Source organism: Williamsia sp. 1135, from assembly GCF_002095395.1.
Taxonomy (GTDB): domain Bacteria; phylum Actinomycetota; class Actinomycetes; order Mycobacteriales; family Mycobacteriaceae; genus Williamsia.
Map to the genome: position 1 here is coordinate 286,372 of NZ_MJEI01000106.1, position 51,356 is coordinate 337,727.

At 64.5% G+C, this 51,356-nt stretch carries 51 protein-coding genes, 3 tRNA genes and 1 other RNA gene (1 of these 55 running past the window's edge); 37 read left to right on the top strand and 18 right to left on the bottom strand.

Annotated features, from left to right (window positions below):
- From BFL43_RS25885 to BFL43_RS25895, 3 genes are all read left to right on the top strand, one after another.
- A protein-coding gene (locus tag BFL43_RS25885; RefSeq protein WP_084896072.1) for a UPF0182 family protein crosses the window boundary here: on the top strand, positions 1-2,579 show its 3' portion. Its footprint begins 415 nt before the window's first position; the window shows 2,579 of its 2,994 coding nt (coding positions 416-2,994); its start codon lies beyond the left edge, outside the window; the stop codon is at positions 2,577-2,579.
- Positions 2,580-2,667: 88 nt separating this feature from the next.
- Positions 2,668-2,741 (top strand) — tRNA-Met (locus BFL43_RS25890).
- Positions 2,742-2,982: 241 nt separating this feature from the next.
- Positions 2,983-3,056 (top strand) — tRNA-Met (locus BFL43_RS25895).
- Positions 3,057-3,119: 63 nt separating this feature from the next.
- Here the strand turns inward: BFL43_RS25895 and BFL43_RS25900 are convergent.
- From BFL43_RS25900 to BFL43_RS25915, 4 genes are all read right to left on the bottom strand, one after another.
- Entirely contained in the window at positions 3,120-3,392 is a 273-nt protein-coding gene (locus tag BFL43_RS25900) for a DUF4235 domain-containing protein (RefSeq protein WP_084896074.1), read from the bottom strand.
- Positions 3,389-3,667 carry a DUF3618 domain-containing protein gene (locus tag BFL43_RS25905; protein WP_084896076.1) on the bottom strand — a complete coding sequence of 93 codons (279 nt, stop codon included), beginning with the start codon at positions 3,665-3,667 and terminating at the stop codon, positions 3,389-3,391. Before BFL43_RS25905 ends, BFL43_RS25900 begins: the two co-directional genes overlap by 4 nt.
- A complete protein-coding gene (locus tag BFL43_RS25910) occupies positions 3,667-4,062 on the bottom strand; it encodes a phage holin family protein (protein WP_084896208.1) in 396 nt (131 codons plus the stop codon). Before BFL43_RS25910 ends, BFL43_RS25905 begins: the two co-directional genes overlap by 1 nt.
- Before the next feature lie 87 nt (positions 4,063-4,149).
- The gene (locus BFL43_RS25915) at positions 4,150-5,322 is read right to left on the bottom strand and encodes a TerD family protein (protein ID WP_206186749.1); all 1,173 of its coding nucleotides are present in this window, start codon (positions 5,320-5,322) and stop codon (positions 4,150-4,152) included.
- 223 nt (positions 5,323-5,545) lie between these two features.
- On the opposite strand from BFL43_RS25915, the gene BFL43_RS25925 reads away from it, so the two are divergent.
- From BFL43_RS25925 to BFL43_RS25935, 3 genes are all read left to right on the top strand, one after another.
- Positions 5,546-6,778 carry an ammonium transporter gene (locus tag BFL43_RS25925; protein WP_084896083.1) on the top strand — a complete coding sequence of 411 codons (1,233 nt, stop codon included), beginning with the start codon at positions 5,546-5,548 and terminating at the stop codon, positions 6,776-6,778.
- Between the two features lie 64 nt (positions 6,779-6,842).
- Positions 6,843-7,328, top strand: coding sequence for a DUF5709 domain-containing protein (locus tag BFL43_RS25930; RefSeq protein ID WP_084896085.1), 486 nt, complete (start codon positions 6,843-6,845; stop codon positions 7,326-7,328).
- Positions 7,312-8,484, top strand: coding sequence for a CoA transferase (locus BFL43_RS25935; protein ID WP_084896087.1), 1,173 nt, complete (start codon positions 7,312-7,314; stop codon positions 8,482-8,484). The genes BFL43_RS25930 and BFL43_RS25935 overlap by 17 nt, the downstream gene beginning before the upstream one ends.
- Before the next feature lie 46 nt (positions 8,485-8,530).
- Here the strand turns inward: BFL43_RS25935 and BFL43_RS25940 are convergent, their stop codons facing one another.
- Positions 8,531-9,049 carry a nucleotide disphospho-sugar-binding domain-containing protein gene (locus BFL43_RS25940; RefSeq protein ID WP_168176730.1) on the bottom strand — a complete coding sequence of 173 codons (519 nt, stop codon included), beginning with the start codon at positions 9,047-9,049 and terminating at the stop codon, positions 8,531-8,533.
- A 205-nt stretch (positions 9,050-9,254) separates the two neighbouring features.
- On the opposite strand from BFL43_RS25940, the gene BFL43_RS29650 reads away from it, so the two are divergent.
- Positions 9,255-9,416, top strand: coding sequence for a hypothetical protein (locus tag BFL43_RS29650; RefSeq protein WP_240498487.1), 162 nt, complete (start codon positions 9,255-9,257; stop codon positions 9,414-9,416).
- Positions 9,417-9,650: 234 nt separating this feature from the next.
- On the opposite strand, the gene BFL43_RS25950 is transcribed toward BFL43_RS29650, so the two are convergent.
- The 4 genes from BFL43_RS25950 to BFL43_RS25965 all read right to left on the bottom strand — a co-directional run bounded on the left by BFL43_RS25950 (position 9,651) and on the right by BFL43_RS25965 (position 13,738).
- The gene (locus BFL43_RS25950) at positions 9,651-10,238 is read right to left on the bottom strand and encodes a TetR/AcrR family transcriptional regulator (protein WP_084896092.1); all 588 of its coding nucleotides are present in this window, start codon (positions 10,236-10,238) and stop codon (positions 9,651-9,653) included.
- A gap of 117 nt (positions 10,239-10,355) precedes the next feature.
- Positions 10,356-10,688, bottom strand: a complete 333-nt coding sequence (locus BFL43_RS25955; protein WP_084834342.1) for a transglycosylase family protein — start codon at positions 10,686-10,688, stop codon at positions 10,356-10,358.
- A 411-nt stretch (positions 10,689-11,099) separates the two neighbouring features.
- Entirely contained in the window at positions 11,100-12,323 is a 1,224-nt protein-coding gene (locus BFL43_RS25960; RefSeq protein ID WP_084896094.1) for an acyl-CoA dehydrogenase family protein, read from the bottom strand.
- 47 nt (positions 12,324-12,370) lie between these two features.
- Entirely contained in the window at positions 12,371-13,738 is a 1,368-nt protein-coding gene (locus BFL43_RS25965) for an acyl-CoA dehydrogenase family protein (protein ID WP_084896097.1), read from the bottom strand.
- A gap of 284 nt (positions 13,739-14,022) precedes the next feature.
- Between BFL43_RS25965 and BFL43_RS25970 the strand changes: the two genes are divergently transcribed.
- Together BFL43_RS25970 and BFL43_RS25975 are read left to right on the top strand one after the other, a co-directional pair.
- Positions 14,023-14,442: an NINE protein gene (locus BFL43_RS25970; RefSeq protein WP_084896099.1), complete on the top strand. Its 420-nt coding sequence runs from the start codon at positions 14,023-14,025 to the stop codon at positions 14,440-14,442.
- Positions 14,439-14,885, top strand: coding sequence for a DUF2752 domain-containing protein (locus BFL43_RS25975; protein ID WP_084896101.1), 447 nt, complete (start codon positions 14,439-14,441; stop codon positions 14,883-14,885). Before BFL43_RS25970 ends, BFL43_RS25975 begins: the two co-directional genes overlap by 4 nt.
- A gap of 21 nt (positions 14,886-14,906) precedes the next feature.
- Here BFL43_RS25975 and BFL43_RS25980 read toward each other — a convergent pair whose 3' ends face one another.
- Both BFL43_RS25980 and hisN read right to left on the bottom strand, forming a co-directional pair.
- Complete coding sequence (locus tag BFL43_RS25980) at positions 14,907-15,569, bottom strand: MBL fold metallo-hydrolase (protein ID WP_084896103.1); 663 nt, start codon at positions 15,567-15,569, stop codon at positions 14,907-14,909.
- Positions 15,570-15,585: 16 nt separating this feature from the next.
- Positions 15,586-16,371, bottom strand: a complete 786-nt coding sequence (gene hisN, locus BFL43_RS25985) for a histidinol-phosphatase (RefSeq protein ID WP_084896104.1) — start codon at positions 16,369-16,371, stop codon at positions 15,586-15,588.
- Between the two features lie 78 nt (positions 16,372-16,449).
- On the opposite strand from hisN, the gene BFL43_RS25990 reads away from it, so the two are divergent.
- The 9 genes from BFL43_RS25990 (at position 16,450) to BFL43_RS26025 (ending at position 22,948) form a co-directional block, all read left to right on the top strand.
- On the top strand, positions 16,450-16,857 hold the full coding sequence (locus tag BFL43_RS25990) for a hypothetical protein (RefSeq protein WP_084896106.1): 408 nt from the start codon (positions 16,450-16,452) through the stop codon (positions 16,855-16,857).
- A gap of 61 nt (positions 16,858-16,918) precedes the next feature.
- Positions 16,919-18,031, top strand: a complete 1,113-nt coding sequence (prfB, locus tag BFL43_RS25995) for a peptide chain release factor 2 (protein WP_084896209.1) — start codon at positions 16,919-16,921, stop codon at positions 18,029-18,031.
- Positions 18,032-18,157: 126 nt separating this feature from the next.
- Positions 18,158-19,075, top strand: coding sequence for a mechanosensitive ion channel family protein (locus BFL43_RS26000; protein WP_084896108.1), 918 nt, complete (start codon positions 18,158-18,160; stop codon positions 19,073-19,075).
- Positions 19,072-19,593: a hypothetical protein gene (locus BFL43_RS26005; protein ID WP_084896110.1), complete on the top strand. Its 522-nt coding sequence runs from the start codon at positions 19,072-19,074 to the stop codon at positions 19,591-19,593. Before BFL43_RS26000 ends, BFL43_RS26005 begins: the two co-directional genes overlap by 4 nt.
- Before the next feature lie 54 nt (positions 19,594-19,647).
- The gene (ftsE, locus tag BFL43_RS26010; protein WP_084896111.1) at positions 19,648-20,337 is read left to right on the top strand and encodes a cell division ATP-binding protein FtsE; all 690 of its coding nucleotides are present in this window, start codon (positions 19,648-19,650) and stop codon (positions 20,335-20,337) included.
- A 64-nt stretch (positions 20,338-20,401) separates the two neighbouring features.
- Positions 20,402-21,307: a permease-like cell division protein FtsX gene (gene ftsX, locus BFL43_RS26015; RefSeq protein WP_084896113.1), complete on the top strand. Its 906-nt coding sequence runs from the start codon at positions 20,402-20,404 to the stop codon at positions 21,305-21,307.
- A 95-nt stretch (positions 21,308-21,402) separates the two neighbouring features.
- Positions 21,403-21,876, top strand: coding sequence for an SsrA-binding protein SmpB (gene smpB / locus BFL43_RS26020; protein WP_084834331.1), 474 nt, complete (start codon positions 21,403-21,405; stop codon positions 21,874-21,876).
- Positions 21,877-21,977: 101 nt separating this feature from the next.
- Complete coding sequence (locus BFL43_RS29655; RefSeq protein WP_240498488.1) at positions 21,978-22,259, top strand: hypothetical protein; 282 nt, start codon at positions 21,978-21,980, stop codon at positions 22,257-22,259.
- Entirely contained in the window at positions 22,256-22,948 is a 693-nt protein-coding gene (locus tag BFL43_RS26025; protein ID WP_240498489.1) for an alpha/beta hydrolase family protein, read from the top strand. Before BFL43_RS29655 ends, BFL43_RS26025 begins: the two co-directional genes overlap by 4 nt.
- 26 nt (positions 22,949-22,974) lie before the next feature.
- On the opposite strand, the gene BFL43_RS26030 is transcribed toward BFL43_RS26025, so the two are convergent.
- Positions 22,975-26,838, bottom strand: coding sequence for a PD40 domain-containing protein (locus BFL43_RS26030; RefSeq protein ID WP_084896115.1), 3,864 nt, complete (start codon positions 26,836-26,838; stop codon positions 22,975-22,977).
- A 460-nt stretch (positions 26,839-27,298) separates the two neighbouring features.
- On the opposite strand from BFL43_RS26030, the gene BFL43_RS26035 reads away from it, so the two are divergent.
- From BFL43_RS26035 to BFL43_RS26050, 4 genes are all read left to right on the top strand, one after another.
- Positions 27,299-28,774, top strand: coding sequence for a cutinase family protein (locus BFL43_RS26035; RefSeq protein WP_143695562.1), 1,476 nt, complete (start codon positions 27,299-27,301; stop codon positions 28,772-28,774).
- Positions 28,767-28,919 (top strand): anti-sigma-D factor RsdA, encoded by a 153-nt coding sequence (locus BFL43_RS26040; protein WP_168176731.1) that lies wholly within the window; start codon positions 28,767-28,769, stop codon positions 28,917-28,919. The genes BFL43_RS26035 and BFL43_RS26040 overlap by 8 nt, the downstream gene beginning before the upstream one ends.
- A 189-nt stretch (positions 28,920-29,108) precedes the next feature.
- Positions 29,109-29,476, top strand: a transfer-messenger RNA (tmRNA) gene (gene ssrA, locus BFL43_RS26045).
- A gap of 167 nt (positions 29,477-29,643) precedes the next feature.
- Complete coding sequence (locus tag BFL43_RS26050; protein ID WP_084896121.1) at positions 29,644-30,489, top strand: aldo/keto reductase; 846 nt, start codon at positions 29,644-29,646, stop codon at positions 30,487-30,489.
- A gap of 124 nt (positions 30,490-30,613) precedes the next feature.
- On the opposite strand, the gene BFL43_RS26055 is transcribed toward BFL43_RS26050, so the two are convergent.
- The 3 genes from BFL43_RS26055 to BFL43_RS26065 form a co-directional block, all read right to left on the bottom strand.
- Positions 30,614-31,894, bottom strand: a complete 1,281-nt coding sequence (locus BFL43_RS26055) for an alpha/beta hydrolase-fold protein (RefSeq protein ID WP_240498491.1) — start codon at positions 31,892-31,894, stop codon at positions 30,614-30,616.
- A 74-nt stretch (positions 31,895-31,968) separates the two neighbouring features.
- On the bottom strand, positions 31,969-32,553 hold the full coding sequence (locus tag BFL43_RS26060; RefSeq protein ID WP_084896123.1) for an alpha/beta fold hydrolase: 585 nt from the start codon (positions 32,551-32,553) through the stop codon (positions 31,969-31,971).
- Positions 32,547-33,752, bottom strand: coding sequence for a lipase family protein (locus tag BFL43_RS26065; RefSeq protein ID WP_084896125.1), 1,206 nt, complete (start codon positions 33,750-33,752; stop codon positions 32,547-32,549). Before BFL43_RS26065 ends, BFL43_RS26060 begins: the two co-directional genes overlap by 7 nt.
- Positions 33,753-34,003: 251 nt before the next feature.
- On the opposite strand from BFL43_RS26065, the gene pgm reads away from it, so the two are divergent.
- Positions 34,004-35,647, top strand: coding sequence for a phosphoglucomutase (alpha-D-glucose-1,6-bisphosphate-dependent) (gene pgm / locus BFL43_RS26070; protein WP_084896127.1), 1,644 nt, complete (start codon positions 34,004-34,006; stop codon positions 35,645-35,647).
- A 24-nt stretch (positions 35,648-35,671) separates the two neighbouring features.
- On the opposite strand, the gene BFL43_RS26075 is transcribed toward pgm, so the two are convergent.
- The gene (locus BFL43_RS26075) at positions 35,672-36,421 is read right to left on the bottom strand and encodes a VIT1/CCC1 transporter family protein (protein ID WP_084896129.1); all 750 of its coding nucleotides are present in this window, start codon (positions 36,419-36,421) and stop codon (positions 35,672-35,674) included.
- Between the two features lie 134 nt (positions 36,422-36,555).
- Between BFL43_RS26075 and BFL43_RS26080 the strand changes: the two genes are divergently transcribed.
- Positions 36,556-37,302, top strand: coding sequence for a thioredoxin domain-containing protein (locus BFL43_RS26080; protein WP_206186750.1), 747 nt, complete (start codon positions 36,556-36,558; stop codon positions 37,300-37,302).
- Between the two features lie 102 nt (positions 37,303-37,404).
- A tRNA-Ala gene (locus tag BFL43_RS26085) sits at positions 37,405-37,477 on the top strand.
- A gap of 75 nt (positions 37,478-37,552) precedes the next feature.
- Here the strand turns inward: BFL43_RS26085 and BFL43_RS26090 are convergent.
- Both BFL43_RS26090 and BFL43_RS26095 read right to left on the bottom strand, forming a co-directional pair.
- Positions 37,553-38,752 carry a site-specific integrase gene (locus BFL43_RS26090; protein WP_168176732.1) on the bottom strand — a complete coding sequence of 400 codons (1,200 nt, stop codon included), beginning with the start codon at positions 38,750-38,752 and terminating at the stop codon, positions 37,553-37,555.
- Positions 38,745-39,203, bottom strand: a complete 459-nt coding sequence (locus tag BFL43_RS26095) for a hypothetical protein (protein ID WP_084896133.1) — start codon at positions 39,201-39,203, stop codon at positions 38,745-38,747. Before BFL43_RS26095 ends, BFL43_RS26090 begins: the two co-directional genes overlap by 8 nt.
- Before the next feature lie 234 nt (positions 39,204-39,437).
- Between BFL43_RS26095 and BFL43_RS26100 the strand changes: the two genes are divergently transcribed.
- The 12 genes from BFL43_RS26100 to BFL43_RS26165 all read left to right on the top strand — a co-directional run bounded on the left by BFL43_RS26100 (position 39,438) and on the right by BFL43_RS26165 (position 51,257).
- Entirely contained in the window at positions 39,438-39,707 is a 270-nt protein-coding gene (locus BFL43_RS26100; RefSeq protein WP_084896134.1) for a helix-turn-helix domain-containing protein, read from the top strand.
- 133 nt (positions 39,708-39,840) lie between these two features.
- Positions 39,841-40,038 (top strand): hypothetical protein, encoded by a 198-nt coding sequence (locus tag BFL43_RS26105; RefSeq protein ID WP_084896136.1) that lies wholly within the window; start codon positions 39,841-39,843, stop codon positions 40,036-40,038.
- On the top strand, positions 40,035-41,408 hold the full coding sequence (locus BFL43_RS26110) for a DUF3987 domain-containing protein (protein WP_143695563.1): 1,374 nt from the start codon (positions 40,035-40,037) through the stop codon (positions 41,406-41,408). Before BFL43_RS26105 ends, BFL43_RS26110 begins: the two co-directional genes overlap by 4 nt.
- Positions 41,389-42,018 carry a hypothetical protein gene (locus tag BFL43_RS28725; RefSeq protein WP_143695564.1) on the top strand — a complete coding sequence of 210 codons (630 nt, stop codon included), beginning with the start codon at positions 41,389-41,391 and terminating at the stop codon, positions 42,016-42,018. The genes BFL43_RS26110 and BFL43_RS28725 overlap by 20 nt, the downstream gene beginning before the upstream one ends.
- Positions 42,015-42,398, top strand: coding sequence for a hypothetical protein (locus tag BFL43_RS26125; protein WP_084896142.1), 384 nt, complete (start codon positions 42,015-42,017; stop codon positions 42,396-42,398). Before BFL43_RS28725 ends, BFL43_RS26125 begins: the two co-directional genes overlap by 4 nt.
- 54 nt (positions 42,399-42,452) lie before the next feature.
- Complete coding sequence (locus BFL43_RS26130) at positions 42,453-42,929, top strand: hypothetical protein (protein ID WP_084896144.1); 477 nt, start codon at positions 42,453-42,455, stop codon at positions 42,927-42,929.
- The gene (locus BFL43_RS26135; protein ID WP_084896145.1) at positions 42,926-43,162 is read left to right on the top strand and encodes a hypothetical protein; all 237 of its coding nucleotides are present in this window, start codon (positions 42,926-42,928) and stop codon (positions 43,160-43,162) included. The genes BFL43_RS26130 and BFL43_RS26135 overlap by 4 nt, the downstream gene beginning before the upstream one ends.
- 68 nt (positions 43,163-43,230) lie before the next feature.
- Entirely contained in the window at positions 43,231-43,995 is a 765-nt protein-coding gene (locus BFL43_RS26140; RefSeq protein WP_084896147.1) for a recombinase family protein, read from the top strand.
- A gap of 20 nt (positions 43,996-44,015) precedes the next feature.
- Positions 44,016-44,714, top strand: a complete 699-nt coding sequence (locus tag BFL43_RS26145; protein WP_143695565.1) for a hypothetical protein — start codon at positions 44,016-44,018, stop codon at positions 44,712-44,714.
- 154 nt (positions 44,715-44,868) lie between these two features.
- Complete coding sequence (locus BFL43_RS26150) at positions 44,869-46,887, top strand: DNA methyltransferase (protein ID WP_084896151.1); 2,019 nt, start codon at positions 44,869-44,871, stop codon at positions 46,885-46,887.
- Entirely contained in the window at positions 46,884-49,424 is a 2,541-nt protein-coding gene (locus BFL43_RS26155) for a DEAD/DEAH box helicase family protein (protein ID WP_084896152.1), read from the top strand. The genes BFL43_RS26150 and BFL43_RS26155 overlap by 4 nt, the downstream gene beginning before the upstream one ends.
- Before the next feature lie 750 nt (positions 49,425-50,174).
- Entirely contained in the window at positions 50,175-51,257 is a 1,083-nt protein-coding gene (locus BFL43_RS26165; RefSeq protein WP_084891679.1) for a transposase, read from the top strand.
- The last annotated feature ends 99 nt before the right edge of the window (positions 51,258-51,356 follow it).

Genomic DNA, 51,356 nt, shown 5'->3' on the forward strand with positions numbered 1-51,356 from the left:
AGATGTTCTTGCACGGCGAAAGTTTCGGCATCAAGGACCCGGAGTTCAATCTCGACGTCGGCTTCTACGCGTTCGATCTGCCGTTCTACCGCTTTGTGCTGAACTTCCTGTTCGTCGTAGTGGTGATCGCGTTCATCGTCAGCCTGGTGACGCACTACATCTTCGGCGGGATCAGGCTGGCCGGCCGCGGCGGCACGCTGACCAACGCCGCGCGTATCCAACTGGCGGTCATCGCCGGCACGTTCCTGCTGCTCAAGGCGGCGGCGTACTGGCTCGACCGGTACACATTGCTCTCCAGTACGCGTAAGCAAGAGATCTTCACCGGTGCGAGCTACACCGACATCAACGCTGTGCTGCCATCGAAGCTGATCCTGATGGCGATCGCCGTGATCTGTGCGGTGGCTTTCTTCGCCGGGATCATCCTGCGGGACCTGCGAATCCCTGCCCTGGCAACGGCGATGATGTTGCTGTCTGCGCTCGTGATCGGCGTCGGCTGGCCTGCCGCGATGGAGCAGTTCTCCGTCAAGCCGAACGCCGCGGAGAAAGAGGCCGAGTTCATCGGACGCAACATTGCGGCGACGAAACAGGCATATGGAATCGGGCCCGATCGGGTGACGTACGACGAGAATTGGACGTCTGAACCGGTCGACCCGCAGTTGGTCAACGCCGACGAGCCCACCTTGTCGAACATCCGCATCCTGGACCCCAACATCATTTCGCCGGCGTTCACCCAGGTGCAGCGACAGCAGAACTTCTACGGATTCCCCTCGCAGCTCGCCCTCGACCGGTACGAGGTCGACGGTCAGATGCGTGACTTCGTCGTCGCGGCGCGTGAGCTCGATCCGAGCCGTTTCGAGGCGAACCAGCAGAACTGGTTGAACAAGCACACCGTGTACACCCACGGAAACGGCTTCATCGCCGCGCCTGCGAACCAGGTCAACGAAGCGGTCTCGAACGAAGATGACGTCGCCAGTGGCGGCGGCGAGCCGGTGTTCTATGTGAGCGACCTCCGCAATTACGAGAGCGACGACTACAAGGCAAATGCGCCCATCAAGGTGACGCAGCCCCGAATCTACTTCGGCGAGCTCATCTCGAAGGTCAATCCCGACTACGCGATCGTCGGTTCGGACAACGGCGAGAGCCGCGAGTTCGACACCCCGGACTCGACCTACACGTACTCCGGTGAAGCCGGTGTGCCGCTGTCGAATTGGTTCAACAAGTTTGCGTACGCGGTGAAGTACACCGAGCGCAACCTGTTGCTGTCGGGCGCCATCAACAACGACTCGAAGATCATCTACAACCGTGATCCGCGAGACCGCGTCGAGAAGGCAGCGCCGTGGCTGACCGTTGATTCGAAGACCTATCCGGCCGTGATGGATGACGGCTCGGTCAAGTGGATCGTCGACGGCTACACCACGCTCGACGCGTTCCCGTACGCGCAGTCGACATCGCTGGAAGACGCGACAACCGATGCGCAGCAACTGAATCAAGGGCAGACCGGCCGAACCCAGGTCAACAAGCAGGTGTCGTATGTACGCAACTCCGTGAAGGCGACGGTCGATGCGTATTCCGGCGAGGTCAAGCTCTATCAGTTCGACGACAAGGATCCGGTCCTCAAGACGTGGATGAAGGTGTTCCCCGGCAGCGTCGAACCGAAGTCCGAGTTCGACAAACTCAACGATCTGAAGGAACACGTCCGGTATCCGGAGGATCTGTTCAAGATCCAGCGCGAGCTGTTGACCAAGTACCACGTGGACAACCCGCAGACGTTCTTCCAGGGCGACGCCTTCTGGTCGGTTCCGAGCGATCCGACCGACAGTGCCGCGGTCACGCAGGGGCTCGATCAGCCGCCGTACTACTTCGTGGCATCTGATCCGGAGACGGGGAAGCCGTCCTTCCAGCTCACCGCCGTGTTGAACGTCTTGAAGCAGGAGTTCATGGCGTCCTATCTGACGGTGTCGTCGGACCCCGGCAACTACGGCCGGATCACGGTGAAGGACTTGCCTGCCACACCGCAGCGTGAGGGCCCGAAGCAGGTGTTCAGCGCGATGGAGACCGACGGGCGGGTGGCCGAGAGTCGAAAGAACCTCGAGAACACGGCTGACGTGACCTTCGGCAACCTGCTGACGCTGCCGGTGGGCGACAACGGCATCCTGAACGTGGTGCCCATGTACGCACAGGCGAAGAGCACCGCGGGCACCTTCCCGAGGCTGTTCCGCGTCATCGTGCGCTACGACGGCAAGATCGGTTACGCGCCGACGGTTGCGGGCGCTCTGGCCGGGGTAGGGATCGATCCCTCACGGGTGACCCAGATACCGGGTGCCGAGGGCGTTCCGCCGGCGGGATCTGACCCGGTGCCGGGTCAGACCGAGCAGCAGGGGCAAACCCCGCCGCCGGCGTCCGGCAATGCACCTGCGGTTCCCGCGTCACCGCAACGCGACGCGGTCGTCCAGAAGATGGACGCTGCGCTGAACGCGATGGAGGAGGCGCTGAAGTCAGGCAACTTCACCGCGTACGGTCAGGCCCAGACGGACCTGCAAGCTGCAGTCCAAGAATATGAGGCATTGCCCACGAGTTAGCGTTTACGCAGCTCAAGGCAGGTGAGCGGCGTTACAGGCGAGCGATTTGCAGATCGGATACGCCCGCATGTAACGTTGTGTTCACCGCCGCGGGGTGGAGCAGCTCGGTAGCTCGCTGGGCTCATAACCCAGAGGTCGCAGGTTCAAATCCTGTCCCCGCTACGAAGGTCAAGAGGCCCTCGAGACATAGTCTCGAGGGCCTCTTGCGTTGCACGTGTAGTTCCTCCGGTTGGCGCTAGATCCTCCGGCTGCAACGGGAGGAACTCGCCGAAGTCGGAGGATCTAGCAATTCCTCCGGTTCCCGCTACTTCCTCCGGTTGCAACCGGAGGAAGTCCCGAAAGTCGGAGGATATGAGGGCGTTTCGACTTCTGTGCCGCCTCCATGTAACGTTGTGTTCACCGCCGCGGGGTGGAGCAGCTCGGTAGCTCGCTGGGCTCATAACCCAGAGGTCGCAGGTTCAAATCCTGTCCCCGCTACGAAATGAAAACCCGCGTCCTGCTTGCAGGGCGCGGGTTTTCTGTGTTGCGAGGCATTACATCTCAGGTCGGATCCTCATGGGTGACCGCCTTGTACCCGCGCGCGGCTGCGCGGTCGATGGCGGCCCGGACCAATCCGACGATCAATCCCTGGATGGCAGCTGCCGCGAACACCTCCGTGTTCGAGCGGCTGAGATCGCTCGGCCGCGGCGCTTTCGCGTCGTTGTCGCCGAGGCGCTTCCACACCTGGCCGAAGACCGCAGTCGCGGCGAGGCCGCCGACCACTCCGCTGGCGATCGACAGGGGCTTGTACATGGTTTTCGATACGGCGGTCATATCTTTCCTTTCGAACGGCGACGACGACGCAGGAGCACGATCGCGATGATGGCGACGACGCCCGCGGCACCGAAGGCGGCCAGGGGCTGCTGATTCTCTATGGCCTTCACCTGCGCGGTGTGCGCGGTGTCGGCGGCGGCCGACTTCACCCGGGTGGGTACATCGAGCTTCTGGGCGAGCGCTTCGACGGTCTCGGCCAGCTCGGCGCGCTGTTGCTCCACAGGCGGTGGGGGAGTCTGATCGTCCGCAGGGTCGGTAGGTGTGGGTTCGGTCATCACAGGGCCTCTCGGACGGTCGCAACGTCGGTCTGGACGCTGCGGACGGTGGCTTGCGGTGCCGGCGGGACGGCGCTCTTCGCACGGGCTGCCCCGATCGCTGCGACCACGCCGCCGACGACCAACAGCACTGCGGCGACGATGAGAGCCGCGAGCCACCCGGACACAGCAGTTGCCAGACCCAGAACGGCGGCGGCAACAAGGGTGCCGAGCCCGAAGAGCAGCAGGAGTGCACCGGCACCCGAGATCCCGATACCCACTCCGAGGCGCGTGCCCTTCGATTTCACTTCGTCGAGGGCATTGCTCACCTCGGTCTTGACGAGCGTAGAAGTCTGCTCCGACAATCGCTCGATCAATTGCACGGTCGACAGATCGGTCGGTGGCGTATCGCTCACGATTCCTCCTCTGGTCTCACGGTCTCCGGGAGTGATACCCACGTCCGTAACCGGACAAACTGTGGGGCGGAGCGCCGAACTGTGAGATCAGAGGGCCGCGGCAGCAGGCTTTTTCATCTTTCGCACGGTCTTGCCGTCGGCGTACTGGCCCAGCGCGGTCATCACCCACCCCGAAGGTTCTCGGACCATCTTGCACATCAGCACACCCGTGCTCGGGTTCGAGTCGGACAGTTCGAATCGAACCATCTCTTCTCTGGTGCCCGCATCGACCAACCGGCAGAACGCGCGCTGCACGTCGGTGAATTTCTGCCCGGAGAACGAGTTGACCGTGAACACCAGGCCGACGACTTCCGCGGGCAGTCGGCCCAGATCGACGGTGATCATCTCGTCGTCACCTTCCCCGGCCCCGGTCAGATTGTCGCCCGAATGGGCCACGGCACCATCGAGAATCGACAGTTTGAGGAACCAGCAGGTGGCCACGACCTTGCGCGCGGCGTCGAAGGCGATACAGGACGCATCGAGGTCGATCCTCGCCCGGCCGGGCGCAGGATCCCAGCCCAGTCCCATCTGCACCTTGTTCTGCAGCGGCTTGCCGAACTTGGTCAGCAGCACAGATTGCTGCTTGCGGAGCACCACCCGGCCCTTGTCCAGGTTGGGTCGGTAGTCGGCCGCCGGCGCCGGTGGGCCGGCGGGCGCGGGCGGCGTGGCCGCGGGTGCAGGTGGCGGCACGACAGGTGGTGGAGCTGCCGGTTCGTCGTCGATGGTGATGCCGAAATCAGTTGCGATCCCGGCCAATCCGTTGGCATACCCCTGTCCGACCGCCCGCACCTTCCAGTCGGCGCCCCGCCGGTAGACCTCGAAGACGACCAGTGCGGTCTCGGCTGAGAGGTTGGCCGGGGTGAATGCCACCTGGCGGTCGCCGGACGCGATGTCGACGAGTTCGGCCACCGGGTTCACCCCGGTGAAGGTGGTGGTCGGCGGATCGAGACTCGCGGTGATCACGACCTTGTCGATCGACGTCGGGAGAGACGCCGGGGCGATGACGACCGCGTCCGGTGAGGACGCGGTGCCGGGGACGTGTCGCACCCCGGGGCCGATGGGCGCGTTGAAGAAGATGAGGTCGGCGTCCGAGCGCACCTTGCCCGCGGGAGTGAGCAGGAGCGCCGAGACGTCGAGGTGGCGACCGGAGGCGCTGACCTCGATCCGGAACTCCGACGAGGTGATCGGGGTGTTGGCGCCGGCCGTCATCGAGATGCTCATCTGGGTCCGCTCCGGGTGGTGTGGTGTCCACCGGTTGTCCGGTGACCTCGGTGTCGAAGCTACCGACATGACCGAAACGCCGGGGCCGCTCGCGCAATTCGGTATCGACCCGAAATCGGACGAGTCGGACATCGAAGTACTCCGCGATCGCCGGTGCGCTGGACTACCGCTACTGTCCTGATTCATCTCGTAACTCCACCTGCCAAGACATGGGAGGGCTGCTGTGCCCGAAATCGATGGTGCCGCCACCGCGCTGGTCCTGATAGCGACCGCCATGGTGCTGCTGATGACTCCGGCGCTTGCGCTGTTCTACGGCGGCATGGTGAGGAGTTTCAGCGTCCTGAACATGATGATGATGAGTTTCATCGCGATCCCGCTCGTGGCACTGGCGTGGCTGCTCGCCGGCTACAGCCTCGCATTCTCCGAGGACGCGGGCTTCGGTCTCATCGGGGGAGTCCACTCGTTCGGGCTCGCAGGTATCGGGCCGGAGTCGGTACACGGTTCGATCCCGACGCTGTTGTTCGTGACGTTCCAGTTGACGTTCGCCGTCATCACGGCGGCGTTGATCAGCGGGGCCATCGCGGACAGGGCGAAGTTCGTCGCCTGGATCGTCTTCGTGCCCGTGTGGACCGTGCTCGTGTACGCGCCTGTCGCGCACTGGGTGTGGGGCCCTGGCGGCTGGATCTCAGAACTGGGCGCACTCGACTACGCGGGCGGCCTCGTGGTGGAGGTGACCTCGGGTGCTTCCGCCTTGGCGCTGGCCTTGGTGCTCGGACCCCGGCTCGGTTTCAAACACGATCCGATGCGGCCCCATAATCTGCCGTTCGTGTTGCTCGGTGCGGGCCTGCTCTGGTTCGGCTGGTTCGGGTTCAACGCGGGGTCGGCTCTCGCGGCCGACGGGATGGCCGCGGCGGTTCTGCTCAACACCCTGATCGCGGGCAGCGTGGGCATGGTCGGGTGGCTGATCGTCGAGAACAGCCGAGACGGTCATCCGACGAGCTTCGGTGCGGCCTCGGGCATCGTCGCGGGTCTGGTGGCGATCACGCCCTCGTGCGGCTCCGTCAGCCCGTTGGGCGCGGCGGTCGTCGGATTGGCGGCCGGCGTCGTCTGCGCCTACGTCGTGCTGTGGAAGTTCAAGTTCGGTTACGACGACTCTCTCGACGTGGTGGGGGTGCACTTCACCGGTGGTGTCGTCGGGACGGCTCTGATCGGCCTCCTGGCCACGGGGATGATGACGGGTGACGCTGAGGGGCTGTTCTACGGCGGTGGGTTGCTCCTGCTCGGCAAACAACTGCTGGCGATCCTCGCGGTCGCGGCGTACACGTTCGCCATGTCGTTCGGCATCGGCAAGGTCATCCATTGGACGATCGGCTTCCGGGTGTCCGCAAAGGACGAACGCGAGGGTGTGGACTTCTCGGAGCACGCCGAGACCGCCTATGCGGAGCTGGAACGGTAGCCAGACGCAGACTCTGGGTGGTGGCGGGGTGGTGGCCGTACCCGCGCGGTGGCATCGTGAAGTGATGACGACCAATCCAGAGAGCACACCGGAAGGTTCGACCGGGGAGTACAGCCTCGACGAGGACGACCAGTTGCAACCGGAGGACACGCTCGACGACCGTGGTGTCGACGACATTCTGGACGAGGGCTATTCGCCGCCGGAGCAGCCGGACGGAATCAATCGTTACGGCACGACCGCCGACGAGCAGAGCCAGGGCGAGAGCCTGGCTCAGCATCTCGCCGAGGAAGAACCAGATCCGACGGCGCTGGCGTATCAGCCCGAAGCCCCGGATCCGGAATGGCGCTCCGACGAGGCCGACAGCGATCCCGAGTTCCCGGAGGGTGCGCAGGTGGGTGGTCGCCGATCGGGTCGTCTGATCGCGCCGGACGAAGGGGTGGCCGTGCATGACATCCAGGAGCGGCTGGCGACCGATGCGGGAATCGACGGCGGCGCTGCATCGGCGGAGGAAGCAGCGGTGCACGTCATCGATGATGACGACGAGTTCTGACCCGCGCCCACCGCTCGACGGGGTGATCGTCGCCGACTTCAGTCGGGTGCTCGCAGGCCCGATGGCGACGATGACCCTGGCCGATCTCGGTGCCACCGTCATCAAGGTGGAACGGCCGGGAAGCGGGGATGACACCCGGTCTTGGGGTCCACCGTGGACGCCCGCGGGATCGTCGTATTTCGAAAGTGTCAACAGGTCCAAACGCAGTGTCTGCCTAGACCTTTCGAATGAGGACGACCTCGAGGCAGCACGGGAGCTGGCTCGTCGGGCCGATGTCTTGATCCACAACTTCTTGCCCGGGCCTCTCGAGAGGTCCGGACTCGACTACCAGTCGGTCAGCAACGTCAATCCTGGCATCGTGTACTGCGCCATCAGCGGCTTCGGGTCTGCCGCCGGCGCGGGACTACCGGGGTACGACTTCGTGGTGCAGGCGATGGGTGGCCTCATGAGCATCACCGGTGACGCCGACGGTGATCCGATGAAAGTCGGTGTTGCCCTGGTCGACATCTTGACCGGTAAAGATGCGACCGTCGCTGTTCTGGCTGCGCTCGCTGCGCGGCACCGCGACGGTGTCGGGCAGAAGCTCGAGGTGAGTCTGATGTCATCTTTGTTGGGAGCCTTGGCAAATCAGTCGTCCTCGTATCTGGCGACGGGGCAGGCGCCGGGCCGAATGGGCAATCACCATCCGTCGGTCGCCCCCTACGAGCCCGTCCAGTGCCGCGATGCCCTGCTTGTCGTCGCCTGCGGCAACGATCGTCAGTTCGCCTCTCTTGCCGAGGTTGTCGGTGAGCCCGAGCTGGCCTCCGATGAGCGGTTCGCGACCAACCGCTCACGTGTGGAGAATCGCGTGGCGTTGACGAAGGTCCTGGAGGGGCATCTGATCCGCGACACCGCAGTGGTGTGGGAATCGCGGATGCGCAACGCCGGCGTCCCGGCAGGCCGGGTCGCCGACATCGGTGAGGCCTTCCAGACCGCAACCGATCTCGGTCTGGCGCCGGTGGTGGAGATGCCTGCCGGGTACACCGATCAGGTGGCACATCCGGTCAGATATTCGCGCAGCCCTCAACGCCCCTTCGAGCCACCTCCGGGGCTGGGTGAGCACACGGACTCCGTACGGCATTGGCTCTCCGGCGACGCCGCCGCGCCGCCGCCATGATCGCCAGCGGCGGCGACGTGGGCCTGGCCGCGGGGCGGGTTCGACCTCACCTGATCCGGTCAAGGATCGCGTCCGCCGCACGGGCCGTTCCCCGCCCGTCGGCGAGCCGTTCTGCGATCACCCCAGCGGCCGCGGCATACGTGCTGTCCTCGAGTATTCGGGCCAACGTTGTCGAGATCTTCTCGGGCGAAGCATTTTTCGGCAACACCACGCCGACGCCGGAGGCGGCCACGGCCTTGCCGACCATCGGCTGATCGAGGAGTGGATGCATCGGGATGATGATCATCGGCAGGCCGTGCGCCAGGGCCTGAACAGTGGTGGAGTGACCGCCGTGTCCCACGACCGCCGAGCACCTGGGCAGTACGTCGCGATGTGGGATGTATTGGTGCACTTCGGCATTCGGCGGCGGGTTCAGTGCCGCGGGATCGACTGCGGGACCGGTCGTCAGCACGAGGCGGATCGGCATCTCGGCCGCGGCGTCCAGAATGTTCTGCAACGTCTGCTGTTGGCCGGGGAAGTCGGTGGTGCTCAGACTGGCCAGGACCAACGGAAGTTCTTGTCTCACATGAGGACGCGCCGCGGGCTCGGCGGGGCCCGACCACACGCGTCGCGGGTCGGCGGATCGTCGTCCCGGCGGGATCGAGTGACCGGTCGGAGACCACCAAACGGAGATCGGTTGCATTCCAGGTCCTGCGGACACGGAGGCCACGGAATCGGGAGACCAGGCCGACCGCGCGGCGAAAAGATCCGTCGAGGTACGCGTAGAAGGTGTGGAAGAGCGCCACGACAGGGACGTCGCGGCCGGCAAGCGCCGAGATGAAAGGCAACAACATGCAATCCACCACGACGACGTCCTGGCCGTCCGCCGCCGACACCGCGTGGTCGACGAGCGCATCGGTGGTGAACATCTTCAGACAGCCGAGGACTGCTGAGAGCATCCCTCGGTGCTGCGCGGAGGACCAAGGTGGCGGGTCTGTGTACGCCACGAACGACAACCCGGCTGCCTCGACCTTTCCGCGCTGTTGCTCGTGGCCGAGCACGGTCACCTCATGGCCGCGTGACGAGATCTCCCGCCCGAGAGTGATCACGGGAGGGAAATTGCCGCCGGCGTCAAAGGTCACGAACAACACGCGGGCGCGCTGTGGTCCGGTGGGCACCTGATGACTCTAAGCGCTCGTCAGGAGCGCAGTGATCATCCGATCGACGCGTTTTTGTGCCTGCGCTCGCGTCAGGCCGCGATCGCGGCAGAGCACCTTCCAGGTGTACACGTCGGTCGCCACCAGCAGCATGTCGATGAGCTCGTTTCGGGTTCGCGTCGCAATGCCGGCCAACTGTGGCGCGAAGGCAGAGGTGACCCACTCACGATGCGCCTCGCGCTCGCCACTGGTGAGCGACTGCGCTCGACGATCCCAGCCCTCCTGGCCGAGCAGCATGATGATGACGTCGCCGCGGGCCTCGAAGTGGTCGAAAAGGGCGTCAAGGGCGGCGCGCACATTCCCGGGGGTGGTGACCGCCTGAGAGTTCAGCTGTTCGCCCACGAACGCAGTTGCTGCGTCGAGCAGGCCGTCTCGGTTACCGAACTGGCGTAAGACCGTCTGCACGCTGACGCCGGCGCGGGCGGCGACTTCGGGGAGCACTATCGTCGAAAACGGTTTCTCACCCGCCAACGCGACGGTGGCGTGAAGCGCGCGCTGCCGGGTCAGTCCGGCGGACTCGGCGCGCGAGCGCATGACGTAATTGCGCGTCGTCTTCATACCAGCACACGCTAGCGGCCTCGCAATTTCGTGTCAACGAGCACTACCGTCAAATGTGCTCAAAACACAGCAACGCCCGGGCCGCAGTGCGCGGCCCGGGCGAAGAATGTGCTTGTGTCAGCTGTAGAGGTTCTGACCGCAGACCGGCCATGCCCCTACGCCCTGCGTTGCCAAGACGTTCTCGGCGACGCGGATCTGCTCTTCACGGCTGGCGTCGGAGGCACTGCCCACGCCGCCGTTTGCCTCCCAGGTGGACTGGGTGAACTGGAGGCCGCCGTAGTAGCCGTTGCCGGTGTTGATCGACCAGTCGCCGCCGCTCTCGCATTGGGCGACCGCGTCCCAGTTGTGGGCACCTTCCGCGGATGCGGTTGCCGCGAAGGCCCCCATCGGTGCCAGGGTCAGTGCTCCGGCGATCGCAGTTCGAGCGGCAAGTTTGCGCATGCTTGTCATGTTTCCTCCTCGCGCCGCACAACCCAGATAGCTACAAGGGTGTGCGGGTTGGTGGTTCTTCAGACATTTTCACGGGCCGTGTTCACGGCACGTCGATGACGCTACGGACAGCTCGGCCAAAGGTCACGTCGTCCTTGGCCGCAACCCGAGTTCATCATCGACGGCGACGGTTTGCGTCGATGCAGGTAGGCGGCAAGAAGGAACGCTGAAAGAAAGATGCATTCGACTCATATGTGTGACTCGGAACACCACGAATTTGTGAAGTGTGCCATCGGCACTGGCGCGGAAAAGTTCGGTTTTCGCGACTTCCACTGATGTGGTTCAAGGCATTTGGAGAACGCAAAGAGCCCCGCCCGTACCCCTCGATACGGCGGGGCCCTTCACCTGTGAGAGAGACGAAAGGGGTTCAGATCACTTGAGTTCGGCGCTGCTCTTACCGAGGACGCGACGGGCGATGATCAGATTCTGGATCTGCTGGGTGCCCTCGAAGATGTCGAGAATCTTCGAATCACGGGCCCATTTCTCGAGTAGCAGATGCTCGGAATATCCCAGGGTGCCGGCGAGTTCCACAGTCTTGGTGGTGACGTCGGTGACCGTGCGGCCGGCCTTGGCCTTGGACATGGAAGCTTCCTTGGAGTTCGGCTCCTTGTTGTCGGCCATCCACGCGGCCCGCAACGAGAGTAGGTATGCGGCTTCGAAATCCGATTCCATCCTGATGAACTCGGCAGCCGCGGCATGCTGATTGTTGACCGGCTTGTCGTAGTCGATCTCCACGCCGGCCTCTTCGAGCAGCCGACGCAGTTCCTCGAGTGCGGCCCTGGTGACACCCACTGCCATGCCGGCCACCATCGGGCGGGTGTTGTCGAAGGTCTGCATGACCCCGCCGAAACCCTTCTTGGTATCGACTTCTGGTGAGCCGAGCAGGTTTTCGGACGGGACGCGACAATTCTCGAAGCGAATGACGGCGGTGTCGGACGCCTTGATACCGAGCTTGTGCTCGAGACGCTCGATCGTGACGCCCTCATGCTCACGGGGAACCACGAAGCTCTTGATCGCGGCGCGGCCGGCGCTCTTGTCGACGGTGGCCCACACGACGATGTGGTCGGCGCGAGATCCGGCCGTCACGAAGATCTTCTCGCCGTTGATGATGTAGTCGTCGCCATCACGGGTTGCCGTGGTGGACACCGCCGCGGAGTCGGAACCGAAGGAAGGCTCGGTGATGGCCATCGCGGCCCACACCTTGCCGAACTTGTCGAGCTGCTCCTCGGAGGCCACGGCGGCGATCGCGGCGTTGCCCAGACCCTGATAGGGAATGGACAGCATCAAACCCACGTCGCCCCAAGAGGTTTCCATCGTGTTCAGAACCGACTGCATGTTGCCGCCGTTGACGATTGCTCCCGCGGGGAGGTCCTTTTTCTCTTGCTTCTGCCCACGGCCACCGTCGGCGCCCGCACCGGCGGCGCCGGCTTCGTTCAGGCCGTCGTACAGGCTGGCGAGGGTGTCGAGTTCGACGGGGTAAGCGTGTTCCGCGAGGTCGTATTTACGCGAGATCGGGCGGAAGATCTGGGCCGCGGCCTGGTGGGCCTGATCGACCGTCACATTCAGCTTCTTGGGAAGCTCGAGATTGATTGCCATGACTGAATCTTTCGTGAAGTGTTGTGAGACAGGAGTGATCAGGTCGGCTAGAGGACGACGATGCCCTCGCCGATCGCGGCGCCACGCAGATCGCGGAACCAGCGCTCGACGGGATGCTCTTTCGTGAAACCGTGTCCACCGAGCAATTGCACTCCGTCGGAACCGATCTGCATGCCCTTGTCGGCCGTGAGCTTGCGGGCCAGGGCCGCTTCGCGGGCGAAGGACAGGCCCTGTTCGGCACGGGCAGCACCGCGCAGGGTGACCAGCCGGATCGAGTCGAGTTCGGTGGCCATGGTGGCCACCATGAATGCGACGGCCTGGCGGTTGGAGATGGGTTCGCCGAACGCCACCCGCTCGTTGACGTAAGGGATGACGTAGTCGAGCACCGCATGAGCGGTTCCGACTGCGAGCGATGACCAGCCGAGGCGGGCAAGTCGCACCACGTCACGGTAGGCGGAGAAGGCTGCGTCGCCTTCTTCCTCGCCCAGCAGTGCATTCGATGGCACCGTGACGTCGGTCAGGAGGAGGCGTCCCATGCCGGCGGCGCGTACGCCCATGCCGGGATCGGCTTCGACGACCAGGCCCTTGGTGCTCGACTCCACGATGAAGAGCGCGGGGCGCCCGTCCAGCTGGGCGCCGATGATGAACAGTTCGGACGATCCGGCGGCGGGCACAAACGACTTGACGCCGTTGAGCCGGTAACCGCTGGGTACGCGGGTTGCCTTGGTCTGCAACGTCATCGCGTCGAACAGTGCTCGTGGCTCGGCGATGACGACGGCCGACTGCGGGACGCTCTCGCCCGCGTAGTCGGGCAGGTAGGTCTTTTGCTGGGCGTCGCTGCCGTACTGGGTCAGCGTCGTCGCCACGCCGCTCGGTGCGAGCAGGGGCAGTGCCAGTCCCATGTCCCCGTAAGCCATGGCCTCGGCGACCAGCGAGTTGGTGACCACGCCGCGCTCGGTGGCGGCACCGTCGAACTCCTCGGGGACGTTGATCATGGTGATCCCCAATTCCGCGCTGCGGGTGAGGATTTCGGCAGGTGCAGTGGCAGCAGCGTCGGCATCGTGAGCCGCGGGCCGCAGGATTTCGGTTGCGAACTCGCGAACCGTGTCCGCGATCATCTTTTGTTCGTCGTCCGGGAACAGGTTGAAGTAGTTCTTGGGGGTGGTGGTGAGCCGTTTGGCCTTGCCGCCGCCCTGGGCCGACGCGAAGGCGCGGTTCGCGGCGCCGATCGTCTTGAAGCCGGTCTTGGTGCCCTCGTAGGCGATGCGGTTCAGCGGTTCGCGGATCTTGTACTTGTCGGCGAACTCTGAACCGGTGACCGTGGTCAACACCCGCATCGCGGTACCGATCGCGCTGCGTCGGTGCGGGTTCTTGCCAACTGCGGATGTGTCGCGGGGCTCGGTATGAGTACTCATTCTCACCAGCTTGTCTCGTGCGTTCTGCGGCCAGTTCCAGGTGTCCGGCGGTGCCGGACATGCCGATCTTACTCGGCAGTAAGAACGACCTTACTCCCGAGTAAGGTCCTTTGTCATCCACCGGCACGAGGAGTGTCGAGGAGTTGGGTGCAAACAGCAACTCGATAGCAAGACGAATCTTCTATCGCTGCAGCTCAGAAGGCATGGACCGGCAGGTCATTCAATTGATCAGTATTTCTGTCAGGAGGCACCGATCGGTGCGCTGGTGCCATATTCTCCTCTGCATGACACAACCTCCTCCCGGATATCCGGCCCAGCCTCCTGCGCCGCAGGGTGGCCCTCACAACGACACCTTCTTCGTTTCACTGCTCGGCCAAGAACAGGGGCCCATGGGTTACCAGGACCTGGCCGGACTGGTCCGGTCCGGCCAGGTGAAGCCCGAGACCCAGGTACGCACCCAGGCGAGCAACTGGTTCCCCGTCTCACAGGTCCCCGGCCTGTTCTCTGACAAGGAGTGGCTCACCGCGCTGCTCCTGTCGGTGTTCGTCGGTGGTTTCGGTATCGACCGCTTCTATCTCGGCTACACGGGGCTCGGCGTCGCGAAGCTCCTGACCTGCGGCGGACTCGGCATCTGGACCCTGATCGATATCGTGTTGATTGCGATGCGCAAGCTCCCCGACTCGAATGGTGTTCCTCTGAAGTGACCTCTCCGTCGACTCTGCCGAACCGGCGGCAATCCGAGAACTCGATTCGGATTGCCGCCGGTTTCGGCGTCGGCGCGATCGTCACGGCCTTCGCGGTCACCCCGGCGCTGAGCACCTCGGGCCCCACGCTGTGTCCGATGCGGTTGATCACCGGCCTGCCTTGTCCGGGCTGCGGTCTCACCCGCAGTTGGATTGCTGCCGCCCACGGAGATTTCGCCGATGCGTTCTCCTACAACATCTTCGGACCGGTCAGTCTGATCGCGACGATCATGTTCGTCACGGTGGTCGGAGTACTCCTGATCCGCGGACGGCCGGCTGCGACCATCACCCCGGTGCTGCGGCACCCGATCGTCATCGCAGTCGTCGTCGTCTGGGTGCTCTACGGCATCGCCAGAGTTGTCGACCAACTCGTCGGTGGTGGGGTGTTTCCGGACGTCGCCTGAGGAAGGGCGGAGGGGGAGAGCCTAGGTGACCTCGAGGGCGTCCTGATCCGGCAGGACCAAGAACTCGGTCGCCTCATCGCTCATCTCCGAGAAACGCCCGTAGTGCATCTTCAGTCCGGCCTCCACCAACAGGGCGTTGTGGATCGGAAAGCTCAGGCGCGGTTTCACTGCGCGCAGGTAGTCGATGGCCTCACTGATCTTCATCCACGGGGCCATCGTCGGCATCGCGAGCACGTCGACCTTTTCCTCCGGCACGAAGAGCGAGTCACCGGGATGCATCAGCTGCGCCGGGTTGCTCTCATCTCCGAGGAGGTAGGCGACGTTGTCGATGGCCGGGATGTCCGGATGGATCACGGCATGGGCACCTCCGGCGATCCGGGTGTTGATCGCACCGATGGTGAACTCATCGCCCGGCGCAGCGGCGGTCCAGTTCCCTGCGACGTCGTCGTCGTTGAGCTGGCGCGTCGTCTGCGGGTCGGCGTAGAGAACCGCCTCGGGGTTGCCCGCCACGAGATCCGGCAGCGCTGCGACGTCGACGTGGTCGGGGTGCTGATGGGTGATGAGAATCGCGTCGAGTCCGGTGACGCCGGTGAAACCGTGTGAGAAGTTGCCCGGATCGAAAAGGACTCTGGTGCCGTTCAATTCGACGAGGATGCAGGAATGTCCGAAGTGTGTGATCTGCATGGTTCCCAGTATGTACTCAGTCGGGGCGCAGCGCCGCGAGAATGGTCTCGTGCAGGGTCCCGTTGGTGGCCACAGCGCTTCCTCGGTGGGGTCCTGCGCTGCCGTCGAGCCCGGTGAACCTGCCGCCCGCTTCCCGGACGAGGATGTCGAGCGGTGCCAGATCCCAGAGCGATACCTCGGGTTCGGCCGCGATGTCCACGGCACCTTCGGCGACGAGGCAGTAGTTGTAGAAGTCGCCGTAGCCCCGCACCCGCCAGACCTCGTCGGTGAGGTCGATGAATTGGTTTCGGACGCCGCGGTCGCGCCAGCCGGACAGGCTCGAGAAGGCCAGACTCGCCGAGGACACCTCCGCCACCTGTGACACCCGGATCGGACGCACCGCGCCATCGGGTCCCTGGGCGAACGCACCTGCACCCGCCGCGGCCCACCAGCGCCGACCCAGTGCGGGGGCGCTGACGAAGCCGGTCTGCGGCACCCCGTCGATCAGCAGGGCGATGAGCGTTGCCCAGACCGGGACCCCGCGGACGAAGTTCTTCGTGCCGTCGATGGGGTCGATCACCCACTGGCGTCCCGTCAGCGCGACATCGCCACCGAACTCTTCTCCGAGGACGTCGTCGCCGGGGCACTCCTGGGCGATCAACTCGCGCAGCCGCGTCTCGACGGCCAGATCGGCGTCTGAGACGGGGGTGAGGTCGGGTTTTGAATCGACCACCAGGTCCAGGGCGCCGAAACGGGAGGTGGTGATGGCGTCGGCGGCGTCGGCCAACACCGACGCGATCTGCAGGTCGCGGGACTCGGTCATGAAAAGCCACGCTACTTGGCATCGGAGCGGTGAAGTCGCCCCGCATCTTCAACCCGTATGTCCGGTTAGCCTGGAAACATGTTCGAGATCATCATCATCCTGATGTTCACTGCGCTGCTCGCGGCGGTGCTGATCCAGTGGCGTCGTGCCCGCTCGGGCGAGACTGCCGGTGGCCGGCCCGGCGACCCACGCTTCTCCAATCGGGTGCCCGGCACCCTGACGCTGACCGGGGTGTCCGACCAGCCCGTCGAAGGCGACAAGAACCATCAGGTGTTCTGCACGATGTCGGGCACGATCGTCGGCCCCGACACCGCGCCGACCGATGTCTACGGGCGCTTCGTGGTGCCCATGTCCATGAGCTGGCCCTCGATCGGGGATGAGATCCCGGTGACGTACAAACCGGGCAAGGCAGAGTCGAGCTGGGAGCTCGCGGGCCCCATCGGACACAACCCCGGACAGGCCGGACCCAACCTCCGTAAGGACTGACTGCGGGACGCGGGCCTGCGGCGATAGGTCTGCGGCCGGTGGACCGGTACCCTGAGTGATCGTGCATCCAGACGCCTCAGCAGACATCGACGCCCTCGATTCGACCCTCACCACCGTGGAGAAGGTCCTCGACCTCGAGGAGCTTCGGCGACGGATCGATGAGCTCGAACATCAGGCCGCCGATCCCGAGCTGTGGAACAACCAGGAACATGCTCAGCAGGTGACCAGCGAGCTGTCTCACGCGCAGACCGAATTGCGCCGGGTCGCCGAATTGCGCCAGCGCCTCGAAGACCTCCCGCTGCTGTACGAGCTGGCCGAATCCGAAGAAGGCGCCTCCCGCACAGAGGCCATGGCCGACGCCGACGCCGAACGTGTCTCCCTGCGCACCGACATCGAGGCGATGGAGGTCAAGACCATGCTCGCCGGTGAATACGATCACCGCGACGCCCTGGTCAACATCCGGTCAGGTGCCGGCGGAGTGGACGCCGCGGACTGGGCCGAGATGCTGATGCGTATGTACATCCGCTGGGCGGAGAAGCACGACTACAAGGTCGAGGTCTACGACACGTCTTACGCCGAAGAAGCTGGTCTGAAGTCCGCGACGTTCGCGGTCAAAGGTCCGTACATGTACGGCACCCTTTCGATCGAGATGGGCACCCACCGGCTCGTCCGGATCAGCCCGTTCGACAACCAGGGCCGCCGCCAGACGTCGTTCGCCGAGGTCGAGGTACTGCCTGTGGTGGAGACCACAGATCATATCGACATCGCGGAAACCGAACTGCGCGTAGATGTTTACCGCTCGTCCGGCCCCGGCGGACAGTCGGTGAACACGACGGACTCCGCTGTGCGGCTCACCCACATTCCCACCGGTATCGTGGTGACCTGTCAGAACGAAAAGAGCCAGCTGCAGAACAAGGCCGCGGCGATGCGGGTTCTGCAGGCCAAGTTGCTCGAGCGCAAACGAAAAGAAGAACGCGCGGAGATGGACGCCCTCAAAGGTGATGGCGGATCCAGCTGGGGCAACCAGATGCGGTCGTATGTGCTGCATCCCTACCAAATGGTCAAAGACCTTCGGACCGAGTTCGAGGTCAACAACCCCACAGCCGTCCTCGACGGCGACATCGACGGATTCATCGAATCCGGGATCCGTTGGAGGATGGCGCAAACGGCCTAGGCCGTGTCGGGCCCGAGCTTCGAGCCGGCCCTGATTTTTCCACCGCAGCGGAGTTCGACCTGACCAGTAGGGCCGCGGCACCACACGGGAGGAGTAAATCGCTTGTTTCATGATGTAGTCGCGTTCGTGACGGCGGCCCCGTCCGGGCCCGCCGGCTCGGACCGCCTGATCCGATGGCTCTCGCTGCAGGGCCTCACCATCTTGTTGTGGGTCGTCGGCGCGCTTCTGGCCACCCGCTTCATCCAGTGGATGGTCGGCCGGATCACCACCAAGATCGATTCGCAATTCACCGAATCCGATGCACTCGTGCGGTCGGAGGCGATCAAACACCGGCACTCCGTCGCCCAGGTCATCGCCTGGGTGGCGATCGCGATCGTGTACATCATCGCGGGATTCAGCATCGTGCGAGAGCTGGGTGTCCCGATCACCGGGTTCGTGGCGCCCGCCACCGTGCTCGGTGCCGCCCTGGGTTTCGGTGCCCAGCGCATCGTCCAGGACCTGCTGTCGGGTTTCTTCATCATCACCGAGAAGCAATACGGGTTCGGTGACGTGGTGTCGCTGGCGATTCTCGGCTCGGCCGACCCTGCTGAGGGCACCGTCGAAGACGTCACCTTGCGCATCACCAAACTGCGCTCGGCGGATGGCGAGATGATCACCATCCCGAACGGCCAGATCGTCAAGGCCATCAACCTGTCCAAGGACTGGGCCCGCTCCGTGGTCGACATCCCGCTGCCGATCGGCGCCGACATGGCCCGGGTGAACGAGTTGATCGCCCAGATCGGCCACCAGGCCTTCACCGACTCCCGCACCCGTAACCTGCTGCTCGACGAACCCACGGCCATGGGTGTCACCGACATCGAGGTCGACACCATGACGGTGCGGATCGTGGCCAGGACGCTGCCGGGCAAACAGTTCGAGGTCAGCCGAGACCTGCGCGCCAGAATCGTCAGGGCCTTCGGCCGGGCGGGCATTGCACTCGCGCCGGGGACGGCCATCGAGACCGACTCCGTCGCGCCGGCAGCCGCTGAGGAGGGAAGCCGATGAGCGATGGCACCGGTAAGAACATCGACAAGAACGTGACCCCGCAACCCGTGAACCCCCAACCCGTGACCCCACGATCCACGTCGCCGGAAGCACCTACGACGGCCCCAACGGACACCGAAGGACCCGCGAACAGCCACAAGAAGACCCTCTGGGAGCGCATTCCCCGGCGGATCTTCCGTGGCCGGGTCCGGACAACCACAGCAGCGCTGGTGGTCTTGTTCATCGCCGCACTGTTCCTCTACGGCCAGCGGTCGGATCACTACGCCAACCTCGACCAGGAGAACCGGCAGAATCAGATCTCGCAGGTTCAGGCACCACGAACCACCACACCTGAGCCGGTCGAGGAAGAGCCCACCGAGACGTCAACGCCGTCGACAACCGTCACCCCGTCCACCACGGTCCCGCCGACCGGCGAGGAGTCGACGAGCTCGAGTTCGGAGGCGCCGACGACCACGACCACCACACCGGGCGGCGGGTTCCGGCTCCCTGAGCTGCCGACGATCAGCATTGCGCCCTGACCGGGCGGCAAGTCTGAGGGGCACGGCAAGTATTCGTGGCTACACTGGGCGACCGTGATCAGCGTCAACAATGTGACGATGCAGTACAAGGCATCGACCCGGCCCGCACTGCGGGATCTGTCTCTCGACGTCGACAAAGGCGATTTCGCATTCCTCATCGGGCCCTCGGGTTCGGGCAAGTCAACCTTCTTCCGGTTGCTCCTGAAGGAGGACAAGCCGACCTCTGGTGACGTCTACGTGGGCGACTTCCACGTCAACAAGCTGCCGGGCCGTAAGGTCCCCAAGCTGCGGCAGTCGATCGGGTGTGTCTTTCAGGACTTCCGGCTGCTCCAGCAGAAGTCGGTGGCCGAGAACGTGGCGTTCGCCCTCGAGGTGATCGGCAAGCCGCGCAACACGGTCGCCAAGGTGGTGCCCGAGGTCCTCGACTACGTGGGACTGTCGGGCAAGGCGGACCGGATGCCGTACGAACTCTCCGGCGGCGAGATGCAGCGCGTGGCCATCGCCAGGGCGATCGCGAACCGGCCGCTGCTCCTGTTGGCCGACGAGCCCACCGGAAACCTCGACCCCGACACCAGCCGGGAGATCGTCGAGGTCCTCGACCGCGTGAACCGTCGGGGCACCACCGTCGTGATGGCCACGCACGATCGTCAGATCGTCGACTCGATGCGGCGGAGAGTTCTCGAGTTCAGCAACGGTCGCCTGACCCGCGACGACGCCCACGGCGTCTACGGCCTCGGCGGCTGAGCCCCGGCCGAGCCCACCATTCCACTTCTTCTGTAGTCCCGACCGGGAGGACACCCGAACTCCGATGCGCGCGAGTTTCATACTGAGCGAAGTCCTGAACGGACTGCGCCGCAACGTCACCATGACGGTGGCGATGATCATCACCACAGCCATCACCCTCGGCATGTTCGGCGCCGGCCTGCTGGTGGTGCAGATGGCCGACAAGACCCAGGACATCTTCCTCGATCGTGTGGAGATGCAGATCTTCATCTCCGATCCGGTGACCGACGCCGACCCCGACTGCAAGTCGGCGCCCTGCGCCACGCTCCGGACCGACATCGAGGGGATCACAGGGGTCGAGTCGGTGCAGTACATCAACCGCGCGCAGGCCTACCGCGACGCCACGACCAAGACGTTCGCCAACAACCCGGACATCGCGGCACTGGTCAGGGAAGACACCCTGCCCGCGTCGTTCAAGGTGCGGATGTCCGACCCGGACCAGTTCGGCGTCGTCCTCGACACGTTCCGGACCGCGGACGGGGTGGACAGCGTGCTGGACCAGCGCGAGCTCGTCAAACGAATCTTCAGCGTCCTCGACGGTGCGCGCAATGCGGCGTTCGCGATCGCGCTCGTACTGGTGTTCGCTGCGGTGCTGTTGATAGCCAACACCGTTCAGGTCGCCGCGTACACACGGCGGACCGAGGTGGGAATCATGCGCCTGGTCGGCGCCACCCGCTGGTACACCCAGCTGCCCTTCCTGCTCGAGGCGGTGATCGCGACCGCGGTCGGTTCGGTCCTGGCCATCGCGGGACTATTCGGTGCCAAGGCGTTGTTCTTCGATCGTGCCCTGCAGGATCTCTACGGTGTGAACATCCTGGCGAAGATCGGCGTCTCGGACGTGCTGTTCGTCGCCCCGTGGCTGATCATCATCGGCGTGGGGCTGTCCAGCATCACGGCGTACGCGACGCTCCGGTTCTACGTACGCGAATAATCGAGGCGACTTCGCGCGCCTTGCATGTGTAGTGTTGCGAGGCCACCAAACACGAGAAAATCCGGCACGGATCCGGCGAGAGTAGGTGAACATCGATGAAGGAAAAAGGCCGCAAGGCGATTGCGACGAACCGTAAGGCGCGGCACAACTACGCCATCCTCGACACCTACGAGGCCGGTGTCGCTCTGGTCGGGACCGAAGTCAAGAGCCTGCGGGACGGCAAGGCGTCGCTGGTCGACGCGTTCGCGACCGTCGACAACGGGGAGATCTGGCTGCGCGGGCTGCACATACCCGAGTACGGCAACGGGTCGTGGACCAACCACGCACCGAGGCGCAACCGGAAGCTCCTGCTGCATCGCAAAGAGATCGACGGTCTCGTCGGGAAGATCCGCGACGGCAACCTGACGCTCGTGCCGCTGTCGATGTACTTCAACGACGGCAAGGTGAAGGTGGAATTGGCTCTCGCCCGGGGTAAGCAGGACCACGACAAGCGCCACGACCTGGCCAAGCGCGACGCCGAGCGGGAAGTGACCCGGGAGCTCGGTCGCCGCGTCAAGGGGATGCGCTGACCGCTGCGCAGTATCGGCGGGGTCAGGGTTCGGTATCGACCTGGTGTCGCCCTGGGGTTTCGGTTTGCATCGCGATGGACAGTCGACTGCACTGACCCCTGATGAGTATTCGGGGCGGTATCTCACGGGGATTGACGGCATGTATCGGTGTGTTGGCGGTGGTGGCCGCGTTGTGCCAGGGCGTAGGCCCGGCGGCATCCGCACCAGCTGTGACCGGTAGCAAGCAGATCACCGATCGCCTGTCGATCATCTACGTGTATTCGCCTTCGATGAATCGCGTGATCGGAAATCAGGTCCTACGCCCGGCGGGCAACTCCGCCGGAGCGCCGACTTCTACCTCCTCGACGGCAAAGGGGGTGGGACCGAAGGCGACAGTTGGGTGAACTACACCAATTACGAGAGCTTCTTCGCGGGCAAACGTGTCAACGTCGTCTCACCACTCGGCGGAAAGTACAGCTGGTACACGGACTGGCGGGGCCCGGACCTGGTGACCGGCATCAACCAGTGGCAGACCTATCTGACCCGGGAACTGCCCGCCGCGCTTGCCTCGGTACTGAAGTCGAACGGCGCAAATGCGATCGCCGGATTGTCGATGAGTGGGGGACCGGCTCTCGACCTGGCCGGGCAGGCCCCTGACGTCTACCGGGCCGTCGCGTCGTACAGCGGCTGTCCTGCCATCAGCAGTCCGCTGGGCATCGCAGCGGTCTCGGCGACCGTGGCGTCAGGAGGCGCCAATCCGCTCGCGATGTATGGGCCACCCGGTGATCCGGCGTGGGTGCACCACGATGCGACGTTGCACCCGAATCGACTGCGCGGTAAGGCGATCAACATTTCCGCTGCCACCGGCCTGCCGCGTGCGGCGCCGGGCCCCGCGGCGGTCCCGTTGTTCTTCGGGCCCGCCCAGGTCGAGGCGATCACCCGGCAGTGCACCGATCAGATGGCGGCTTCCCTGCGGTCGGCCGGTGTAGGACACACCTACCAGGTCTTTCCGACCGGTGCGCACGCCTGGGGGTCGTTCGAACAGCAGATGCGCGAGAGCTGGCGTGTGATCGGCCCGGCGATCGGCGCGTGAAGGATTCGCCCGCAGCGGCAGGCCGGTCATCGGTCGCCGCAGGTCGGGCGATATGGGATGCCAGGGAGCAATTCGGACCACTGGTCGGTTGTCATGGAACCTTCGGTCGCCGGACAAATCCGCGTACCACCGAGCTCGGTTCGATAGTCCCACCAGCGGAGTGCTCCCGTCTCTCCTCCGGCGGTCAGACTGTGTCCGTCCGGGCTGAACGCGACCTTCCACCGGACGGTGCCCGCCGGGCTGAGGGATTCACCGACCGCTTGCGGATGGTCGGGATCACGGACGTCCCAGAGTCGCACGGTCTGGTCGTCGCTACCGGAGGCCAGAAGCAGCCCGGTGGGATCGAAACTCACCGAGCGGACCGTTGATTCGTGGCCCATCAGCTTCACCGGATCGGTCGTTCGATCGAGAGACCAGAGACGGATCGTCTGGTCGTCACTTCCTGTCGCGACCCAACGGGAGTTCGGGCTGAACGCGACTGAATTGACGGGGCCGGTGTGGCCAGATCTGACTTCCGAGACCGGGCCGCCGTTCTGGATGTTCCAGATGTGTAGGTTCTTGTCACTCGAGGCTGCGGCCAGCCGATGCCCGTCCGGCGAGAACCTCACGGCATTGATCCATCCTGCCGGGCCCATCAGCGGAGAGCCGCTGGGTTGCGGCGACGATCGGTCGGACAGATTCCACAACTGGATGCTCTGGTCGTCGGCCGCAGTCGCGAGCGTCATCGAGTCGGGGGAGAACGCCAGTTCGTGGGTGTAGCGCGACGACACCCGAAGTGGCGTGCCCAGAGGATGTGGTGAGTGTGAATCTGTGACATCCCAGAGCATGACCTCTCCGGTACCCAAACCCGCCCAGGCAAGGATCGTGCCATCCGGTGAGAGCGCGATGTTCTCCACCTCTGCACCGGTCGTGGGAATCATGGCCGTCGAGAGCGGGCCTTCGACGGGCGTGGTTGTCCACAGGCGCAGATTTCCATCACGCGACCCGGTAGCCATCACGGCGCCGGACGCGTCGAAAACGGGGGTTGCCACGCGCCGGGTGTGCCCCGCCAGATTGGCTGTGGGCACGGACCAGAAACGCAGCGCCCCATCTTGTCCGCCGGTGATGAGTCGGTTTCCCACTCCGGCGAAAGCGAGGGTGGTCAATCCGCCACTGCTGCCGGTCAGGGGCTGGCCCAGGAGTGCCGGGCGTTCCGGGTCGCTGAGGCTCCACACCTTGGCGGTGCCATCCCAGCTGGCCGTCGCGAGTTGAGAGCCGTCACCGTTGAACGCGAGCGACCAGATGGCTGCGTTGTGGGCTTCGATCGGGCTACCCAGCAGCACCGGCTTCGCGCGGTCGGTCATCGACCACACTCGGAGAGTCTGATCGTCGCTACCCGTCGCCAGGCGGGTTGCGTCCGGGCTGAATCCGACGGCGTGGACGGACGATCCGTAGCCGGCGAGGGGGGTTCCGATCTGGTGTGCCTGCTCGGGCACGGTGGTGTCCCACACAATTGCGGTCTCGTCGTCGCTGCCGGTGACAAGGGTGTCCCCGTCTGACGAGAACGCCAGCGATCGAATCGCATCTTGGTGGCGTGCCAGTACCACCGAACGGCCGGTGTTCAGATCCCAGAGACGCGCGGTGTGGTCATCACCCGCTGTGGCGATCCACTTGGTGGTGCCGTCGGCCTCTGGGCGCACCGCGACCTGATAGACCGCGCCCTGATGTCCGATGAGTGGCTTCCCGGCCGCCCGGGCCCCACCTGGGGTGTGGACGTCCCATATTCGGACCACACCGTCGCCGTCAGCGGAGAACAGCGTCTTGCCATCGCCGCTGAACTCGACGCTGGTGATCCACGATCTATGGCCGGAGAGCGGACGTCCGACTTCAGAGGGCCTGCCGGAGCCGTCGTCGTGCCACAGCCGAACGGTTCGGTCGTAGCTGGCGGATGCGACCAGGCCCTCAGTGTTTGTTGCGACGTCATAGACAGCACCTTCATGGCCGTCGACAACGGTCGCGAGAGCAGCCGTCTGCGATGCCAACAGCAGGGTTCGGGCTCGCGGATCCCCAGGTCGTTCGTCTTGCGCGGCCAGGGCCAGACGTGCGGCGACCGTCGGGTCCTCGGACTGCGCCCGCGCCGCCTCCGAGAGCAAGGCGTTGTATTGGGCATCAGAGCGATCCTCGTCGGCCTGCCGGCGCTCGTTGAACGCGCCGACCGCGACAACGGCTGTCGTGAGTGTGAGTGCAGCCAGCAACACGACCATGGCGCGCCGCAGATGGGTTCCGCGGCGGTCGTATGCGCGCGCGGCCATGAGGAAGGCCGTGGTTGTCGGCGACAATGCCGTTCTCGAGCGCCGGTGCCAATCGATCACAGACGCGAGGCGGGTGCCCCGGTAGAGCAGCGAGCGGTCCTTGCCCTCTGCTGTCCACTCGCGGGCATCGGCCTCGATCCGCTGTCTGTGGAGCACGTCTTCGCGGTCGTCGCCCAGCCACTGTGACAGACGCGGCCAGGCCTCGATGACAGCCTCATGGGCGAGTGCGGTTCCGTGCTCGTCGTGGATCACCAGCCGCGCGGCCCCGAGTGCCTCCATCACGGTTGCCGCATCGGGATGTCGGGAGACGAGTTCGGACTGGCGAAGGTGTCGTCGGGTTCCGCGACCGTCGTCCCCCAAGTGTATCAACTGCAGAAGCAGGTCTCTGGCGACGTCGCGTTGTGGCTCTGTGAAGCCACTCCACTTCTCCTCTGCACTCATGGTGATCGCACCGTGGACGCCCCCGGATTCGCGGTAGCCGGTGAGGGTCAGGGTGTTGCCGGTACGGGCTTCCCATGTTCGCTGCAGAGCGTGTGCCAGGAGCGGCAGCACTCCGGGGGCTGTCGGGACCGCGGTCGGTCGCGGTGATCCGATGCCGAGATCTGACAGGATCACCTCGACGAGCCCGTCTGCGACGGTCAGCCCGACCGCATGTGCCGGCCCGACAATGGCCGATGTCAGTTCTTGACGAGACATCCTGCCGAGGACCATCTGGTTGTGGACGAGAGAATCGCCGAGAACCGGAAGGTCGACGCATTGATGGTAGAAGTCGGCACGCACGGCGACGACGACGCCGACGTATTCAAGTGGTCGCGCGTCGACCAGCTCGGTGATGGCGTCGATGAACGCCAACCGTTCTTTCTCGTCGCAGCTGGTGAACACCTCTTCGAATTGATCGACGATCAACACGTGGGACATGGTGCGGGTGTCGGGGTCGATCACACGCCGCAATGTGCGCGTCGGTTCCGACCCGGGCGTCATCGATACGGTCGAGTACTCACCAGAAATGCGGACCGAAAATCCGGCTTGCAGAAGTGACGACTTTCCAGACCCAGAGGCGCCGACGAGAAATGTCAGTCGACCGGTACCGATATTGTCCGTGAATTTCTCGACGAGAGTCGACACTGCGTCGCTCCTGCCGAAATAGAAATCAGCCTCATTTTCGGAAATTGGAGTGAGACCGGGATATGGGCATATATCGGAATCGGTTGGTTTAGTTTTGTTGAATTGATTCTTTTCGGAAGAAGCAGGCGCAGTTATTGCCGAATTCCATGCTGATTGCCACGTACTGATCGAATACAGGCCGATGATCGGCGGTTCGGGTTTGCGCTTACGGGCTGCCGCGATGAGGACACGGAGGGTTGCAGCGAGGCCGTCGAATTTCGCCGGTACCGTCTTTCCGGTTCGCCAATCGGAAAGCCGCTGAGCAGAAACAGATCCCGGCCGCCGGGACTCACTCGAGAGCAAGGTCGCCGTCGCCCTGGATGCGACGGTTTTCAAGGGGGGCGATCCGGCCGCGTCATACAGCGCGCGAAAACGGACAGCGAATTCGTGACGGGCATCCCTGAGGTCGACTGGGTGCTGTGTTGGTTCGTCCACGTTTCCTCAATCGGTCGCTGATGCGCGGTGGCAATTGTTGCGCAGCCTGATTGAACGACACAACAGGTAGCGATGCAGGTCACATCGGCCGTGAACGCCCGGGCTGGGAAAGCTCTAGAAAAGGATCCGGTCCGGACGGCTATTTATATAGCCCGAGCTGGGGGTTTCAGAAAGCGGACGGTTCTTCCCGGCACCACTCCAAGTAGTCGCCGTCCAAGATTTGCCTCGAGCCGTTACCCCGTTCTTCGTCGAAACCCGAGGTCTGGGGTGGGGTGCCGGATCTCGTCCGAGGTCGGCAGTGCGAGATGTCCAAACCAACAGGAGTGATGACGTGGTGGGTGTAGAAGTCAGGGTCAAAAGACTCCAGACCAACAGTGTGCGGCCTCCGAGGGGCGCTGCACCGGACGGTAGCCACCGTCCTGCAGCTGTCGCTGTGTTCGTTGCGATCGTAGCTTTGCTGATGATCTTTGGTAGCCAGTCGACAGCGGCCGCACGACCGATCAGTGACTGCCCGGTTCTGCATGTGGTCGTCGTCCCGGGCACGGTCGACTCATCGGTGGGTCGGGATCCCCACGACGGGCGCGGAGTCATGGCGCCGATGAACGATATCGGACGGGGCCTGTCTCCCGGGACAACGCAGACCACGTACGTTCCGTATCCGGCTGACTTCGGGTACACCTCCGGAGGGACCCCGTACACGGAGTCGGTTGCCGCCGGGGTGGCGGCGACAAACGATCAGGTGCGCCAGGTCTACAACCGCTGCGGCGATCAGACCGACATCGCGATTGTGGGCTACAGCCAGGGCGCCGACGTTGCTCATCGGGTGGCGGTTGCTATCGGGCATGGTGACGGGCCGGTCCCGACCGCGCGCGTCAGGGGTGTCTATCTGATCTCGGACCCCAATCGCGGGCAGGGGAGTGGCCTGCTCCCCGGCGCGCCCGGGCTTTCAGTCCCGTTGAACGGTGCGCGTACCGGAATGTCCGGCAGCTCACCCGCCCTCGGTGGTGGCATTCACACGGGCGCGAACTCTGATTTCGGAGCGCTCACCGGCCGTGTCGCTTCACTGTGCATAACCGGTGATTTTGCATGCGCAATTCCGAAGGATGCTCAATTGGTCCGCATAGTCGCAAACGTCGCCGAACAGATTCACATCGATACCACCGCACCCGAGCAGATTGCTTCAGATCTGTCGGTGGTGGCGGTCAGATCGGCTCTTCGGACACTTGCGTATGTGGTCGACACCCCGCATTGGATGCTGCGGTCGGAGTCATTCGGAGCAGTGATTCAGAAGGCAACGGATCCGTATTATTCCGGGCCCGAGATCGCCGATGTCTCGACACTTCACGTTGCCGCGTTCCTGGCCGAGTTTCCGGGCGCTGTGGGGCCGAAGATCCAGCACGACGCGAATGCCGCCGTTCGCGAGAACCTGGGTCTTCTGACTATGGCCTCGCACCCGGAATATTGGTATCCGGGCCCTTCGCACGGCAGCTATTTCGGGCGCCCGGCTGATTCTTCGGTACGGACCGGCTCCCAGTACGTCAACCGCTGGCTGCGGGAGTCCGCGACGACTGATGTGCCGTCGCGCAGCGTGCCCGTGGTGCAGGCGGATCCTGTGACCGAGGCGGCCGGTCCGCTCCCGCTGCCTGCGGTCGATCGGGTCGAGACAGCGATAGCGGTCGCCGGCACGACGTTCGGAGTGACCATGCAAGCACCCGAGGTCGTCGACGCTCTCACCGACGAGGCGAACAATCTGGCGAGGGGATCGTCGTCTCAGACTCAGGTGCAGGACGTGACCGCTACGATCGACAATGGCGCGGAACAGGTGGATCGCGTCTTCGACCAGGTTGAGCGCATCGTCGAGCCGGTACGTCAGATCGTGACCTCACCGGCCCCCTTCTCAGGTGTGCTGGGTGCGATCGGGTCGGGTATTGGCTGAATCGGAATCGCCCGAAGAGATCGAGGCGAGTGATGAGTTCCTGAACGCGCTTGCGTGCGGCCTCGCTCCGACCGTTCGTGGTCGGGGTGAGGCCGCGCTCGCGGATCTGTTGGCTCAATGGCGACAGCGTGTACTCGACGGGTGATCGCACTCGCTGGACGTAGCCGCTGATCCAGGGCTCCGGGCAAATCTTCAATGACCAGGTTCTTCGAGGTCGTGACCCTTACCCTCCGAATCGGGCGCTGACGGGGCCCGAGAGGAAAAGGGAATGACATGTCCGAGCGGCTTGTTACACTGGGTTGTCCCGTCGCGAACAACGGCGGGGTGCTACCTAGGGGCTGAACGGTTTCGACTGCGTGCGTCAAGGTAGGGGAAGCGTGTCGGTGCAGGCTAGAGACCACCGTAAGCGTCATAGCAAACAATTAAGCGCCGACAAAAATCAGCGCGACTACGCCCTCGCTGCCTAAGCGACGGCTGGTCTGTCGGCCCGGGTGAGCTCTCGCCCCGGGTACCGGCATCATTCAGAGAGCTGACCGTTGCGTTCGGTCGCGGAACGCAATGGGACATCAAACAGCGACTGGGATCGTCATCTCAGCTTGTTCGTGTGACTGAGAGATCCGAGTAGAGACTTAGCGAACTGCACACGGAGAAGCCCTGCTGAAACGGCGAAGGACCCGGGTTCGATTCCCGGCAGCTCCACCGTCAGGGGACAGGCCAGAGCGCAATGCTCTGGCCTGTTTCTTTTTGTCCGGACCGACGCTCGAGGAATACCGGCGGTCCGGCGTCTTGTTGAACACGTGGGGGTAACGACGACCCGCCACCGTGTAGCCGTTCGCGGTGGGGCACACACATCAGACGAAGGGACGACGATGACCCAGGTTCCGAACATCACTCTCAATGACGGCAACACCATCCCGCAGCTCGGATTCGGTGTCTTCCAGATCGAGCCGAAGGACACCGCCGACGCGGTCAAGACAGCCCTAGAGGTCGGCTACCGCCACATCGACACCGCACAGATGTACGGCAACGAGAAAGAGGTCGGCGAGGGCATCCGGGCGTCGGGGATCGCGCGCGACGAGATCTTCGTGACCAGCAAGCTCAACAACACCTTCCATGAGCCCGATGCCGCACGCAAGGCCTTCGACACCACGCTGAAGGACCTCGGACTCGACTACATAGACCTGTTCCTCATCCACTGGCCGCTGCCGACGCAGTACGCCGGCGATTACGTCTCGACGTGGAACACCCTCATCGAATTCGCGAAGGACGGCCGCTCGAAGTCGGTCGGTGTGTCGAACTTCCAGCCGGCCCACCTGGACCGTCTCGCCGCCGAGACATCCCTCGTGCCCGCGGTGAACCAGATCGAGGTCCACCCGTACTTCACCAACGAGGTCGCCCGTCAGTACGGCAAGGATCACGGCATCGCGACCGAAGCCTGGTCGCCGATCGCGCAGGGCAAGGTGCTCGACGACCCGGTGATCACCGAGATCGCGAACAAGGTCGGTAAGTCGACAGCCCAGGTGGTCCTGCGCTGGCACATCCAGCGCGGCGACATCATCTTCCCGAAATCGGTCACGCCGAAGCGCGTGGAGGAGAACTTCGCGTTGTTCGACTTCGAACTCGACAACGCTGCAGTCGAGGCGATCTCTGCGCTCGACAAGGGGGAGGACGGCCGCAACGGCCCCAACCCCGACACGTTCGATTACATCGGCTGACCCGTCGGCCAACCCATCGGTCAAGTCCGATCACGGGGCACGATCTGCTCCGCTTGCGGTGATCCGCTCCGGTTCCAGAGCCCTGGAACCGGAGCGGATTGTTGTATCCGGAGCAGATCGGGAGTCAGTTCGGCGCGTCGATCCGGGCCATCAACCAGGGCAACGCGTCGGTGAAGGCCTGACCCGCGAACTGCCAGTTGTGGCGTCCGGGCACCGGCCGGACCACGACGTCGATGTTGTTGCGGGCCACCGCCGACAGGGTTTGCGTGGCGCGTATCTGCGGCGAGGTCAGTCCGGGCCCGCTGCGGCGATGGCCCTCCGACTGAAACCATCCACCGACCCCGGCGTACGGGCCATGATTTCGCATGACCGTCGCCGGGTCGAAGCGGTCCCAGTCGGCCGCTCGGCCCCCGAACAAGGTGGATGTGGTCTGCGCCCGGTTGCCCAGGTTGGGGCCAACATCCCCGGAGATGTCGAGGAAGGTCCGGAACAGATCGGGGTGTTCGACCGTCAGGTCGATGGCGCAGGTGCCACCCATCGACCATCCTGCGACGGCCCAACTGTCGGGACGCGCGGAGGCGCCGAACCCGGAGATCACCGCGGGACGAACCTCTTTGCTGATGTGGGTGTCGACGTTGCCGTGGGGACCGTCCACACATTCGGTGTCGTTCGACAGGCTGCCGGTGGGATCGACGAACACCAGGATCGGGGCCTGCCCGTGGTGCGTCGCCGCATAGTTGCGGACCGTCTGCAGGGCCGAGCCGCTGCGTACCCAGTCTTCGGGTGTGGTGACGACGCCGCCGATCATCACGACCGCAGGCAAGCGCGGCGGGACCTGGCCTGCGAACCACGCGGGTGGCAGATAGACGTACTCGGTTCGATGGTGAAACCTGCTGACGCTGTCGGACGTCCGCAGCGGGACGATCTTCCCGTCCGGTTCCGGGTTGCCACGGAGTCCGGGAAGCGTCGCGAACGAGATCTGACCCGGCAGCGGCTGCGCCGTCAACCCCTGCCATGCGCGACCTGCGGTGGGGTAGAAGCCCGCCCACTGATTCGCTGCGAGGGCGACGCAGACGACGGTCAGCCCAACCGCCACCACCCCGGTGATCCGCCGCCACCAGCGGGCTCCCATCCACGCGGCGGGAACCAGGAACATCAGCGCGACGGTCAGTGAAAGCCAGATCCAGAACGTCCAGGGTGCTGCGTCAGGGGCGAGATCTCGACGGCTCAGGACCCAATAGGTCGTCAGCACCGCGGCTGTTCCCGCCGCGGCGGCGAGTGGTAGCCACAGCCGCCACGTTCGGCGGTGTCGCCAGCGGACGGCGGCGAGGATCGCGACCGCGGCCGCCAACTCCACGGACAGGACGAACCAGCCGCCGAACAGCGGCACCCCGGCAAGGTTCACCCGCTAGAGACTTGTCGTCGATTCTGTACGTCAGCTGTGGATATGTCTGTGAGAAACCGAAGAAAACGGTTGTCTCACAAGAAACTTCGGACAAACCGGACCGCCGTCGAGTGCCACGTCCAGACATGGTCGAGCATGGCGTGCTTACCGTCCTCGATCGGGACGAAGGTTGCGTCGACGCCGGCTTCCTGCAACTCGGCAATACCTTTCGCGGTCCGCTTCGGGTACGTCCGGGTGTCGGCAGTTCCATGCAGCGCGAGCACTCTCGCGTCGACATTGATGTACCGCCAGTCCGCGTGCTGCCACCAGGGGGCCAGCGCGAGTACCCCGGCCACGCGCTTGTCCGCCGCGAGCCGGGCCGCCACCCGCCCGCCCATCGAATGACCGACCAGGATCACGGGGACATCGGGGTGCGCCTGCAACAGCTCGTCGAGGGCGCGTTGCGCGGGTGCCATCGGGCTGTCGTCGTCACCGTTCCACCCGTACAGCTCGTAGGCGGCCTGATGTACGACAACACCGGGCAGCGCCTTGAGGGAGAGTGTGAACGGGTACATCCGCATCGCCGCCGGCTGCTTCCGGCTATACGGTTCGCGCGACGAATCCGTTCCGCCGGGCAACACGAGCACCTGCGCGCGCGGCTTTCGGCCGGGGATCAGCATGTGCTGGGCGCGGGTACGCCCGACAGCCGGTCATTGATGTAGTTCAGCACGAACGGAACACCGGCGGCGATGGTGGAGCCGTGATCGCCCGGCAGGATGATCGTCTGCACCCGCGTGCCCTGACCGCACCACTTGGCCGCGGTCGCCTGGACTCGTGCGGTCGGGGTCAGCTGGTCGCTTGCGCCCTGGTAGAGCAGTACCGGAATCCGTGGTGCACCGGGATTCATCTGGACGCTGTTGCGGTTGAGGGCGTCGACCCCCGCCTGGTCATCGGCCAGGCTGCCGCTGCCGACGACATCCGCGATCTTCAAGTTGGCCCCGGCGTCGATGATCTGCTGGGTGCAACTGTTACGGATCTGATTGGCGAGCGCGACACCACGCGGGTTCAGTTGCTCGGACAGCGCGAGTTCGTTCGGATATTCACGTTCGAGGCCGAGCGACGCCGCGAAGCCGAGCCCGAAGAGCGGGTTGGGGTTGACGCCGAGGGTGCGTGCGATCGCCTCGAGGTTGACCGGGGTGCCGCCTGCCGAGAGCCCGACGAGGTTCAGTTCGGGGGCGTACGTCGGGGCGAGTACCGCGGCGTAGGCGCTGGCCATCGCGCCACCGGAGTACCCGGCCAGCGCCGTGCGGACCTTGCCGACCCGGAAGCCGGGATCGGATTGCACCGCACGGATCGAATCGAGGGTGATCGTGCCGCCGAGACGGGCTGCGCCGTAGGCACTGGTCGGGCCCAGGTGATCGGGCACGTTGACCGCAACACCGCGGGCAAGTGCCAGACCGATCAATTGCTGCTCCTGCAGGCCACCGCGGAACAGCTGATGCGACGGGGCGCACTGCAATCCGAGCGAGTTGGTGAACGGCTGGTAGGAGAGCAGATCGTGCCGGGCGCCACCATTGGGCACGAGGACCGTCGTCACCGCCGCGATGGGCTCACCCTGAGAATTGGTGCTACGGAACTGGATCTTCTGTGCGGTCGATCCCGGGTAGGGACTCGCTGCCGACTGGACCTTGAGGACCTGACCGTTGGCCGCCGAGGCGAGATCGGCGGGTGCCGAATAAAACGGGTCACCATCACCGGCCGGCAGATACGGAGCCGCGCCCACGGGTGCGGCGGTGAAGCTGATGACCGCGGCAGCACTGAGCGCCGCCGCCGCGAGACTCCCCAGAACCCGGCGACCGGACAAACCACGAACACGCATCGACTATCCTCCGTCACCCCAACCGAGGAATTCCCCGCCCGGGACACACGAGCGGTGTTTCGGGTCGAAGTGTAACCCGCACCCACATCGGGCGACGGCCGAATTGCCGGCGACCGGCGCGGTGGTGAGGATTTCGGCGCCGACAACACGGCGAGAGTGATCGATGGCAGAATTCAGGTGGTCCAGTCAATGTCGCCGAGGACCGTGGTTGCCGCCGAGCGGTGATCCCGGGACAACCGGAAGGAAATCCAATGGCTCACCCGCGTGCGGGTACCGTCGCTCTCCCGGAGGATCTGATCGATGTGTCGGCGGTGATCGACGCGTACTACTCCGGTACGCCCGACCCGAAAAATCCGATGCAGCAGGTGCTTTTCGGCACCTCGGGTCACCGGGGCTCGAGCCTTGACAATGCCTTCAACGAGAACCACATCCTCGCCACCACGCAGGCCATCGTCGAGTACCGCGCGGGCGCCGGGATCACCGGTCCGTTGTTCATCGGCCGCGACACCCACGCGTTGTCGCTGCCCGCATGGCAGACGGCGATCGAGGTCCTGGTGGCCAACGAGGTCCGGGTGCTGGTGGACAACAAAGATCGCTTCACCCCGACACCGGCGGTCAGCCATGCAATTCTCACGCACAACCGTGGCTCGGGAGCCCAGGCCGACGGGATCGTTGTCACGCCGTCGCACAATCCTCCGCGCGACGGGGGATTCAAATACAACCCGCCCAACGGCGGTCCCGCAGACACCGACATCACCGCACTGGTCGCCGCCAGGGCGAACGAACTGCTTCGGTCCGGCGTCGAGGCCATCAAGCGGGTCCCGTACGAGCGCGCCCGCAAGTCCGAGTTCTGTGGCACCTATGACTTCGGCGCCAACTACGTGGACGATCTGTCCTCCGTCGTGGACCTCGCCGTGATCCGCAATGCGGGGATCCGAATCGGGGCGGACCCCCTCGGGGGTGCGTCCGTGGGCTATTGGGCGGAAATCGGGGCCCGGTACAACCTCGAGAACTTTACGGTGGTCAATCCCACTGTGGATCCGGCCTTTTCGTTCATGACCCTCGATACCGACGGCAAGATCAGGATGGACTGCAGCTCGCCGAACGCGATGGCGTCGCTGATCGGCGCCCGCGACCGTTACGACATCGCGACCGGCAACGACGCCGACTCCGACCGGCACGGCATCGTGACACCCGACGGGGGACTGATGAATCCGAACCACTTCCTGGCTGTCGCCATCGACTATCTCTTCGCGCACCGCGAGGGCTGGTCGCCGACGGCCGCGGTGGGCAAGACGTTGGTGTCGTCGTCCATGATCGACAGGGTCGTTTCGGGAATCGGCCGCGACCTCGTGGAGGTGCCGGTCGGTTTCAAGTGGTTCGTTCCGGGCTTGCTCGACGGCTCCATCGGATTCGGTGGGGAAGAAAGCGCGGGGGCCTCGTTCCTGCGCACCGACGGCACGGTGTGGACCACCGATAAAGACGGCATCATCATGGCGTTGTTGGCGTCGGAAATCCTTGCGGTGACCGGTAAATCCCCGTCGCAGCGGTATGCCGAACTCGCGGAGCAGCATGGTGGATCACCGTCCTACGCGCGCACGGACGCTCCCGCGAGCCGTGCCCAGAAAGCAGTGCTCGCGAAGCTGTCGGCCGATCAGGTGACCGCTACAGAACTGGCCGGAGAGCCGATCACGGCGACGCTCACCGAGGCGCCGGGCAACGGCGCGAAGATCGGCGGGCTGAAGGTGACGACGCAGAACGCCTGGTTCGCGGCGCGTCCGTCGGGCACGGAGGACGTCTACAAGATCTACGCCGAATCCTTCAACGGCCCAGAGCATCTGGCGCAGGTGCAGGCAGAGGCGCAGAGTTTGGTGGACGGAGTGCTTAATTCGTAGCGGCGGGGGTGTCGATGCGGTTGCTCAACCCGCCGCCGGGACGCCGATGAGGTAGCCGACGAAATAGGTTGCGCCGGCTGCGATCGCGCCGAACGCGAGCTGGCGCAGCGCGCCTTTCCAGATGGGTTGATTCGTGAAGCGTGCGGCGAGCCCGCCTGCCGCCAGCAGGCCTACCGCGCCCACGAGCAACGCCGCGGTCAAGGATTCGAATCCGAGCAGATAGGTGATCAGCGGAATGATCGCGCCGAGGGAGAACATCACGAACGACGACACCGCGGCCACCATGGGTGAGGGCTGATCCTCGGGGTCGACGCCGAGTTCGTGCGTTAGGTGCAGGTTGACGGCCTTGTCGCTGTCGAGGTGGATCTCCGCCGCTGCCGCTGCGGCGGTGTCCTCGCGCATCCCGAGGTCGACGAACAGTTCGATGAGTTCGTCGAGTTCGGCCCGCGGGTGTTTCGCGAGTTCGCGACGCTCGACCACCACCTCGGCGTCGACCTGCTCGTTCTGGGTCGTCACCGAGGTGTACTCGCCGAGTGCCATCGAGAAGGCGCCTGCCACCAGTCCGGACACCCCACTGAGAATGATCGTCTGCCCGGACGCACCCGAGGCGCCGACGCCCGCGACCAGGCTGATGTTCGTCACCAGCCCATCCATCGCGCCGAAGGTGGCCGCCCGCAGCCGTCCGCCCGCGACGTCGGCGTGGGTGTGGCCGATTTCGTCGACGCCTTCATCGGGTGGATGGGGCTCATCGTCAGGGGGTATCGGCGTCGGCATCCAGCGATGCTATCCGCGGGTGGGACCAATTGCTCAGAGTTCTCTCAGGCGTGCGTCGTTACGCTGATGCAGGTGGGAAATGAGCCCTCGCCCCGCGCGGGTGTCGCGGAAGAAAGTGTTCCAGAGGAAAAGCATTGAGTAACAAGAAGAAGCAGCCGGTACCCAAGACGAGCACCTCGAAGTACCAGCCGCGTAAGCAGTCGAGCACCATGACTTACGTCCTGGGCGGGCTCGCCGTGGTGCTGATCGCCGCGGTGGTGATCGGTGGGATCGTGTGGAACAACAGCCGCAGTGGCGGCAAGGCCGACACCGACGTGCTGGCGACCACGGCGACCTTCACGGTGGGCAGCGCCACTGCCCCGCACACCATCGACATGTTCGAGGACTTCCAGTGTCCGGCGTGCCGCAACCTGGAACAGTCGTCGGGTGCCGCTGTCACCGACGCCGTGAACAGCGGTCAGCTGCAGGTCAGGTACCACATGCTGACGTTCTTGAACAAGCAGTCGGGGTCGGGGACGTACAGCTCGCGAGCAGCCGGCGCGATGAAGTGCGTTGCCGATGGCGAGAGCCAGGACGTGCAGCTCGCGTTCCATTCGAAGCTCTTCGAGGTGCAGCCGGCGGAGGGTGGCCAGGACCACGACAACGCGGCGCTGGCCGGGTTCGCCAAGGACGTCGGCGCGAGCGACGCGACGCAGCAGTGCATCACAGATGGCACCCAGGTCCGTGCTGCCGAGGATTTGGCCGAGCAGTCACAGACGGAGTTGGCCAACGCCACCGGTGGTCGGGTGGGGACGCCCAGCGTGCTGCAGGACGGCAAGCAGGTCGCCACCACTTCAGGACCTCAGTGGGTTGCCGACATCCTCGGCTCGAACAACAGCTGAGATCGCACAGCGGATTTGGTCGGGCTCACGCTGATGGTGTAATTTCGGTCGAGCACGCTGCGCCGGAGCAAGTGGCCGTGGCAGGGTGTGAAAACCGAATACGGGGCTATGGCGCAGCTGGTAGCGCACCACACTGGCAGTGTGGGGGTCAGGGGTTCGAGTCCCCTTAGCTCCACCGATAGATGGCAGGTCAGAGGTATTTTTCTCGGGCCTGCCATTCTCGTTTCCGGGCCAGTGTGCCGAGAGTGAGTCAGTGGCCGGTGGCGTCCGCTGGAGCGTCGCCGCCGTCGTCCCCGAACATCGCTGCGGCGGCCGTCACCAGTCCGTCGTCATAGACCCGGCCGTAGACACTGTTCGTCATCCGCACATCGTGGCCGTGCCACGCCGCCACGGTCGACGCTGGGACGCCCCGGTGGAGCATCACGGACACCGACGTGTGCCGCAGGTTGCGCAGTGTGATCGACCGCAGGTCCGCGTTCTTACTGATCCGGCGGAACCATCCGGTGTAGGTGCGGGGGAGTACTGGCGTCCCGTCCTCGTTCGAGCACACATGCCGGTCCTCGTCCCAGGGGACACCGATGGCGAGGGTCTCCTGCTGCTGCCGCGCCCGCAGAGCACGGAGTGCGGTGGTCGCGTCCGGGGGTAGGGGGAGAGTTCGCCTCGACCGTGATGTCTTGGGGGCGTCGATGGCGTGCTGGCTGCCGCTCACCTCGACGTGGCCCTGCTCGACGCTGAGCGTCCCCCTCGTGAGGTCTAGATCGCTCCACCGCAGTCCGCACACCTCGGAACGCCGAAGCCCGTAGCAGGACAACAGGAACACCGCGTGCAGTCGATGCTCGGCCGCGATCTCGGCGAACGTCGCGACCTCTTCGCGTGTCCAGACGTCGCTTGCGTCGACCCGCTGCACCCGCTGTCGTGGTGCCTGGACGTACTGCGCCGGGTCGCGCGCGATGAGGCCCTGGCGGGCGGCGTACTCGCACACCTGTTTCAGGGTGACCAGCGCGAGGCGGACGGTAGCCGGTGCGAGTGGTTTACCGCCGCGTCCACCGCTCTCGGCGAGCTGGGCCACCCAGGAGTCAATGTGGTGTTGACGGAGGTCCTGGACGGGCGTGGCACCGATGTCATTGCGGTGGACGTATCCGAGGGCGTCGCGGTAGTTGCGTGCGGTGTTGGCTCGGATGTCGCGGCGGGACAGAAGCCAGGCGTCGCACACCTCGTTCAGTGTCTGGCGGTTGCGGCCGATGAACCGGCCGTCGTTGACCTCGGCTGTGATCCGACGAAACTCGCGGCGGGCCTCGGCGAGAGTGCTGTAAGTGAAGCGCTGGCGGATTCGACGGCCGTCAGGGTGTTGGCCGGTGTCGACCTGGAATGTGTATGTGACGCGGCCGTTCTTGGCTAACCGACGGCTGATCGGTTCGGCGCGGCGTGTTCTGCTCGGTCGCTCAGTCATTGGCTTCATCCAGCCATCTGCGAACCGTTTTCTCGGTAACCGGAACGCCGTCCGGCTGAACCTGTGCGATGACCTCCTCCCGCGCTTGACGAGGGGTCCGCTTCAGCTCGATGGCGTGGTTGTAAATGACCTTGGCTCTACGGCTAACCGATCTGTCGCGGCGGGGCCTGCCACGTCGCGGCTTATCGGCCGGTTCGTCGGACGGCGGCTCACTAGTCATGGCCAGGTCTTCCCAGGAGATCTCTCGCGCAGTCTCCGGTTTCTCCGCATCGGGCACCTCGTACGGGTACATCGGTCCGTCGCCCGGCTTCACGTAGCCGCCAACGCAGACAGCCGCTGCTAGGCGTTTGACTGACACTCTCTTGAGCGATTCGGCCGAGATGCGTTGCCCGGGGTCTGGTCTCACCGCTAAGTCGAGCAGCACGAATTGGCGGCTGGTGCCATCGTCCACCAGACCTGCTCGGACCTCATATGTGAAGGGGTGTCCGAATAGCCGGACATGGTTTGGTCGATCACTTCCCAAGGCGACTACGTTCACGGACTCGACCAGGCCGTCTTTTTTATGTCCCATGTGCCGAATATATGTCACACCAGAACTCCAAGCAACTCCCAATAATTCTCGCATACTGGAGCGGTCCGACCACCCCGAATCGGCATTCGCCGAGCACGATGAGAGGTAACGCCAATGCCATCTGCGATCACCGTCAGCGAGCTACTCGCCGACCCCGACGCCGCCCCGCCCGTAGTCCCGTTGTGGCCCACCGCAGGACAAGCTCTTGGCCTCGACCGAACGACCGTCTACGCGCTCAACGCTCGCGGAGATTTTCCAGTCCGAGTAATTCGTGTCGGCACCCACTATCGCGTCCCGACACGCGAACTGTTGCGCCTCTTGGGCATCGAGCTGCGGCCCGAGACGCCCGTTGCCGCATGTGATTCAACGTCTGCGGAGGTGTAGTGCTGTGCAGAAATATGCCCGCCCCGCGACCGGGGCAGGTGCGGGGCGAGCGGACAGCAGGGCAGCTATCGCAGACGAGTCTATCCGGCTTCACCACCACCGACGCGCCGCAGCGTCACACCGACTGGAGCCCTTGCCATCTGGCCGCGTCGACCCGTTCACCGCGCCATCGCGCCCGACGTCCACCGCCGCCGCTATCGCTGGTCTCGTCCACCTGTGCGACCTGGGGCTTACCCCGTGCATCACCGCCGAGCAGGCCCGCGAACTGTGGGTCGATCCCGACGGCCGCCAGCTCCTGGGTGCACTCGCCAAGGCCGGTGCTATCCGATGACCGCAGATGTACCCACGACCGAGGAGGTCCTCGACCACCTCGCCGTCTACGCGCGCGCTCGCCGGGTCGCACCCGCCGCCGTGGTCGCTGAGGCCCTGCTGCGAGCCGTTGCCGCTGTGGAGCCGACGGTGCGACTGCCTGCCCTGATCGGTGGTCAGGTGTCCCTTAACCTATTTGCGGCGCTCGTGGGTCGTTCGGGTGAGGGCAAGGGCTCGGCATCGGCCTGCGCAGCCGAGGCGTTGGAGTTCGTGGACTTCAACGGGTTACCGATCATCACCGAGTCATTCCCGGTCGGGTCGGGGGAGGGTGTCGCTCGGACCTACCAGCTGCCGGGAGCAAACCCGGATGACCCGTGGGACCGGTCGCGGGCGATCTTCACCGCGCCCGAGGTCGACTCGCTGACGGCTCTTAGCGGCCGCCAGGGCTCAACGCTGCTCCCGGAGCTACGCAAGGTGTACACGGGTGAGTCGATTGGATTTGCCAATGGTGGCAAAGCAACTCGGCTCGTGCTGCCCGCTCATTCCTACCGGGCATGTGTGTCGGTGGGGGTGCAGCCGGAGAGGGCCGGGACCCTACTGCGAGACGCGGACGGGGGCACGCCGCAGCGGTTTGTGTGGGCGTCGGTCGTGGACTCCGACGCACCCGAGGAACGCCCGAAGTGCCCGAAGCCGCTCGCTGTCCGGTTGGCGCGCTGGGGTTCGAACGTGACCGAGCTGTCGGTGCCCGATGAGGCGAGGGTCGCCATCGACGCGCAACGCCTCGCGGTCCTGCGCGGTGATCCCGAGGTCAACCCTCTCGACGGTCACGCGATGCTGACACGCCTGAAGATCGCGGCCGCGCTGATGATTCTCGGTGGCCGGACCGTCGTCGATGCCGATGACTGGGCACTCGCAGGCAGGGTCATGCTGCGCTCGCAACGGACACGCGAGCGGGTGGAGAGGGTCCTGGGCGAGCGTCGCCAAAAGATGAACCGGGCCAAGGCTCACGAGACCGCCGACCACAACGAGGTGGTCGCCGACAGTCGTCTCCAGAGGGCCGCCAGCGCGATTACGCGCAAGCTGGAGCGTGAGCGAGAACCGATGCAGCCCAGTGACCTCCGGCGGGCCTTGCGTTCTGACCTGCGCGGGGAGTTCGGCGCGGCCGTGGACCTGCTGACCGAGCAGGGTCAGATCGTGCGTGTCGGCAATTGTTTCTCACTGGCATCGACGGTTACGGGCCACGGCGGATCCGGCGCCGAGAGAGAGGGGGTGGACACGTCCACCCCCGGGTCCACCCCCAACACCGCAGGTCAACCGGGGTGGACAGGGGTGGACGGGGTGGACACAACAAACACAACACAGGAGGAAACCAATGACACGACCGTTCAGTAGCGCACCGATCTACGACGACATCGCCCGCACTCAGATGTTCCGACCCATCTCCGACCTCGACACCGCGCCCGAGTTCCCGATCACCGAGGGAGAACCGCTCGGGATCGTCGCCGACCGGATCCAATCTCATGCCCAGCTCTGGGATGCCCGGCAGCGCTGGGAGCGAGAGCAGCGCGGACTGGACGCACGCGCCGCCGCCGCTCTCTCGGCAGAGCGCCGCCGAGCCGCCGAGCTGGCAACCCGCAACCAACTCACTCCCGAGCAGGAGGCAGAGCGCACCGCACGCCGCACCATGTCCGAGCGCCTGGCCCGAGTCCGTCTCGCCGCCGAGCAGTCCGGCCTGACCCACCACGTCGAGCGACTGAGCCTCCCCGGCTACGACGATCAGGAGACGCACCAGCTCCTGGTCCCCGAGGGTCACCCAGCACTGCGCCCGTTGCACCCCTGGGACAAGACACCCGCCGAACGCCGCAGCGCAGAGGGCCTGATCCTGGTCGATGTCGGGACCACCCTGGCCGCCGTGGAGTCCTGGCTGGGTTTGCCGGCCGATCCGCTCAAGCCGCGAGCACCCCACGACCCCGCATCGGGCCGAGCGCTGGACGTCCAGTGACCGCCCCCGAGACCGTCCTGTCGCTCCGGATCGCTGGCTGGTCCCTGGCCGACATCTCCGATCAGCTCGGGCACCCAGACACCGCGACCACCCAGCGGCAGCTCACGGCCGAACTGGAGGGCACCCGATACGCGCTCCTGGGAGAGGACGCGCTCCTGGGAGAGGAAGCCACGCTGCACCTGTTGCGACTCAACGCGATCACCGCAGTGACCGACCGAGCTCTGACCGACCCACACCGGACACCGCGAGACCGACTCCACGCCCGGTCTCAGCGCAGCCGAGCGACCAGCCTGCACGCCGCCGCCCTGGAGACCATGACCCGCCGTCTCGGCCGCCGCCTGGCCGCAGAGCTGACCGAACCAGAGGAGACCGACCGATGACCACACACCGCAGGCAGATCGGGCAGACAGGGGCAGGCAGATCGGGGGTGTCTCGTGGGTGACCGCTCAGCGAGCAAGCCGGAACGGATCGACACCCGGCAGCGCGCGGCCGAGGCTGTCCGTCTCCGAGCCGAGGGCCTGAGCTACCAGGCCATCGCCGACCAGCTCGGTTTCACGACCGAGAACGCCGCAAACAAGGCAGTGCTTGGGGTGCTCCGCAGGACCGAAGTCGAGAGAGCGGGCACGCTCCGGACTCTGGAGGTTCAGCGCCTGGATATGTTGTGGCTCAAAACAATTCGAGGCATCACCCGCAGCGAGACAAGCCAGCAGGGCCTGAGCGCCGCGCTGGTCACTGCCGCTGTCCGCGTCTCCGAGCGTCGCGCCCGACTGCTCGGCCTGGACGCCCCGACCCAGATCGAGGAGGTCTCACCGGTCGACCTGGGAGCAGCAATGGCCGAGTTCCAACACCTGCTCGACATCGCCTATCCGACAGCACCACCCAAGCCGAGACCCGAGGACATCCCGCGATGAACCGACCCGCCGTCACTCCTGCCCGATCACTGGCCGCCGAGCAGCTGTCCCAGACATTCACCGGCTCAGCGTCCGAGCGGGTGAAGCGCGCCCGCCTGGTCGCCACCCACCTGGAGCGGATACTGGAGCGCATCGACTCCGGACAACTGGAGGCCACGCCGACCGAGGTCGCCCGCCTGGAGGGAGCAGACCTCGCGCTCCGAGCGATCAGCCGCACCCGCCTGGAGTCCTGACCCGCGATCGCGGTCTGTATCGGCCGATCGTTTGTAACACCATCGACCGTTGGTGTTACACTTCTGGCATGACCGCACCAGCCAGCCAGTCCTCCACGATCCCCGGCCGCCGCCGTCGCACCGTCGCGACTGCGCCCGAGGGAACGGTGGTTGCCTACCTTCGGGTCTCCACCGCCGAGCAGGCCGAGTCCGGCGCTGGACTGGCCGCACAGCGCGCCGCGATCACCGCCGAGGCTGAGCGCCAGGGCTGGACCATCGTCCGCTGGCACACCGATGAGGGCTTGTCCGGTGGTCTCGCTCCGGCCAAGCGCCCGCAGCTCTCGGCCGCCCTGGAGGCAGTGCGCACCCGCCAGGCCGCGATCCTGGTCTCTGCCAAGCTGGACCGGCTCAGCCGCTCAGTGCGTGACGCGGCCGACCTGGTGGAGCAGTCGCGGCGCGAGGGCTGGCAGCTGGTCACCTTGGACTGCGCTGTGGACACCAGTACCCCAGCGGGCGAGGCCGCCGCGTCGATGATGAGCGTGTTCTCCCAACTGGAGCGCCGCCTCATCAGTGAGCGCACCCGCAGCGCGCTGGCAGCTCGCAAGGCCGCCGGAGTCCAGCTCGGCACCCCGACCCAGGTCCCGGACGCGGTGCTGCGTCGCATCATTGGAGAGGCCGCCGACGGTCGCAGTCTTCGGGAGATCGCCAAGGACCTCATGGCCGACGGCATCCTGACTGGCTCCGGCCGTCCGACCTGGCACCCGCCGCAGGTGCAGCGCGCCCTGGACTGCCAGCGCGCCCGACAGCTCACCGCCGAGCTGTTTGGTGCGTCGTCCGATATACACGCGAAGTAGTCCGGCGTACTTTGGCCTAAGTGGCTATTGGCTTCCCTGTGCTTCCGGATCAATGGGACTACCTGGTCCATTTCACTGGACGGGCAAGAAGTAAGTCGAGTTCCGTTCCCGCCGAAATCCGACGCAAGACGGCACGTGAGCGTTTCGACGGCATTCTCGAGGAGGGTGCGATCCATGCCTTCCGGCCTTACGGCGGCGGCCCGCCGGTCGTTTCGTTCACGGAGGCAGTTCAGTCGAGTCTTGAGCACCTGATCGAGGCCGATCAGTTCGAGCCATGGGGTCTCGTCTTCGCCAAGTCGACCGTCTACGCCGAAGGCGGGGGACCGGTTTGGTACGTCCGCGACGACTTGCATCAGCAGGTTCCCTCGGCATTGCGGGGGTGGGCGGTCCGAACCACCGACCCATCCGTCAGCGGTAGGGGCACCAGTAGATGGACTCACGAACGAGAGTGGCGGGTGCCTGGTACCGGGGACCCGCTGCAGTTCGGTTTTGCACTGGCCGGTCTGCACGCCGTGATCGTTCCCCAGTCAGAGTTCAGCAGTGTCGAAGCGGGCCTGGACCGCGATGTTCAGTCACTCAATACGCGGCTGGAGCAGCTCGGGCGGCGGCAATTGCGCCACACAGAGGCGCCCCGCGTATGGATGTGGAACTCGTCGCGGAAGAGGCTATGGGACTTTCGGCGGTTCGGCGACGGCGGCAACGGACTAGCTGGCCGTTAGGTCTTGGCCGCCGCATGTCGTGGGCGGCGGCTCAATCCATCCCCTACCCGGCGTTGGTCGGGAACGAGGCCGCCTCGGGGACGGCGGATGTCGCCGAATACGCTTCTCAGGATCCACATCGTACGAGGACCGTCACCTGGGGAGAAGCGCGAGAATGGCAGACGAGACTAATGTTCTCGACCAGTTGATCGGACAGATTCAGGACGAGGCGTTGCGCGACCGCCTCGCTCGCGAGGTGGATCTACTACGCGGCTCGCGCCGGTTTGGTCTCGTGTTCGATAGACATCTGCCAGAGTCAATCCGACTCGTTGACTATCCGATCCGTAAAGGTGTCAGGGTCGCGCTTCGTGACGAGTCAAGTTCGCAAACTTGGAGCGTTCTGCGGTTTACGGACAGGAGCAGAGAGGTCGCTCTCCTCGATGGCGACGGCGGCGAGCGTTTGGTGGTCGACCTCGTCGTTGTACGCGAGTTTGGGGAACCCATCTATCCCGGTTTGGAGTCCGTCGCGCGAATCGCAAACGGACCCGCCGATGAGCCCTGGCATGTAGTCATAAACGGCGAGAACTTCCACGCGTTGCAGGCGCTGCGGTCTACGCATCGAGAGAAGGTCGACCTGATCTATATCGATCCGCCGTACAACACTGGCAACGATGGCTGGATATACAGCGACCGCTACGTAGACCAAAACGACCGGGCCAAGTCGTCTAAGTGGCTGTCGTTTCTGGAGCGCCGGTTGTTGATTGCGCGGGATTTGCTTAAGCCAACCGGCGTGATCATTGTGGCGATAGGCGAGGAGGAGCACCACCGGTTACGAATGCTGCTAGACCAGGTTTTTGGTGATCAGAACTTTCTTTCGAATGTCGTTTGGCAGGGCGGTCGTAAGAACGACTCCCGTTACATCTCGAACGGGGCCGACTACATGCTGGTCTACACGCGAGACGAGCAAGCGCTGGCCGCGGCGGGAACGCGTTGGCGCGAGGAGAAGACTGGCGTACGAGAAGCTTTCGCCAAGGCAGCGGAGTTGTGGGCCGCTCACCAAGGGGCTACCACGAGTGCAAACGAAGCATGGAAGCGCTGGCTCAGGGCGCGGAAAGCCTCAGGGGACATTACTGATTCCGTAGCTCGCTACGACTTGCTCGACCCGACGAGTGGTCGGCCCATGAACACGTACCAAGACATAACCTGGCCTGGCGGCGGCGGCGCGACCTATGACGTACTTCACCCAGTCACTCGAAAGCCGGTGAAAGTGCCGTCGCGGGGTTGGCTCTATAAGGATCCTGGTCGGATGAAGGCGGAAGTCGATTCTGGGCGTGTCTGGTTCGGTCCCGATGAGACGACAATCCCGCGCAAGGTGACCTATCTAGACGAGATGGACGACCAGGTGGCCCTATCGGTCTTTGTGCAGGACAGAAAAGCCACCAACACGCACCTCCGGAAAATACTGGGAGACTTACGCTTTCCCAATCCAAAAGACCACCAGGTTCTGATGAGATGGTTCCGTCTCGTGGCGCCTCGCGACGCAGTCATCTTGGACTTTTTTGGGGGTTCGGGTACGACATCTGAGGCCGTCATGCGTTTGAACGCTGACGATGGTGGGAGTCGCCAATCGATTCTCGTCACCAACAACGAGGTTGGAGCTAAAGAGGCAAAGAGGTTCAGGACAGCGGGACTGCACCCTGGGCACCCGGAGTGGGAAGAACGTGGCGTGTTCGAGTATGTCTGTCGCCCGCGAATCGCGACCGTGGTGACTGGTGAGCGGCAGGACGGCACTAACTTTTCGGAAGGGCTTGCCGCAAACGTTGAGATGTTTGATCTGACATACCTTGACCCTGGGATGGTCCGCCGAGGCCGTGAATTCGCAGCTGTTGCGCCCCTCCTATGGCTCGAAGCTGGTGCGCGTGGCGAGCGAATTGAGGCTCTCCCCGAAGCGGGTTGGATGCTGAACGATGCCTACGGGGTGCTGTTCGACATCGACGCCTTGACGCCCTTTTCCGTTGCCGTAGTCGAGTCGACCGCTACCGGTCTGTCCCCACGTGTGCTGTTCGTGATCACCGACTCCCCGGCCGAGTACCAGGAGGCCGTCGAGCGACTGCCAGTCGGAATCGAAACCGTGCAGCTGTACGAGGACTACTTGTCGAACTACACGATCAACACTGTTGGGGGTGTTCGGTGAGGTTTACGCTGGAGCCGTACCAGACCAGGGCGGTCGACACAGCGCTAATGCATCTGGCGAAGGCGCGGGCTGGATACGTTGAGGATGGCGAGCGCACGGCGGTCGGCCTCACGGCGCCCACCGGTGCGGGCAAGACGGTGATCGCGACGGCGATCCTCGAGGGAATCTATAACGGGACGCCTGCGCGCGAGCCTAATCGGAACATGACGGTTCTGTGGATCACCGATGACCCCGCCCTGAATAACCAGACCATCGCTAAAATTCACCAGGCCTCTGGCGGCGGCATTGATATGAACCGGATTCGGTTCCTCGGCGAGGACGACCACCGGACACTTGAGCCTGGAATTATCTACTTCGTTCACATCCAGGCGTTGCAGAAAAACTCCACCCTCCATGCTGTCCGCGCAGACGGTTCGCGAAACGATAAACGAACCAACGGCGGCTGGGACATGATCGCCAACACGGTGCGCGAACGCGGCGAAGATTTTGTTGTGATCTGGGACGAGGCGCACCGGGGATCGGGAACCAGCAAGACCGACCGAAAGTCAATCGCCGGCACCATAGTCGGCGGTGGCCAGACCAACATCGGCACCGTGCAGCCACCCGCACCAGTGGTGCTCGGTGTCTCGGCGACACCTGACCGTTTCGATGCCGCGATGCGAGCTGCGGACCGGACTATGCGTCTTGTGGAGGTCAAAGCCGGAGAAGTGAGGGAATCAGGCCTGCTCAAGGATCGAATATTGCTACGTAGTGTCGGCGAGTCCCAATCAGCCGACAATACGATGCTTGAGCTGGCCGTCGATGATCTCCGGGCGTCTGCCAATTCGTGGCGGTCCCATCATGAGGCGACAGGGGATCGGCTAGTCGACCCTCTATTGGTTGTGCAGGTCGAGCCGAAAGTTACCGAGGCCCGACTCGCTGAAATTTTGTCGGTCATCGAGACTGCATGGCCCGAGCTGAGTGATTATGCAGTCGCCCACGCTTTCGGTGATCCGCACGGTCCACTCAAGGTCGGCGACCGTACTGTGCGTTACCTCCCTCCCGAAGCGATCTCAGGTGATGATCGCGCGCGCGTAGTCCTCTTCAAGTCGGCGCTGACCACGGGCTGGGATTGTCCCCGCGCTGAGGTACTGGTTTCGTTCCAGGGCAAAGAGTCTTACACGGAAATTGCGCAGTTGATTGGTCGACTCGTTCGGACTCCATTGGCGAAGCGAGTGGATAGCGCCGATGACCGCCTCAGTGAGGTGTCCGCATACCTTCCGGGGTTCCGCACGGAGCATGTCATCCGGGTGGTGAATGCCCTCACCGAGGACGAGACGGTCAACGTCGAGGTCATGATCACGCCAGTGATGTGCGCGCGTTCGCCGGAAGTCCCGAACGCGATTTTTGAGCTACTAGATACCCTGCCGTCGTACGCGCGGCAGAAATCGGCGTTCAACACGCGCACGGCGCAGCTAATGCGATTGGCGGCAGCGCTCACTGAACACGGCATCGTAAACCAGGGGTCGGCGAAGGCGAGGCAGTGGATTGTCGATCAAATGCGCGCTGCGGATGGCCAGCGTTCTTTCGAGATCGATTCCGAGGTTAAGGACATTCTGTCGCTGACGATCGGTACCACCATGGTCGCCTACGGCGAGGTCCTCATGCAGAGCCAGGGCAAGAGTGAAGCCCGGACGAACGAACGCGACCTCGATGCATATTTCCGGCGTGCCCAGAGGATGCTCCCGGACGGCTCGGCCAACTGGTACTTCAACGCTCTGTGTGACACCGGCGAGGATGAAGTCGACGCCGCCGCACGGCTAACCGCGATGGCCACACTTGGTTTTAAGGACATCATCGAAGACCAAGCCGCTGACCTGATTGCTCAGTGGCGAGGCCAGTTCCGATCCGACGTCCTTCGTCGCCCACGCCACATCCGGAATCAGATCGAACCCTTGTGGCACCTTGGGGGCTCACCCATGCACCCAACGACGGTCGAGGCGCGCGACGTGTATTCCGCTGCGACGGAAAGGGTACGCGGGAAGACAATCGAGTCAGTCGCTAGGTATCCACGCCACCTCTTTGTGATCGATGGTAAGTCGAAGGCGGGTGAGTTTCCCGTCGACACGTCGCGATCGTCGTGGGAGGCAGAGGTCCTTGATGCCGAATTGGGCGTCGAAACACTCGTCGGTTGGTATCGCAACCCATCGTCTGGGCGTCACGCGCTTGCGGTGCCGTATGTGTTCGGCGAGAAATATCAGCTAATGCATCCGGACTTCCTGTTTTGGCACGACGACGGAGACAGCGTCTTCGCGATGGACATCGTCGATCCGCACCGCCACGACCTGGCGGACACATCCGCGAAGTGGGCCGCCCTCGCCCGATACGCCCAGGACCACTCTGATCGGGTCCGGCGATGCGCGGCCATCACAAAGATCGGCGGCCATTTTCGAGCACTCGACCTGACGACGAAGGGGATAGAGGAACGCGTGGCGGCGGCAACGAACGCGAACCTTATCGAGGCGCTGTTCGAGAACGACGGAATGGACTATCCCTAATGGCACATCGGCCCAGTGTGCCAAGAGTGAGTCAGGACGCGCACGGACCGGGCCGGACTGGCATAAACCGCCCGAGGGTATAGCGCCAGCTCAGCGGCACTAAACCGTACTGACCACTACCCGCCGAAACGCCCTTGTTCATCCTGGCAGTGTGGGGGTCAGGGGTTCGAGTCCCCTTAGCTCCACCCGTAGAAGAACCGAGTCGCCCACTGGGCGGCTCGGTTCTTTCGTTCCGCAACAAATGCACACCGTTCAGTCATTTGCACACGTTGCAGAGGCTGTTGCCGAATCGCGGGCGGTAACGCCCGCGATTCGGCGTGTTTGGTGCAAGAATTCTGGTGTGGCCAAGTCGTACATCCATGCTGATCGTGATCAGCAGTTTCTGTTGCCGCCGGATATGCGGGAGTGGTTGCCGCCCGGTCATCTGGTGTGGCTGATCGCCGATATTGTTCAGGCGCTGGATACCTCGGCGTTTCATGGCCGGCGTAAGCGTCGGGCCACGGCCGATTCAAACGCCGGACGGCGCGGTTACGACCCGGACATGATGTTGGTGCTGCTGTTCTATGCCTACTGCGTCGGGGAGCGGTCCTCCCGGATGATCGAACGACGCTGCCACACCGACGTCGCGTTCCGGGTCGCGTGCGCCCAACACGCCCCTGATCACACCGTCATCGCCCGGTTCCGCAAAGACCAGGAAACCCACTTCACCAGCCTGTTACCCAGGTCCTGCAGCTGTGTGCGGCGGCAGGGATGGTCAAGGTCGGGACCATCGCCGTCGATGGCACCAAGATCGAAGCCAACGCCAGTATCGATGCGAACAAAACCGAAGCCAGACTGCGAGAGATGGCGAGCGAGATCGTCGCCGAAGCGGCTGCTGTCGATGATCAAGAAGATCTCGACGACCCAGGCGATCAGACTCCGCCGCGGTTGCAGTCGAGGGCCACTCGCCAAGCTGCGATCGCTGAAGCGCTGGCCTCGATCGAGAAAGATCGCCGCGAACGACCCAGCAGTGCAGCAAAGATGACGATACGTAGGGTCGAGCGTGCTGAGGCCAAAGAACGCCGTCTCACCGAAGAGTCGACCGCCATCTACACCGCTCAGCAGCAGGTACTCGCGCAAGGACGGCGCCCGGCCGGACGCCGGGCGGTGCATCCCGATCGCAATGTCAACGTGCTCAAAGCCCGGCAGAACCTGATCAATGCGCGGGCCGCGCTCGAGCGCCGGAACGCTTCCAAACCAGTCCGAAAACGCAACCTTACCGACCCGCAGTCCCGGCTCATGAAGACCCGATTCGGGTTCCGGCAGGCCTATAACGCCCAGCTGGCCGTCTCCGAAGATCACCTCATCCTCGCCGCGTATGTCACCGACCGCGGCATCGATATTGGCGAGTACATACCGACGGTCGCCGCCGTCGAGCAAACGTTGAGCGAGCTCGCCGCCGCCGGTCACGATCGGGTCATCGGGACCGTCCTTGCCGACGCCGGCTACTTCTCACGAGAGAACCTCGCCGCCGCCGGACCCAACAGACTCATCGCGCCCGGCAAAGCCAAAGATGTTGCAACATCGAAGAAAACGGCAGTCACCCAGCCCGGGAAATACGACCGGACCGCCATCGAAGAGATGCAAGAACGCATCGGCACCGACGAAGGAACCGCCCACTACCGCCAACGCGCAGGGATCATCGAACCCGTCAACGCCCACCTCAAAGACCGACGAACCCTACGACGATTCGCCCGACGCGGCCTCGCAGCTGCACAATCTGAACTCATCCTCGCCGCCGCAGCCACCAACTTCCTGCGCTACGTGAAAGTCAACAACCTCGCCACCATCTGACCCCGGGGCCACGGCCCCGGCCCAATCCCCGACCGGGCCACGAACCCCCACGATCAAACACGCCCGCGGGATTAGGCAACAGCCTATGCAACGTGTGCA

Excerpts from the sequence above, each read along its gene's own strand:
- BFL43_RS26075 (WP_084896129.1), bottom strand. The coding sequence starts at position 36,421 with ATGCCGACGCCGATACCCCCTGACGATGAGCCCCATCCACCCGATGAA.
- BFL43_RS26005 (WP_084896110.1), top strand. The coding sequence starts at position 19,072 with ATGAGCGATGGCACCGGTAAGAACATCGACAAGAACGTGACCCCGCAA.
- smpB (WP_084834331.1), top strand. The coding sequence starts at position 21,403 with ATGAAGGAAAAAGGCCGCAAGGCGATTGCGACGAACCGTAAGGCGCGG.
- ftsX (WP_084896113.1), top strand. The coding sequence starts at position 20,402 with ATGCGCGCGAGTTTCATACTGAGCGAAGTCCTGAACGGACTGCGCCGC.
- BFL43_RS26065 (WP_084896125.1), bottom strand. The coding sequence starts at position 33,752 with ATGCGTGTTCGTGGTTTGTCCGGTCGCCGGGTTCTGGGGAGTCTCGCG.
- BFL43_RS28725 (WP_143695564.1), top strand. The coding sequence starts at position 41,389 with ATGACACGACCGTTCAGTAGCGCACCGATCTACGACGACATCGCCCGC.
- BFL43_RS26110 (WP_143695563.1), top strand. The coding sequence starts at position 40,035 with ATGACCGCAGATGTACCCACGACCGAGGAGGTCCTCGACCACCTCGCC.
- BFL43_RS25905 (WP_084896076.1), bottom strand. The coding sequence starts at position 3,667 with ATGACCGAACCCACACCTACCGACCCTGCGGACGATCAGACTCCCCCA.
- BFL43_RS26050 (WP_084896121.1), top strand. The coding sequence starts at position 29,644 with ATGACCCAGGTTCCGAACATCACTCTCAATGACGGCAACACCATCCCG.
- BFL43_RS26100 (WP_084896134.1), top strand. The coding sequence starts at position 39,438 with ATGCCATCTGCGATCACCGTCAGCGAGCTACTCGCCGACCCCGACGCC.
- BFL43_RS26140 (WP_084896147.1), top strand. The coding sequence starts at position 43,231 with ATGACCGCACCAGCCAGCCAGTCCTCCACGATCCCCGGCCGCCGCCGT.
- BFL43_RS25970 (WP_084896099.1), top strand. The coding sequence starts at position 14,023 with ATGACACAACCTCCTCCCGGATATCCGGCCCAGCCTCCTGCGCCGCAG.
- BFL43_RS26060 (WP_084896123.1), bottom strand. The coding sequence starts at position 32,553 with ATGCTGATCCCCGGCCGAAAGCCGCGCGCGCAGGTGCTCGTGTTGCCC.
- BFL43_RS26150 (WP_084896151.1), top strand. The coding sequence starts at position 44,869 with ATGGCAGACGAGACTAATGTTCTCGACCAGTTGATCGGACAGATTCAG.
- BFL43_RS25900 (WP_084896074.1), bottom strand. The coding sequence starts at position 3,392 with ATGACCGCCGTATCGAAAACCATGTACAAGCCCCTGTCGATCGCCAGC.
- hisN (WP_084896104.1), bottom strand. The coding sequence starts at position 16,371 with ATGACCGAGTCCCGCGACCTGCAGATCGCGTCGGTGTTGGCCGACGCC.
- BFL43_RS26090 (WP_168176732.1), bottom strand. The coding sequence starts at position 38,752 with ATGACTGAGCGACCGAGCAGAACACGCCGCGCCGAACCGATCAGCCGT.
- BFL43_RS25980 (WP_084896103.1), bottom strand. The coding sequence starts at position 15,569 with ATGCAGATCACACACTTCGGACATTCCTGCATCCTCGTCGAATTGAAC.
- BFL43_RS25935 (WP_084896087.1), top strand. The coding sequence starts at position 7,312 with ATGACGACGAGTTCTGACCCGCGCCCACCGCTCGACGGGGTGATCGTC.
- pgm (WP_084896127.1), top strand. The coding sequence starts at position 34,004 with ATGGCTCACCCGCGTGCGGGTACCGTCGCTCTCCCGGAGGATCTGATC.
- BFL43_RS25950 (WP_084896092.1), bottom strand. The coding sequence starts at position 10,238 with ATGAAGACGACGCGCAATTACGTCATGCGCTCGCGCGCCGAGTCCGCC.
- BFL43_RS25965 (WP_084896097.1), bottom strand. The coding sequence starts at position 13,738 with ATGAGTACTCATACCGAGCCCCGCGACACATCCGCAGTTGGCAAGAAC.
- BFL43_RS25955 (WP_084834342.1), bottom strand. The coding sequence starts at position 10,688 with ATGACAAGCATGCGCAAACTTGCCGCTCGAACTGCGATCGCCGGAGCA.
- BFL43_RS25960 (WP_084896094.1), bottom strand. The coding sequence starts at position 12,323 with ATGGCAATCAATCTCGAGCTTCCCAAGAAGCTGAATGTGACGGTCGAT.
- BFL43_RS25930 (WP_084896085.1), top strand. The coding sequence starts at position 6,843 with ATGACGACCAATCCAGAGAGCACACCGGAAGGTTCGACCGGGGAGTAC.
- BFL43_RS29655 (WP_240498488.1), top strand. The coding sequence starts at position 21,978 with ATGAGTATTCGGGGCGGTATCTCACGGGGATTGACGGCATGTATCGGT.
- BFL43_RS25990 (WP_084896106.1), top strand. The coding sequence starts at position 16,450 with ATGTTCGAGATCATCATCATCCTGATGTTCACTGCGCTGCTCGCGGCG.
- BFL43_RS26165 (WP_084891679.1), top strand. The coding sequence starts at position 50,175 with ATGGTCAAGGTCGGGACCATCGCCGTCGATGGCACCAAGATCGAAGCC.
- BFL43_RS25915 (WP_206186749.1), bottom strand. The coding sequence starts at position 5,322 with ATGAGCATCTCGATGACGGCCGGCGCCAACACCCCGATCACCTCGTCG.
- BFL43_RS26135 (WP_084896145.1), top strand. The coding sequence starts at position 42,926 with ATGAACCGACCCGCCGTCACTCCTGCCCGATCACTGGCCGCCGAGCAG.
- BFL43_RS26035 (WP_143695562.1), top strand. The coding sequence starts at position 27,299 with ATGATCTTTGGTAGCCAGTCGACAGCGGCCGCACGACCGATCAGTGAC.